The following is a 57,671-nucleotide window of genomic DNA, read 5'->3' as shown; positions in this document are numbered from 1 at the left end:
CCCCGAGTGTTCGTGGGGCCGACCGAGATGGCGAATGCCTTACCCCCGGTCATTGCTGGCTTGCTTGTAGTTTCAGTCAGTGGGCCCGGCAGTTCTGGCGCAGCCATTGCGATAGCGGCTGTCAGCTGGGCACCTCTGGCGACACACACCGCCGCGCTGGCAACAGAGATCCGTGCCAGATCTTACATTAGCATGCTGCCCGTTCTGGGTGCTGGCTGGCTGCGTCAGAATCTGTTCTATGTTTTTCCTGCACTTATTGGCCCTCTTTTCCGCCATGCTATGCTACGGTTACCTGGAATCGCATTGGCATTAGCATCACTGGGATTTCTTGGTCTGGGAGCATCACCGCCTGAGCCTGAATGGGGTAGAGTTCTCGCGGAAGGCATGCCTTATTTTGAACGCGCGTACTGGGTCGTTCTGGCTCCGGCGAGCGCCCTGGCCATTTTATCCATAATCGGGGTGAGTCTGGCGGGTCTAACAAGCAAAAAACCCACACGTATGCAATGAGTAGCAGTCTACGCACGGTCCACTTGCTTATAGATGTCCGACTCCCGGTTCAGCGGCGTGTGCTCCGCATACTTTGACGTCAGCACCCGGGCCAGTAGTCCCGGCCCGGCGATGCCGCGCGCGATGGCGCAGGGGCCTGCACGATGCGATCGCACGCTTTGCAGGCGTGCTTTTCCCGCACGGTACGGATAACGCGGAACGCACTGCGCAGCAACTCCAGCTGCTCTGCCGCGTCCTCACCCGGGTACGACAGCGCGCCGCCGCAGTCCGGGCAGCAGGATTCAGCCGGGGTGAGGCGTTTTTCATCGCGCGGGAGTGATTCAGGGAACGGCCTGCGCGTGCGGGTCTGCCGCAGCGGGCGCGGCGCCGGCAGGTCAATTTGCGCCATACCGACCCAGGATAATGACTCTCCCGCATCGTCGTTCTTAACGGACTGGATATCCGGTAGCATACCGGGGCATAAGTTTTGCTTCGCTGTCATTCTCATCTGTATCTGTCTGATTTGTTATCCTGCTTTCATTTCGTCCATACCCGCGCCCCGGATGGCAGCCATCATTTCTTCCGCTACTGAACCTCAACTTTGTCTTCCTTTGTCTTGGCTTCAATACTTAATTCAGCGGTAGGCCTGAGTAGCAGACCGATAGGTTCGCCAGTATCGCGGCAGAAGCCATATTCTCCTTTTCCCAGCCGCATAAGTGCAGCATCATATTTCGGCAGCAAGAGGCCTTCTCTGTCTATCTGTCATAACAGTATGGGTAGATGTTCTTCACGAATGGCGATATCTCCTTGATCACCCGTTTCCGGATCCTCCTGCAGTTGCTGTTTCATATACTCTATGTGATCAAGCACTTCCTTTCTTTCATGCCGGATAAACCGCCGGAAGAAATCCTGTTGCAAGGGGTTCATGTAATCTTCTGGCGGCATCGCCAGAATTTTTTCCCTTTCAGCACCGGTAGGTTTTGTCATGTAGCAATACCGTTAAAATTGCAATTTATTACGTTATAACATAACAACAATAATCACCGCAAAATTCAGCATTACCCCAGCCGGGCCACTTTCTTTGGCCAGGGATCGTTAAAAACCGCCCCCTGCTGCCACCCGTTAATTTCCTCTTCCGTGAGGAAAGACTGCTGCAAAGCGAGGACAAAATCGTCGATTTCTCTGCCCTCACCAATCACCGTCAGGCGACACTGACGATCACCAAACCGGCCGGGCATTTTTGCAAGTTGCTGGCGCAACGCTGTACGCTCTTCCATGGTCAGCGAATTATCAGTATGATTCAGAACACCCGCTTTCCAGTAGCTAATAAACTCAAGGTTGATGCTTCCAGCAGCCTGATTCCACAGCAATGCCAGATCATCTCTTCCCGGTAGCCAGAAAAAGCCCTTGCTGCGGTAGACCCCGGCGCCCATAAAGCGGTGGCACGTATTCCACAGTCGCTGCGGATGAAAGGGACGGTCATCTTCAATGACGCGCCAGGAAATATCATAATTTGTGTCCGGTCCATCCGGTAAAACTGAGTCGATGTCCTCCTGAAGTTCTTCGATAAGTAACGCCACCCGATGAAAATCATAATCCGGCATGGCAAGCAGCTCATCCAGCTGCAGATTCCCCCAGGGCACAGCCATAACCCCAACTTGCGGATTAAGGGGATGTATGGCTCTGCCCACCGCAGTAACAACATAGAATGGCAACCGGTCGTTTTTGGTTAGTAAAAGCTTATTACAGAACATAATTTGTTCTGCCAGCAGGCTTTCCACTCCACGGGTTCCTCTGCTGAGGTGCTCCTGAAAAGCCGGAATAAGTTTTTTCCCGCCATCGTAATCATCATTGAGCATGACAGTATCAACAAGAGACAAAAATGCCCTGAGACTCACCTGGGTATGTTCACGCAGGTAGCGGATCAGAGGAAGAGGATGACTGCTCCCTGACGTCTCTAGCAGAATTAACTCCGGCTGCCGTTTTTCGAGCAGGTCTTTCAGCGCATTATCCAGTTTCCGGATACCGCTGCTGCTGCTGATACTGTCTGCTGAAATACTCACAAAATTATTACTGACAGCATTAACAATTTCTGTTTTTGTCTCGTTATAAGGACAGCCTCATCTGTACAGTGTTGTCCAGTGGTTCAAAAAAGCCGGCGAAGAATTGTTATAAATTCACCCTTTCGCTTTCATACGAAGGCAGCTGACAAATGCGGGTGCCTTTTATTCACTAATCGAACCACGGTTCAACAGGATCGGGGTAATGTCGCCATTTTTGAGGCCCTTCAGCCATTTCGGTATCCGTTAACAGGGCAGATTCCAGCCTGTTGCGCAGTTCGGATTCATTCATTTCCATTCCAATAAAAACCAGCTCCTGCCGGGCATCACCAATACCATCCATCCAGTTAGACATGATGAATTTGAGTGATTCCGGATCCTCTGGCCAGCGTTCTTTCGGCACACTTGCCCACCACATGCCGCCCAGTCCCTGGCGCGCCACTCCACCGGCCTGCGACCAGGAGCCTGCAAACTCCGGACGACTGGCCAGCCAGAAGTACCCCTTCGATCTGACGACGCCATTCAGTTCATTGTCCATCACCTGCCAGAAACGGGCCGGATGAAAAGGCTGACGGGCACGAAATACAAAGCTGGTGATCCCGTACTCTTCTGTCTCCGGCGTATGTTCACCCCGCAATTCTTTAAGCCAGCCAGGTGCCTGAGCGGCTTGATCGAAATCGAACAGTCCGGTATTAAGTACGTTATCAAGTGGAACCTGCCCAAACTGTGAAACAACGATCCTGGCCCGTGGATTAAGCGAACGTAAAACCGCCATCAGTTTGACTTTCTGCGCTTCACTGATGAGATCAACTTTATTGAGGACCAGCACATCGCAGAATTCAATCTGATCGATCAGCAGGTCAACCACGCTCCTTTCATCGCCATCACCGAGCGATTCTCCGCGTGACTGAATGCTGTCTTCCGAGTCGTAGTCTTTCAAAAAATTGAACGCATCCACTACGGTCACCATGGTATCAAGGCGCGCGACTGTTGACAGGCTTTCGCCGTCATCTCCGGCAAAGGTAAAAGTCTCAGCCACAGGCAGAGGCTCAGAGATACCTGTGGATTCAATGACAAGCTGATCAAAACGTCCCTCTTTTGCCAGACGATTGACTTCAAGCAGGAGATCTTCCCGTAATGTGCAGCAGATACAACCGTTACTCATTTCTACCAGTTTCTCATCCGTTCGGGAGAGTTCTGCACCACCTTCCCTGACCAGAGATGCATCAATATTCACCTCTGACATATCATTTACGATAACGGCAACACGCCGACTCTCCCGGTTGTTCAGGATATGATTAAGCAGGGTTGTTTTTCCTGCACCCAAAAATCCGGACAGAACGGTCACGGGCAAACGTTTATCGCTATGAAAATTTGCACTGACTTCAGACATTAACTTACTCTCCTCCAACATTTCATTGCTATCAGTCCGGATAAAACGGGTCGTTCAGTACGACGACTTCTTCACCCTTAATGGCGTTGTAAAAGCAGCTTCGCCGCCCCGTATGGCAGGCGCCGCCATGTTGTTCAACAAGCAAAAGTACGGCATCTCCGTCGCAATCCAGACGGATATCATGTACCCGCTGAATACAGCCAGAGGTCTCGCCTTTGCGCCACCGGCTTGATCGGGAACGCGACCAGTAACAGGCTGTCGGTACGTAATGTTTCCTCAAGGGCCATCTGATTCATCCAGGCAACCATCAGCACTTCTTCTGTGTTGTATTGCTAAGCTATAGCAGCGATCAATCCATGCGAATCCCAGGATATTGACGGCTGGATTTCTTCAAGTTTGAAAACTGTACCTGCATGGGCTTTTTCCAGTAACAGAAAGATTGGCACCTCACTCTGTGATTGTTATGTTATAACGTAACAATTAAGTTTACCAGTTCTTCTTTTATTCGTCACGATTACAGCATGAGCAGGTTTGTCTGGTCCGGCTTACGAGGAGAAGATGCAGCTTTGACAACGACAGGAGGCTATGGGCGGTGAGTAATAAATCCTATTCGGTAATTTCAGGGGAAGTTGCGTTACCCCTTCCATCTGCGCAACTGCGGTGACGGTCATGTTGTAGGGCGGTAATAATTTAGCCAGTGCGGCTGCTTTACGTTCTGGTGAAATACGCTTCACGATCTGTTCCCATCTTGTCATTAGTATTTTCGATGGGGGTGACAACTATCCTGACAGAGGGGGTATTCAACCGCCTCCTTGAGGATCTCGGCTTCCATGGTTTTCTTACCCAAAAGACGCTGGAGTTCACGGATCTGTTTCATGGCGTTGTTTAATTCAGACGCTGGCACAACCTCTTCGCCGGCCGAGACCGCCGTCAGGCTGCCGTCCTGGTATTGCTTACGCCATTTAAAGACTTGATTGGCATTGACATTATGACGACAAGAGAAACGGAGCTTCCTGGCTGGAAGGTCTCCTGGACGATGGTGATCTTCTCCTGCGGAGTACGACGGCGGCGTCGCTCTGGCGACGTAAGAGCAGTACCCATGATTTCGCTTTGACCAGACTTAAACATAGCTTTAAGACTACCTCGTATTTTAAGCGGGTCAAAGTGTCTGGACCATTAGGGGGCTAATACACATTACTCGTCAAAACACTACGGTGAGCAGCTCAGTACAAATACTGCGATCTCGTAGATTTTAAAACATGATACAGATAGGAGTAACTATAACAGGAATAGCATAATCATATTTTTTAATAATATTAGACACATGCAGCTTCAATTAGTATTTTATAAACTATAGGCTTTGAAGACCTCGTCTGCTTTTATGTCTAATTAAATAATGTAAATAATTTGTTGTATTCTGTTGTTGCGGTTTTTAAAGTTAAATATGGCATATCATTTTGACGACTTAGAAGCCCTACCCAGCGGTCTTTGAACAAACAAAATAAGAGTTCCTGGAGTAAATTTTTTTAGTATTTTGTAAATGGCTACCGGCGGTAGCGGACAGTAGGAAGGGAGTACCTTTAGGCAATGCAAAATTGATTGAAACGCTTTTTTTGCATATTTCTGTGTTTCACTTGATGCTAATCTAATGCTTAGTTTGCAGTTTTATGCTTTCATATGACACTAAGATAGCCTTTGGATGACTTGGTAGCCGATGGATATGAATTCACGACAACAGAATATTTTACAACTCGTTAACGAACGCAGGACAATCAGCGTTAGCGAACTGGCTCGGATTTCGGGTGTTTCAGAAGTCACGATCCGCCAGGACCTTAACATCCTTGAAAAGCACAGTTATCTCAAACGCATTCATGGTTCAGCAGTTGCTTACGAAAGCGACGATGTTGATGCACGTATGTTGACTAACTTTCAGTTGAAAAAAGAACTTGCGGAGTATGCGGCATCTCAGGTTAATGATGGGGAGACCGTATTTATTGAAGGCGGTAGCACCAACGCCCTGCTGGCTCGGCATCTCGCTGCGATGAAAAAAGTTACCCTGATAACGGTTAGCCACTACATAGCCAATTTATTGAAAGATACAGAATGTGACGTAATCATCCTCGGTGGCCTTTATCAGAAAAATAGTGAATCCGTTGTTGGGCCTCTAACTCGTTCATGTATCCAGCAGGTCCATTTCAATAAAGCTTTCATTGGCATTGATGGTTACATTGCTGAAACAGGGTTTACCGGTAAAGATATGATGCGTTGCGATGTCATCAGCGCCGTGCTGGCAAAAGGCGTGGAAACAATCGCACTTACGGATTCATCAAAGTTCGGACAAATCCAGCCTTACCCTCTGGCTTCCACTGGCCAGATTAATCGTGTGATAACTGATAATTTTCTTTCCAGAGATTATCAACAACAGCTAAGGCAGAAAGGTATCCAATTAGATTTAGTCGGAGATGATAGGCAGCATGCCTACCCCGATTAATGATATAACATGCTGATAGATATTCAATTATAATCTACAGACTATGATGTTGGCGACTTCAAGTTATAGCTATTGCCTTGGCTAACTGGCAAAAAGGGGACATACTTCTCCCCTATTTGCTGAACAAAGATCAGACTATCGCACGGAGATAATCATCCATATCGGTTTTCAGGTTATCGGACTTGGTGCCAAAAATGGCCTGCACACCCGTACCCGCGATTAGAACACCTGCCGCGCCCAGTTTTTTCAGGGCAGCCTGATCAACTTTGGTAATATCAAGAACACTAACACGTAGCCGCGTGATACAAGCGTCCAGATTAGCGATGTTGCCTTTGCCGCCAAATGCAGCCACTAACGCCGGTGCCAGTTCACTGGTACTCACGGTGGACGCTTCAGTCGTGGCATCCTCACGTCCTGGTGTTTTAAGATCAAGCACTTTTATCAATACGCGGAAAACGGTGTAATATACTGCGGCATACGCCATCCCGATAATCGGGAACAGCCATAACCTACTGCCGTTGCCACTGAGTACTATGAAATCGATCAAACCATGTGAGAAGCTGGTGCCATCACGCATGCCGAGAAAAATACAAATAGGGAACGCCAGACCGGCTAAAATAGCATGTATAACATATAGAACGGGCGCAACAAATAAAAAAGCAAATTCAATAGGCTCCGTAATACCCGTCAGAAAAGAAGTTAAAGCGGCAGAGATCATGATCCCGCCAATTTTTGCTTTATTCTCTGGTTTGGCAGAATGCCAAATGGCAATAGCAGCAGCCGGCAATCCATACATTTTAAACAAAAAACCGCCAGATAATTTGCCTGCGGTAGGGTCTCCCGCCATATAACGTGGAATATCGCCATGGAATACTTGGCCAGCGGAATTGGTAAATTCACCGATTTGCATCCAGAAGGGAAAGTTCCAGATATGGTGTAAGCCGAAAGGAACCAGCGCACGTTCAACAACACCATAGATACTAAAAGCGACCAGAGGACTTTGGTAGGCCGCCCATTGTGAGAACGAGTGAATGACGTTTCCGATGTAAGGCCAGATGAACGCTAAGATAATACCCACAAAAATAGCTGCAAGCCCGGAAATGATCGGTACAAATCTTTTTCCAGCAAAAAAACCCAGATATTCCGGTAGCTTAATTTTATAAAAGTGGTTGAACATATAGGCCGCCAGCGCGCCAGATAATATTCCACCTAAGACGCCTGTATCAGCGAGATGATTCGCGGCAACTTCGGAGGGGGAAACATGTAAGACCATAGGCGCGATCACAGCCAAGGTTTTAACCATAATGCCATAAGCAACCACTGAAGCCAGCGCAGAGACCCCATCATTATGGGTGAACCCCAAAGCAACACCTATCGCAAATAAAAGCGGCATATTCGTAAATACCGATCCGCCCGCTTCGGCCATGACCTGTGATACCACAACTGGCAGCCAGGTAAAGTTAGCTGAGCCAACACCTAAGAGAATACCTGCAATCGGCAGTACTGAGACTGGAAGCATTAACGATTTGCCGATTTGTTGCAGGTTAGCAAATGCATTTTTAAACATAATGTAGGGTACTCCTGTTTATCATTTATGTTTGCGCAGTGCCCGATGCCATTAAACGTTTGCATTGAGGGCTACCTGAGCGCTTTCTGGATATCACGCAACTTTTCAATATTAAAATATTTAAAAATCAAATATTCCCATTTGCTTTAACCTGTATTTAACAAGTTTGATTGGATCCGCCTTTTATCAAGTGAACATCATTGCCCATCCCGGAGGTAACCCCCTCATTCCTAAATTTGTGTTAATGACACATTTGAGGCTAAGGCACGCAATTGACTTCTCAGGTTCGATTGCTCAAATCAGGCTAGCGCTCACCTGTGCGCAGCCAGCATGAGTCTGTCGAATCGACTGCCTAAAAGGACAAAAAAAGTCCTTAGCTGTGGTTCAGTCCAAACAGCTGTAGATCGCTTCGACCTACATTTATTTTTATACAGAGATTAAAATACTTTCGAATGAAGCATTATTTGATATCTATCAAAATAATAAGGTATTACGAGTACTATAATTTACAAAGTTTGCTACAATTCACACTTTCTGAGGAAATGACTATGGAACTCTATCTGGATACGGCTGATGTCGTGGCAGTAAAGCGACTGGCCCGTGTGTTACCTATTGCAGGGGTGACAACAAATCCCAGCATCATTGCAAGCGGACGGAAACCTATTTGGGAAGTGTTACCCGCGCTTCGCGAAGCCTTAGGGGGCAAAGGTCGCCTTTTTGCTCAAGTTTTGGCATCTACGGCTGATGAAATGGTTGTAGAGGCAAGAAAACTTACGCATACGATTGAAAATCTAATTGTTAAAATTCCTGTCACTTCCGAAGGGCTGGTTGCCATAAAAGCGCTGCGTGAGGAAGGGATTATTACACTAGGCACGGCCGTCTACGGCGCGGGTCAAGGCTTGATTGGTGCTCTAGCCGGTGCTGAGTACATCGCACCTTATGTAAACAGACTGGATGCTCAGGGGGGTAACGGCATTCAAACGGTTACGGAGTTGCAGCGTTTATTAACTCAACATGCACCACATGCTAAAATCCTTGCCGCCAGTTTCAAAACTCCGCGACAGGTTCTCGATTGCCTTCTTGCGGGTTGTCAATCTGTAACATTGCCGGTGGATGTGGCAGAACAATTTATTGCAACCCCGGCTGTAAAGGCTGCGGTGGAAAAATTTGAACAAGACTGGCGCAATGCATTCGACTCAACAACACTAGGGTAAATAGGCATACATAGCAGTACCCAAGGGGCGATTTTTTGCCCTTTGGGTAGCGTGTATTATTACAGTCTATCTCTATAAATCAGCTTTTTACTGCCTTACGGATCATTAAATTTTAGGTAAATCGTGGAATACAGTTTTTTCTCTTGAGACCCACTTATTATTTTATTCCCGCCTGATGAAAATCGTATAAATTAATCGCTCCCACTACTTTTCCATCATCATCAACAACCGGCGCGGCATTTATATGATGCTCATGCAAAGCGTCGAGTGCGTTTGCGGCCAGCATATTCGCCGATAATACAAAACCGGGTTGTGTCATTGCTTCAGAGATAGAAGCGTCAAGACTCCCCTTTTGAATAAGCCAGCGCCGAAGATCGCCATCGGTAAACACACCGACAACGCGTCCTGCCTTATCACAGATTGCAATCAAACCCAGACCTGTTCGGCTGAGTTCCAGCAGGGCGTCGGTAATTGTGCTTTCACGAGCAACAATTGGCATCCATTCGCCACGACGCATTATATGATGAACTTTTTTTAGTAACCGGCTCCCTAGACTTCCGCCAGGATGAGAATGGGCGAACTGTTCGGCACTAAACCCACGGAAGCGCATCACCGCCATAGCGAGAGCATCACCCATCATCAACGTATTTACCGAACTCGCTGTTGGAGCCAGGCCCATGGGGCAAGCTTCGCGCTCAACTCCGACATCAAGCACACATAAGGCCCCTTTGGCTAAAGGAGAGGTTAAATCTCCCGTCATCGCAATTACGGGAATGCCATTATCAGCTATGAGTGGCAAAATGGTATCTAACTCATGTGCTCTACCCGAATAGGAAATAAACACTACAACATCTTGAGCATCAATCATCCCCAGATCGCCGTGCAACGCCTCAGCAGGATGCACAAAAAACGCAGGAGTGCCTGTGCTGGCCAGAGACGCGGCAATCTTTTTACCTATATGCCCTGACTTACCCATTCCTGAAACAACGACTTTACCCTTACACTTTAATAACAACTGGCATGCCAATTCAATACTATTATCCAAACGGGCTAGCATTCGTTGAGCCTCTCGAATTTCTGTTTCCAGCGTTTCTTTGGCAAACCCAAAAAAATCCAAATGCATATAAGCTCCTGACAGTATTTAATATTATTAAAAATCTTAAAGCCGAAATGGTCAGCCGGACTCAATAATAACCTTTCATTGAGTTAACTTTAAATAAGAGCCGGAAAGTTTAAAGTCGTATTATTCCCTTAAAAACGAACTTAAAAAAATGCATTCAGAATAATAATTCAGCCGCACCTATTATTCCAAAATCATCACAAAGCTCTGCATTTTTGAAATAAACAGGCATGTCATTATGATTATACACATCAAAAACCTCTCTAATTTGAGGGAATAATTTGTCGCCAAAATTTAGCAAACCTCCGCCAAAAATGAAACAATTTATATTTAGCGTTGTGTATAAGTTATAAAGCCACACCCCCATATAAGTAGCCATCTGCTCCACTGCCCAATTAGCTAGCTGGTCATCGTAATCCAAGGCTTTGATGAGGTGATGAGTATTAATCATATCTGTGCTTCCAGCTAATTCAGTGAGGATACTTTTAGTCCCTTGATCAATTTTACTTTTAATATGCTTGACAATCATCGAGCCTGAGCAGTACGACATTAGACAACCTTTATTTCCGCATCCGCATTCAATACCCTTGCCAGGGGTGATAATCATATGCCCACTTTCTCCCGCCCAGCCATAGCGTCCACGAAAAAGTTCATTGTTTATAATTATACCAGTTGATATGCCTGTGCTTACCGGGCAATAAAGCATATGTTTAAATCCCCTTCCTGCACCGTTACGATGTTCGGCTAGAGCACCGGTATGAGCATCATTATCAAGCATTACCCGAATATTACCTCCCAAACTCTTTATCATATAATTTCTTGCTGCAAAATTATTTATTTTTGGTAGATTAGCTGTTTTTAAAATTTTACCTTCTTCATAAAACACAAAGGACGGCATACCGATACCCACGCCCCGAAGATTATTAACCTTTAGGCTCTGGTCTCGCATTATTGTATTAATATTAGACAATATTTCATCAAAAAAGCCTTGTGCATCCAAATCAGCATTTGATGCCGTTTTATACTTTAGTATGAGATTTTTATCACCATCAAATAACCCATATGCTGTTTTGGTACCGCCGACATCAATGCCAATTGTATATGCATTCACAGTTATCGTCCTGTTTAAAATAAAATTTATGATATTTATTCTGGTAACGACCATAACCATTCTTTCCGGCGATTATCATTAACCAAGGCTAAGGTTTTTTGGATTCATTTCGATTTTTTATAAACGGATATAATAAGTCATTAATTTTACCGTAATAAATAACTATATATATCAAAAAAAAATCAATAAAATCAAAAAAGACAACATTTCCCTTATATGAAAAAAGCAAGATAGTACTAACACTACTACCTTGCCTTGTATGGTTTTTATAACGTATGTTCCATACGTGCTATAATATCATCCTGAGATTCAGGAGATAGAGATGTGCAGAATGCAGAATATCCTGCAACCCGCACAACCAGGTCGCGGTGGAGATCTGGATACTTTTTAGCATCAATCAATGTTTCCCGTGAGACCACATTGTACTGGATATGCCTTCCTTTCCGATCTGCAAATAGTGTACGTAACAATAATATTAGCTTAGCCCTGTCACTACTGGTTTCTAAAGTCGTCGGATTAAGTTTTTGATTCAGTAGCACTCCGCCTAGAATTGAACCTGTAGGTAGTTTACCCGCGGAATTTATTACTGCTGTAGGACCCAACCTGTCAGTACACGCGCTTGGGCTAGCACCTTCAGCCAACGGGGTTTTAGCTTTCCGGCCATCAAGTGTGGCTTGAGTTTTCGCCTCAAAAGGCACATTGGCCGAAATAGATGATGTCCCGGCGAAATAAGTGCCACCAATAGGTCCACGCCTATGCCGGGGGTTGACGTAGTTTTTCAATTCATCAATATAATGCCGTGCGCGTTCCGTACAGACCGCGGGTTTGACTATATTTACCAGCACATTTTTGTGAGCTCTAATGCGATCACTCACTGAAGTCAGATCCAGCTCGTTTGATGGAGTTAAATTCATAATACTCATTAACTTATCCTCTTAACATAGCTGTCATTTCCTTACTTCGCAAAATTTATCAAATTTAAGCAAAGAAGGATCTTCAATGGTTTTTTCGAGCCATATGTGTAGCTCGAGCGCCGATATCAGCATCCGCAACATGCGTTAAATACGAAAGACAGTCGTTTCGGCAAACGAGATGCTTTTCTTTATGTAAATTAATATACCTTCATACGAAACATATATTGATTGTGATCAAAGATATCAAAGCTTCCTGGTTTCTTATCTTAAAAGTATGCGTTACCTCACACTTTGATCATCAACTAAAATCAACTCATTGGTATTAAAGCAAAATCTGGCGTACCCAAGCGCTTATACGTCGTTCGTTGAGCAGCAGTAAAAGCCCCACGCCAGGAGACTATTAGCTTTTAACATCATTTTTATCTGGCGCTTTGCCGCACTGTTAATCCCGATTATTTGCCAGCATATAGGCACACTGTTTTTTAACAAAAAAAACAGAACAAACACCTGCGCAACAACTTAAAAACATATATATGCAAATACACAACACGCAAATACCAAATGCTTCTTTTTTTTACCGAAAAATATGTTAAACCGTGAACCACGTCATGAAATCTTCATGTGAGCTATAATAATGTTACGAATGAAAGATATTTTCATTCCGTTAGACAACTCCATACTTCTGGAAATTGATTTTTTTGTATTAGAAATAGTATTCATTGAAAGCATTACGATTTAAGGGAAGTGTTTCCCCGTTTTTATTTTTATAACAGAAAATCTTTAGTTAATGAAAACAGGAGCATACATGAGTAAATTTATTTTCTCATCACCACGTAAATATGTGCAAGGCGAAGGCGTCATTTCACAATTAGGTGACTATATCGCCGAGCTAGGGAACAATGCCTTTTTGATCGCTGATGACGTGGTCTGGGGACTCATCGGTGAACAGGTAGCATCCTCACTTAAAGCAAAGAATGTTAAATTTCATCATGAACGCTTCAATGGGGAAGCTTCGCAAAATGAGATATTACGACTGGCTGACCAATCTCGAAAAGCAGAAGCTTCTGTCATCGTCGGCTTAGGTGGCGGCAAAACCCTTGATACGTCGAAGGCCGTAGCGGATGAACTAAAACAACCCATAGTGATTGTCCCGACCATCGCCTCTACCGATGCACCTTGTAGCGCGCTTTCTGTCATATATACGGACCAAGGAGTTTTTGAAAGCTACCGCTTCTACACAAAGAACCCCGACCTGGTACTGGTTGATACCAAAATCTGTGCTCAAGCCCCAGTGCGCCTGTTTGCCTCGGGTATCGCCGATGGTCTTGCTACCTATGTCGAAGCCCTGGCTGTTAAACGCTCGCATTCCAAATCTATGGTTGACGGTTTACCCACAATTGCCGGAATGGCCATTGCTGAAGCCTGCGAAAAAACGCTGCTGACCTATGGTTACAGCGCTTATGTGGCAGTGGCGGAACACGCCGTTACCCCTGCGGTAGAAGCTGTAGTCGAGGCTAATACACTTCTGTCTGGCCTTGGTTTTGAAAACGCAGGTCTCGCCGGAGCGCATGCCATCCACAACGGTTTTACCGCCATTCAGGGAGAAATACATCATTTAACGCATGGCGAAAAAGTGGCTTACGGCACCCTGACGCAAATGGTGTTAGAACAACGTCCTGATGAAGAAGTTGCCCGTTACATTCGCTTTTACCGCAGTATTAAAATGCCCACATCATTGAAAGAGCTGCATTTGGAAAATGAAAGTTGGGAAAATTTGGTGAAGATAGGCGCCTTAGCAAATAGTGATGGAGATACGCTAAAAAATCTCAATCCCAATCTCACTGCCGAGGACGTAGCCTATGCTATTCGTGCTGTGGATGCTTTTGGTAAAACAGTGATTTAATTTATTAATCAAAACACTTAAGTAAGTAGACTCTTTTTTTATTTAGAGGGTTGCAGGAGGCGTGAAGGATATACTTATTTATTATTAATTAGTTATCCTTCATTGTTCTATTCACTTATTTATCAATTCTGATTTACATTCCAAGATTTTATCACCTTTATTATTTCAAAAAGTCAACATGCCGAATTTATTATTTAACGACCTAACTTGCATTTTGATTATTCACCCTCATTTTGGCATCTTTCAATTATTAAAATCCATGTTAATACAGTCTACATTTTAATGAAAAAAAACGGCCGTAATCGGCCGTTGAAGATCATCTCATAGGGAATTAAAGCGTATGTTCCGTTCGGGCAATAATATCATCCTGAGCGTCTGGGGACAAGGCTGTGAAAAACGCAGAATAACCAGCAACCCTCACCACCAAATCACGATATTGGTCAGGATGTTGTTTTGCCTTGACAAGTGTCTCCCTAGAAACAATATTATACTGGATATGCCAACCTTTATGTTCCTCAAAGAATGTGCGGAGCAGGAACATGAGTTTCTGTCGATCGTTGACATTATCGAGTGTCGAAGGATTAAGTTTCTGGTTCAGTAGCACACCACCGAGAATGGATCCGGTCGGCAATCTGCCAACAGAGCTGATCACGGCTGTAGGGCCCAGATGATCGGTACCTGAAGCTGGGCTTGCACCCTCGGCCAGAGGGGCCTTCGCTTTTCTGCCATCCGGCGTAGCCATAGTTGCCGCGCCAAACGGTACGTTCGCCGAAATAGAGGATGTGCCGGCATAATAATTACCACCAATCGGACCACGGCCATAACGCGGGTTATGGTAATTTTTGATTTCATTTATGTAAGTCTGGTAAGCACGCGCCAAAAGCTCATCGACACTTTCGTCGTCATTACCATATTTAGGTGCGTTATTGACCAGGCGCTGACGTAATTGCTCACCGGTAAGTCCGTCGAAATTATCTTCCAGCGCTTGGGCAAGTTCTTGCTGGCCAATAACTCCCTCGTCAAATACCAATTTCTTGACTGCTTCAAGACTGTTGCCCAAGTTCGCGATACCAACTTGTAATCCTGAAACCCAGTCGTACTTTGCCCCCCCCTGCTTGATGCTTTTTGCGCGTTCGATACAGTCATCCACTAGCGCTGAACAGAGAATATCATGGGCATTTTCTTCCAGTACCGTATCTACCACATATTCAATTTCGATAGATTTACGGGTGTAATACTTAATCTGGTTATCCCATGCGTCCAAAACCTGGTTGAACGTATCGAAATTCCCTTTGGAAAGTGCATATTCCTGCGGCAAGAATACTTTTTTACTTGTGGCATCGCGGCCACCTTCCAGCGCGGCAAGCACCACACGGGCAAAATTTATAAAGCTCATGCCCGTGCAACGATAGCCCCATTTACCCCCTACCGCCGTTTCAATACACCCTATTGCGGCATATTCATAGGCATCTTCTTTCTCTACACCCAGTTTGATGAATTCAGGAATCACGATTTCATCATTGTTGAATGCCGGCATGCCGAACCCACAACGTATAACCTGCACACACGCATCCAGGAAATCTTCACTCATGCCCGCATGATAGCGGACACTAAGATTGGGCTGCGTGGAGCGCAACCGTCCGCAGGACTCCAGAATGGCATAGGATAAGGGATTAACGGCGTCAACAGCTTCGCCATTGATCAGCTTTTGTCCACCGATTGTCACATTCTGATAAAGGGGGCTTCCCGCTGATGCTTTTGAATGCGAGCCCGAACGAATTTTATTAACCTCTAGCAACTTAAGCCAGCAGCTTTGTAGCAGCTCGATAGCCTTTTCGCGGCCAAGGTTTTGTTCGAGTTCAACATCACGGCGATAATATGGGTAAAGATATTGATCCATGCGACCGAAAGAAACAGAGTGACCATTTGATTCGATTTGAAGGACAAGCTGGACAAAATAACATAATTGTAATGCCTGATAAAACGTCCTCGGCGGTTCATGAGCTAACAAATCACAATTTTCCGCGATCAACAAAAGTTCTTCCTTACGGGAAAAACGATGTTCTTTCGCTGCCGTTCTTCTTGCAAGATCCGCATAACGCTCGATGTGATGACTCAACGCTTCCAATGTTATATCAATGGCCTTTAAAAACTGTTCACCATGAAGATCTTCCAGCACGGTCAGATTTATACGCGAACGCCTCTCCGATACCTTCTCACGTAAACCATCAAGACCTTTTTCAAGAAGAAGTGGAAAATTAACCGCCAGATGGGCATCTCCCGAAGTCATATTGCCTTCGGCTTTGATTATGCCCGTGGCGAGCAGTTCTTTATGTTGGTTGGTAAACATGCCATAGCAGCGATCCTGAACGGTCTGTCCGCGCCACCAGGGACAAACAAGGTGAAGAATACGCTTATTTTCTTCGCTGATCGAAAACCCGGCGCCAGGACGCTCGGCCAGCTCGTCAATTTCATTTTCAATCCAATTTACCGTGTATTCAGGAAAAATGGGGGCGGCTCTCACTTCACTTGCCTGATTACCCACTATCAATTCTTCATGTTTTATCCAGATAGTGCGATTTGACAAATGATAGGCCAGCGCCAGCGCGCGGCGAACCGGAATGGGTTTATCCTGATGAGACTGATAAGCCGCCGTATAATGCTGGGCGCGCTCTGTGCATACCGGTGGTTTCACAATATGAATGAGTGAAATTTTATGTATCTTGATACGTTCACTCAAAGTTTCTAAATTTAAAGTTGTCATGCAGTTATCCTCTCAAGGTGATTTTTAGCCCTTTTTCGTGAGCATATTTTTCAGCAAATTCGAGCAACTCAGCGTCATCAAGTGGTTTTTTAGCCGCAAGATAAGGTTGATCTAACAATGTATATTTATTCATGCCTAATGTATGATAAGGAAGTATATGGATATCTAAAACATCCAGTTCATTGGCTGCAAAATCAATTATTGATATTATTGAATCCTTATCAGCGTTAAATTGGGGGATCAAGGGCACGCGAATGACTATTTTTTTACCAGCCGTTGAAAGCTTTTTAAGGTTCGCCATAACGCGATGTGCCGAACCATCGGTCCATTCCTTAAATATCTTTGCATTAACATGCTTCAGGTCAGCAAGGAATAAGTCAACATAAGGCAAAGAGGGTTCGATGTAAGACCAAGGCACATGCAAGCATGTTTCGACAGCTGTATGTATACCTTGCTCATGGCTGCGCTTAAAAAGTTCAAAGGCGGTTTCTGGTGACATAAATGGCTCACCGCCGGATATTGTCATGCCGCCGCCACTGCGTTGATAAAAAGGTTTATCCCGCAAAACGGTAGACATGATTTTGTCTACATCGGCTTCCTCCCCGCATACGGTTAAAGCCTGACCAGGGCATACATCTTGCAAAAGGGCAAAATGTCTTTCTTCTATTTTTTCACGGTCTATGACAATACCGTTTAGGGTTCTTTCAATGATTTCAGGGACAGCTTGTTGACACAGATCGCACCCCTCCATACACAGTCTGGCATCAAATAGGATATCTTTCTTACGTGAACGGCTTTCAGGATTCTGGCACCAACGACATCCAAGCGAACACCCCTTCAAAAACACCACTGTTCTGATGCCGGGACCATCATGTGTCGAGTAACGCTGAATATTAAAGATCATAAGTGAAACCCATTTACTTCCATATGAAGATTAAACATCTTTCATAAGAAAGTAACATTGATCCATATCAATTTGGCAGAAGTTTGATGATCCGGCCTTGGTAAACATGGAGCAGCATCACAAATCCAGTGTTTTTTCCTGTAAGAAAGGCTCTACTATTTTTTACTCTTGAAGTTCGTGCTGAAAGAAAACTCAGGCCCGGAACTTAAAATGAGGCTTTACTTGGCATGTTGAAATATGTTCAAAAATCAGTCATTTGATGGTAATCAACTCTTTAAGGCGTCTCACCACGGCGAACTGTTCCGCACTTTCATCAATAAAAGTCATACCATATACAATTGATCTGTAAGTTTTTTTGTCTTAAACCACACAGGAGTTTAAACCCATTCCACAGTGGCTTTTAATTCCCCCCGGAGGTTTAGCCTCAAAGTGCATTTTTGTGCACAAAGTCGACTTATCAATGTTGCATTTCCGTTGACGTAATATGATACTTATGTACGAAACTACTTTATTCTTCGTATGAAGATCATTGTAACACCGATTATGTGAGGTTGAATATGGAACAGTCATTCACAAGTGCTGTCTTGCCCGAAGATTATAAGGACAACATTGTCCGAATGAAGAAGGAATTACGTAGTAAAATCAATGATTTAGAAGGGTTATTCAAAGAGGTATCAGATAAAATTGAGAATGAAATCAATGAAATAAACGCGTTAAAGGAAAAAGGCCACACAGCCTGGCCAGTTATCTCTTACGCGGATATAGCCGCAGGTAATGTTTCCCAAGACACTCTTCAAAATCTCAAGAAAAGAGGTTGCCTGGTGGTCAAAGGACACTTTGCCCGCGAGCAGGCGTTGAATTGGGACAAGTCCATGGTCGACTATCTCGATTCCAATAACTTCGATGCTCAGTACCGCGGGCCGGGTGATAATTTTTTCGGTACACTGGAAGCATCAAAACCTGAAATATTTCCTATTTACTGGTCCCATGCTCAGATGGAAGCTCGTCAAGACGAGAGAATGGCAAATGTTCAATCATTTCTGAATAAATTATGGAAATTCGAATCAAACGGAAAAACCTGGTTTGACCCTGATACCAATATTACTTATCCAGACCGGATCAGACACCGTCGTCCAGGAACCACATCGAAGGGTTTGGGTGCCCACACTGATTCAGGCGCTTTAGAACGTTGGCTGTTGCCTGCCTACCAAAAAGTATTCCGCAATTTATTTACCAATCATTTTGATGAATACGATCCTTGGGATGCAGCTTATCGTACTGAGGTAGATGAATATGACGTTCCTAATACCACTAAATGTTCTGCTTTCCGCACTTTTCAGGGATGGACTGCACTTTCTGACATGGAGATAGGCCAGGGACTTCTTCATGTTGTGCCGATCCCCGTGGCCATGGCATACGTTTTATTACGCCCCTTGCTGAATGATGTGCCTGAAGATGAATTATGTGGTGTCGCCCCTGGAAGGGTCCTCCCTGTCTCAGAAAAATGGCACCCATTATTGATGAAGGGACTCAGCAGCATACCCTCCCTTGAAGCAGGGGATTCTGTTTGGTGGCATTGCGATGTCATTCATTCTGTCGCACCGGTAGAAAACCAGCGCGGCTGGGGTAATGTAATGTATATACCGGCCGCCCCCATGTGTGAAAAGAATCTCGCTTATGCAAGAAGCGTGGCGCAGGCCTTATCACGCGGGGAATCGCCTAATGATTTTCCTAAAGAAGATTACGAGGCAAATTGGAATAATAGATTTAAGGTTGAAAACTTAAATACTATTGGCAAGAAAAGCCTCGGAATGAAATCTTAAGCAAAAAGTCAAAACCATGCTGCATCTTAGATAAACAGCATGGTTTATTTCCGAATGCTTATTGTGATTGCAATGGCGGTCAATACAGTGTCAGATTGCGCAAAAAATAGTGATCGCCCGTCGGCAATAGCCACAGTCTTCTTTCAATGCCCGTTTGGAAACATCTTTGGGAGTAAGACGTTCGGGGATACCGCCTTCATGCCTGACAATTGCTTTATAAATATTTGCCAATCCTGGACCTGAGAGGAGGCGCTCAGCTGAAACATGTCCGAATTCCTTTCTCAATTCCGAAAGGATATAATCCTCTTCTTCGCTATCCGGGGCAAAATCTACATGTCCCCTTCCCCCGGTAGGCTGATCCACCTTTCGTCAACGTGAATAAGATGGGACGCACCCAACCCGGTTCCAGCACCATAAACGACAATCGGCATATTCTTAACGGGGTCTTTGCCACCGACTTTGATTATGTCCTTTTCACTGAGCATGGGAACAGCCAATGATACGGCCGTAAAATCATTTATAACCTGGAAATTCTCGAAACCCAGGCTTGCTTTTATCTCACGAATCGAAAAGTGCCAGTTATCGTTAGTCATAGTGACGTTGTCATCACTCACTGGACTCGCTATAGCGATACAGCCACTGTGAACCATACACTGTTGTGTATCCAAATAATGCCTGATAACCGATTCCAGGGAGGGAAATCCGCTCCAGGAAAAGACTGAATTTGTGTTAACTCACCCGTATGGATGTCGCATAAGCAAAGGCGCGCATTGGTACCACCTATATCGCCTACAAGGGTAAATTGAGTCATTTTCTGTGTAAGCGTGCAGCCAGCCCGTCTGGTTAATTTCGCCTCTCACTGTAATTTAAGCGTCCACTTATTCTAATTAGGTGGACACCTGATGACTAATTCAAAATCCTTAACACGCCAGCGCTACACGAACGAATTTAAGCTCCGGTTGGTGCGTATGGCGCTCAAAACCCTTGAAGATAGCTGCAGCGTCGCGGCCCTCGCGCGACAACATAACGTCAACGACAACCTTCTCTTTAAATGGATACGTCTCTGGAAAAATGAAGACCGCGTTGCCAGGCCCCGGGGGCGCAGCTGGATAAGCTGCGTCGCATGAACTTCGGCAGCCGTTCTGAAAAGTAGCGAAGCGCATCGTGCAGACAGAAGCCCGGCTCACCGCCATGCAGAAGGACAGCGACGAGCGCACCGGGCGTGTGGACGACCCGCCGGTGCCGCGCCCGCTGCGCCCGCTGCGCCCGCTGCGCCAGACCCGCCCGCGCAAACCATTCCCTGAATCCCTCCCGCGCGATGAAAACCGCCTTAAGCCGGCAGAGTCCTGCTGCCCGGACAGCGGCGGCACGCTGTCGTACCTGGGCGAGGACGCAGCGGAGCAGCTGGAGCTGATGCGCTGCGCGTTCCGGGCCATCCTGTCAATACGGCTCTCGCTGGACGCTTACTTTTCTGTTCCTGTTTTTTTATCACTTATCAGTGCCCACATTAAAAATATGGGCACTGGGTTGTTCGTTTATTTTTATTATAGAGGCGGGTCGACCTGTTCTGTTTAGAGCAAATGGTACCGAATCTAAGATTCACAAATTATGAGAAATTCAGGCGCAATTGGTCGGTCTGTAGCCTTTAAAACCATAATAAGCAATGTACACATAGCACAATAACGGGACCACAAATGAAGCCAATAGTGAAAGATGATCGGCAATAGTAGCCTGGAGTATGGGAATTAAGGCACCACCAACAATACCCATACACAGCACACCTGAAGCTCGGCCTGTCAGCTTGCCAAGTTTGTCTAAAGCCAATGAAAAAATAGTCGGGAACATTATCGAGTTGAACAGCCCGATAGCTAGTATCCCCCACATGCCCCATATGCCGCCGAACGTTATTGCTGATGCAATCAAGAGCACAACGACGATAGCATTAAAAGCCAATAACCGGTTAGGCTTGATACGGGTCATCAAGAAGCTACCGATAAAACGCCCAACCATTGCACCACCCCAGTAAAGGGATAATTTTTTACTTGCTTCAACTGCTGTGAGAGAAGCAATATCAGGACGTTCCATGAGGCTAATTAAATAACTGCCAATGGAAACTTCAGCACCGACATAAGCGAAAAGACCAATAACCCCCAGTACCAAATGGCGTCTTTTCCAGAGGCTATGGTCTTGCACCTCACCGGTTTCCTTCTCATCACTCAAGATAGGCAATCGACTAAACCAGATAATAATAGCAATCAGGATCAGGACGCCGGTCAGCACAAGATATGGTGATTGTACCGATGCCGATTCAGTCGCGAAATAATGCTGTGCCTCCACGGGTTGAAGTTGACTTATCTGATCTGCGGTCAATACGGCAGCGGAAAGAATAAATAATCCGCCAAGAACCGGGCCGATTGTGGTGCCGAGAGAATTAAAAGCCTGCGTCAGATTCAAACGACTTGCGGCTGTTTCAGGACTTCCCAACGAGTTGACATAAGGGTTAGCGGCGACCTGAAGCAAGGTTAGTCCTGAAGCCAAAATAAACAGCGATAATAAAAATAGCGGGTATGACCGTAACGCTGCAGAAGGATAGAAAAGTGCACAACCACCCGCCGCGATCAATAACCCAAGGATAATACCCGCTTTATAACCTGACTTGCTGACAATTTTTCCTGCCGGATAAGACATGACAAAGTACGCGAAAAAGAAGCTGAATTGCACAAGTGAGGCCTGAACGTAGCTAAGCTCGAAGAGTGATTTCAGGTGAGGTACCAGAATATCATTAAGTGAAGTGATTAATCCCCATATAAAAAACAAGGCTGTTAATATTATCAGTGAACCGCGATAGCTGTTTGTACGTTGTTTGTCCATTTTTTCTCCATTTAAACGAGTAGATTCTCAACCCGTTCCCCTGCCTGACCGGTATGTACAGTAAAGTTGAGAAACTCAAATACCCGCTACTTCGTAAATGTTATTAACTTTTGTGTAACACTAAGACCGTAATATGTATGGAACTTTCATATAAAGAAATAATTCTTCACTCGAAAGATTACACAATCTTCAAATGAAGGCAACTTGCAAATGCCGCATCATTTCAACCGATTTGGTAAGGGTCAGCTTTAAATGTAATAATTTGTTAACGGAGGAGGGGTAATGTAAAGAAAGGGGATATATCAACGAATTAGACCGCACTCTTTGCAAGAGCAAACCATAATCAATTGAAATTATTGATTTTTTTGAAAATGCTATAGCCATTTTATTACTTTAATTACTTTGTTCCTCTTTTATGGAGTAAAGACTTTTGTACCTGTCATGTAATCAACTGCGGCCCAAAGTCTTATACCAATTTAAGATTAGAGCCCATTTTAGCCATTCACCGCGATAACATTAAAATTTTACGTATGGAATATTCTGTTGCACAATTTTGTCACACCGAAAGTAGAGCTGGCAGACACCATTCACCATTATCCTTGCTCCAGTAAGGCATGTTTAGCCATATTAGGCGACGATATATCAGCCCTCAACACACATACAACATAGCGTCGCAGAGGAAGTCGCACAGGCCTTATCTGCAAAAAGCATATTCCTTTAAGCCTTTTTTGTACTTATTGGCTTGTCTTTAAAGGCAGTAGCCCAGGTTATGAATTTGTAGACGCCATGAATCTCAATAACGGCAGTGACCAACTTTTCGGGATATTTTCACCAAAAGCAACATGTATAAATTTCAACCACATCCTGCATTGTCAATGCACAAAAAGAGGAAGCAAAAGGGGAAATTATTATGTTAACAATATTTGAGACTAAAATAGAATTAACCATATGATTTATATATAAATTATTCTCGAAAAACAAACCCAGCTAAACTTTAAAAAAACAATTTAAACCAATCAGCTACAAAAATCCAACCTTAACACAACATTTTCCATTTTGAAAACATGCAGTTAACAAATCATCATGGGAATATTTGGTAAAAAATATTCCCAAACAACTATGGTTAAAGGCTTATAAAGAGGAAGAAATTTCAAAAACTCGGCACTATATCATTTTTTTGTTTATTGATATTATTATATTAGAGGAGACACTTATGAAAAATTCAATGCAATTCACCTTTTACCGTCGTTACTTTGAAAAAACTCAGGACGCATCCGCGAGCATATTTAAAAACATATCCGCGGAAACTCGTTATCATATGCTTAATGAATTGATGCAATGGCATATTTCAGATAGTCATGAAGACAAAACTTGCTAAGTATAAGTTGTTGCCTAGTGCCATCAACGTTACAGGCTGAGCCATTTGTGCTCAAGGATAACTTTATCTAGAGATCACTGGACTCGTTTACCGGCGATAAACAAAGCTATGTTTGTTAAGCAGGTCTTCTTTACTACCGTTAAGGACTTTTATTTTTCTTGAGAAACGACATTAATTTTTCACATTGCCTATAAATCAATATTATACTGTATAGAAAGACATATTTCTTTCATCAACATTTTATGCAATTATGTAGAAAACCTGATTTGAGGCAAAGTAATATGATAAAAATGATTGCTGTAGATATGGACGGCACTTTTTTAGATGACGAAAAAAAATACAATAAACCGCGTTTTTTAGCACTATACAAACAGTTGAAAAAAGAGAATATCCAATTCGTAGTAGCAAGCGGTAACCAATATTATCAATTAATCTCTTTTTTTCCTGAAATTTTTAACGAAATATCATTTGTTGCAGAAAATGGGGCTTATGTTGTACAAGGGGAAAATCCATTATTTTGTGGCAAGATGTCAAAACGAGACGTAGCAAAGATCCTATCTATTCTTTCTGATATTCCGTATCTAAGCTTTGTGGTTTGTGGAAAGGGCAATGCTTACATACACTCCGCATCTGCGCCAAATTTCATTCAACTTATGTCAAAACATTATTATCGCCTACAGATAATTGATGATTTTAGTAATATAGAAGATACAATATTTAAATTTTCACTAAACCTTCAAGATAAAAGAATTCCTGAATTAATGACTTTTTTAGGACATTCTTTAGATGGCATAATTAATCCAGTATCCAGCGGTTATGGCTTTGTCGATTTAATTATACCAGGCATACATAAAGCGCATGGGTTATCTTTGCTCCAAAAAAAATGGCAGATAAACCATAATGAGGTTGTTGCTATTGGCGATAGTGGTAACGATTACGAGATGGTGGCTCAAGCTGGTTTCGGATTTTCCATGTCAAATGCGCAAGATGAAATTCTTAAAGTTGCCAAATACAGAACAGAAGATAATAATAATGAAGGCGTTCTCAATGTTATTGAAAAAGTATTATGCCGATCATTTCCTTTTGATTAAAAAAAATTGATCTCTTTGCTTGCAACCCGCGTTATAACTAATAATATAGTTTTGTCATCTTTATGGTCGGTTATGAAGCACTGTTATCCTGATTATGTTTTCCTTTAGTAGAACAGGCCTCGCTGTGGGACAAAAGAACGTTCCATGCATTAGGTCTCAGCTTAATATTTATACACCGCCCCCCTTCAATGTGATCAACCATTTTTTCACTGCAACGGAACAAATCACTTTTCGTGGAAATATTACTGTTAGTGAAATTGATCTTTAATCAGATGCTTCGCTTTAGTGATTGCAATGGAATAGGCCGGTCCTGAACCACAGTCTTCATTACCAGGGTGGGGGGTTAAACGTTGAACACCAGGCATGGCAGATAATTTTTCATCATAGAGTTACTGAAACGCCTGCAAGTCACGGGTAATCATATTTAAAAGTCAGCCAACTCTATTAATGAAATACGTCCGTCAGATTGCAGTTCCGCAAGAATATTACGTTCTATTTTATTCATTTGGTGAAATCTCCCTTTAAATGCAATTAATTTGCGAAGAGTTGGAAGCACATTTTAACAACATTAGGATATTCTTGCTACCAAATGAAAAAAATGGACAGAACTGTCTTTTTCGACAACCTGACGTCACGTTCAATGGAGATGGTTAACAAAATGCCATTGAGTATTTTTATGACATTCTGGGCAGTATCAGCCCTATTTGTTATCACCCCAGGTGCAGACCGGGATTATGCAATCTCTGCGGGAATACGAGGTAGTACCGTGGTACCGGCGGTGGGTGGTTTGCCGTTCGGGCATCTCATTGCAACAATAATTGTCGCGGCTGGCGTTGGTACTTTTGTAGCGGGTTATCCCGCCGCCTTAACATTTCTTACCGTAACTGGGGCCGCGATGGCTATCATCGCGGTGCTCTTATTAGCTGAGCAGTTCTTCCGAGAATACACACAATGACGAATATAACGCTCACCCGGCTTCAGACCATGAAACAGCGCGGCGATAAAATAGCCATGCTGACCTATTCCAGACTGCATTCAGGGAGGGTGCCGTTGGACACTATCCCTGAATGTTAGACTATGCAAACACAATGTCATTTGTGGCTAATGGATATGACGCGCCAAGAATTGATAATTACGCTCGAGGTTATTGGTTGTATGGAAATATAAGTCTTCCGCATGATGAGCGCTCATTAATAAATTATATTCAACATTGTCGCTACCAATGGCCTTTGCAAGACGAACAGCGAACTCCTGGCTTTGCAAACGTGGAATGGTGTCATCCAAGTAGCCATGCTGGATCAGGAATGGGGGAGCATCTGCAGTAATATAGTTCTCTGGGTTAGTTGTATCCATTACGCTCTTATCAACTTTGGTTATCTGTTTCCTCATTAACAAGGACTCAAATGAGTCTTCCGTTGAATGCTTCTGTCCATCTATGCCGATTTCTTTCCATTGTTGATCCATCATCAAAAAATTGATCGGAGGATACCAGGCAATAACTGCCTGGACGCGCGTTGAAATATCTGCATTACCCAGTTTAGGATCTTCCAGGGATTTTACATCCGCAGAAACACCCGCCAGCGCCACCAGGTTGCCCCCGGCTGAACCGCCCATCAGAATGATATTATCCGGGTCGAAGTTATATTTATTCGCATTGGCGCGAACAAATTTTATTGCGGCTTTCACATCGTTGATCTGCGCTGGCCAGGGTGCTTCAGGGCTGAGACGATAGTTGATATTCGCTACGGCATAACCTTTCTGTAAACCAAAGAGCGCGGGAACCAACTGGTTGTCCATTTTATCACAACCAAAAAACGCGCCACCGTGGACGTTGATAATGACCGGGTATTTTAACTTCCACTGTTCCGGAAGAAAAATATCCATCTTTTCCGCAGGCGAAACATTTGCATAACTGACATCGAGATACTTGTTTTTAATCCGAGAAATATCCGGGGCCTGACCGCAAGCGTTTGGTCCTTGCGGTGGGCCAATGATTTTTTTGCCATGCCAATCTGATGGCATCGGCACATCTGCCGCATGACTCAATGGGATGCCAGCGAAAAATGCGGCAAGTAAGAGATATCCAATCCTGTTTTTCATTCTTATTACGCTCCTTAAGGCAGTCTTCATTGCCAAGCATAAGGGTTAGAGTTACTCTAAGGTCAAGAGTTCAGTGTGGAATTTTGCCAAAAGCATGTATCAACATGACAACATTGATTTATAGCATTCACGAATTTGCAGCCCTTAGCGGCATCACGGAATATAACTTACGTTATTTCGACAAGATTGGCTTATTACCCGCGCAGCGCGACACCAATGGCTATCGGGTTTATCACCAGCGTCAAATAGCCTCGGCACAAATGGTGGTCACACTACAAAATGCCAGGTTGTCTAATGCCCAGATCAAAACGCTGCTGAAGGATTACACTTCCCGGCATAGTCTGGCAATGCTAAAACAAACCCAGCAACAGCTTACTGCCTATATCAATACTCTTCACAACGCCCAGTCATTCATCGCCGGTCAAATCAGCCAGTTGGAAACGCTCCATATCATCAACAATCAGTTGGACACGCCCTTCACGGAAGAAAATAAATCGGAACTGGTGGGCGTTATCAGCCTTGGAACACAGCATATCGGTGATTTTTTTCAGCGGGTAAGTGAATTCAATGCTCCACCTAATTGGTATCTTCACCATCGTTATGGCTTTTTACTGGCTGAAAAAGATATCCAATCAAAGAGTTATCCATTGGATAAATTTTATTGCACCGAACCCTCTATTATCGATCACCGCAGCCAGTATTTATCAGCAGGACGGTATATCAGCCAGTATTGCTCTGGTAGTTTGGAAAACAATCAAAAAGTTTGGTCTTTTGTACAACATATTCGGCAGAATGGATATCGGATCCAAGGCGACATTTTGATTGAGAATGTCAGTGGACCGGCAGTACAGACAAAAAAAAGCGATTTTCTTATCAAAATCATGGTGCCGATAAACTAGATGGTGCGCCATCCGGTCCAGGGAGAGATACAATGACCCGACAAACAATCCTGGGTGTTGAAAAAAACAATCGGCATTCATATATAACGTTCTGATAAACATCATATAAGTTGGATGCTCAAGCGCCGAGCATGATCCCGCCGTCCACGGCAATATGCTGACCGGTGACGAAGCCATTTTTCATCAAAAACAGATATGTTGAGGCAAGTTCATCGATACTGGCCAACCGGCGCAAGGGGATGTTTTGTTCAAAATGTTGGCGCGTGGCATCAAGCTGCCGTTGCGGCACGTCGCGCCAGAAAGGGGTGAGTGTCCAGGTCGGCGATACCGCGTTGACGCGGACTTTAGGTGCCAGTTCGGCCGCAAGTCCCTCCACCAAGGCTTTTATACCCATATTGCCCACGTAGCTCGCACAGGCGTCCTGCGCCCTTCCGCCCGTTCCTGAGGTGAACACCATGCTGCCACCCTCACGAGTCTTGCCGGCAGCCAATTGACCGATGCGTACGTTGGTAAAGAACTTTGACTCGATGACATGACGGATGACCGTGATGTCGGAATGGGCAAAGCCACCTCCCATTACATCGCCAACCATCGAGACGAGATGGTCGAATGCGGGAAGCTTTTCAAACAGGTCTGCAAGCAGGTCGTGGTCATGCGCATCCGCCAGATATGTTTGCACGTTGCTCCCGCGACGCGTCAGATCGTCAAATGCGGCATCCAGCCGTTCCTGATGTCGCCCGACGATGATCAGCCGTGCGCCTTCATCTGCGGCCATCTGCGCCACGCGTAGCCCGATGCCGGAACTGCCGCCGATGACGACCAGCGTCTTATTTTGCATTGTATACATGTTAACTCCTGTTTGGTTATTATTTAAACACAGATACCGCAGCAGCGCTGTTTGTCAGTCTCTTGGTTAAACCACCAGTTCAAATATCAATGGATTCACTGAAAGATGTATGAGTGGGCGACCAATGCAGAAAGAGGCGCGCCTTGTCAGCATTGATGCGGCAGTCGGAACCCAGTGCGACAGTCGCCATCATTTCGCCCCAATATTCGTTTGCTTTCTCCTGACTTACGGACACCGGCTGCCCCGCAAACTGAAGCTTATTATGGATAGCTAAAGCCATTTCTTTAAACGATACGTCTCCATTTTCAGCAAAGAATAGTGAGCCGGGCTTAGCGCGCTCCATTGCGGCAAGGTAAAGCTCGGCCAGATCCTCAATATGGACCTGACTCCATCGATGATTTCCATCACCGATATAAACAGCATTGCCAAGCTGTTTAGCCGTTGACACCAATAAGGGGATTTGTTTGCTTTTTTTACTCAAAAACAAGCCTGTGCCGTAAACCATGCCAGGGACGATTACGATGCTGCGGACCCCGGAAAGCGATGCGCGCAAGACTTCTTCGTTGATGTCGACCCGATTGGGAAAAGGCTCCCGGCTTTCCACCGGGAAATCTTCGGTGAAAACGAAACTTGATGTTTCGGGATCCTGCCAGTTTGCCACGATGGCGGAACCAGACGTATAGATAAATGTTTTCCCGGTTCCTCGCAAATGGGCGAGGAAAACAGCCGCAATATCCGGGTTGTCGCACTCAGCAGTATGGATAACGGCATCGCACTGTTCCAGCGCCCTCACGATAACTTCGGTATTATTCAAGTCGCCACGTACAGGTATCATGCCGGCATCCTGGACGAACGCTGCATCGTTGCCCCGCCGCACTAATCCCAATACACTGTAACCGTTTTTTTTTAATACGACGGCCAGACTGCCGCCAATATATCCGGATATACCGGTAACGAAGATCGTTTTTATATTATTCATATTTTTATCCAGTAAACTCCATCCAGGCACCGGCCATGCCTGGGATAAAAAATGAAAGAAATTTGATGTCAATTCACCGCCGGCTAACATGTCGTTGAGTCAGCAGCGAATTAAATATGAGTTTATTTATGGTGCCAGTAAGCCACAGCGCGAACAAAGGCCTCATCACAGCCACGGCGCTGGGTAAAATAATCACTCAGCATCTTTACCGTCTCTCCTTCGCCGGTCAGCCAGATAAAATAGTCGTCAGTTGGCAAAGAAACCTTATCGAGGGCGCCTATAAGCATACCGAGATTATCGCTATGCATCATTCCGCTGCCCAGCCAACTGACGTCGATACCAGTGAGATCGCCCAGATAATCACGGCCAGTGGATTCATTCACATAGGCAAACAAATGGAGCTGGTCAGCTTTGATGGCAGGCTTGCGACGCTTGAACGCCGGCAGGCCGGTTTCATCACAGATATAGAGCTGGAAAAGATAATCATCCGGTACGATAACCGATCCCCGTGGACCGCCAATGACCAGCTCTTGTCCGGGCCGCGCATGCTCGGCCCAATCGCTGGCGACACCCCCCTGGTGGATATAAAAATCCAGCGTCAGGGTGTTTTCAGCGTCAAATGCCAGCGGCGTATAATCGCGCGCCAAAAGACGCACCTCGTCTTTCCAGACAACGCCTTCTGAGGTCACCTGGGGCAGATTCAGGGCACCGGTCTTCGGATCGGGGAAAAACAGTTTGACGTGATCGTCAAAACCAGGGGAGTTGAAACCCTTTAAATCCGAACCGACGAAATCAATGCGCCAGAAGTCCTTCGCCACGCGAGTTTTGTTGGCAATCTTAATGCGCCGGAAACACAGTTCGTTGCGTACGCGCTGCGGTTCACGGCTATGATTATCTTCAGTCTTTTTTTTACCCAAAAGAAAATTCCTTGTGTTACGGTAGAATAAAATGTTCTGGTTGGCCCCCACTGCCATTAGCGCTTCAGAGCGCGGCAACAATACATTTAGCCAAACTCAGGTCGCCTTCACCCGTGGATCCGCTGACGCCCACGGCGCCGATAATCTCACCGCCGGCACACAGGGGCAGACCGCCCTTTAATGGCACCAGATGCGGCACAGACAGCATCGCCACTTCCCCTCGATTGATCATGCTTTCAAACAGCTCGGTACTGTCCTGGATGGCGGCGGCGGTGCGGGCTTTACCTTCCGCTACGCTGGCGGAAATCGGCGGCGCGGCGTCCATTTTGCCGAAGGCCACCAGCTGTCCGGCGCGGTCAACCACCGCGATACTGACAACGATTTTTTGTTTTATGGCAATCTCGATGCCAAAGTTAAGTAATCCCTGCGCCGCCATGAAAGTAATATTATTAGAGGCATAATAATTTAAATGTGACATAACTATTCCTTGAGAAAGCGGGAGACATTACACTGCCGTGTTCAATGGGATAACCTAACAGTTGTCCGGGTCATGCGGTACCCTCATTCTTGGTAACAGAGCATTGACTAAAAGGGGAGTCATCATGCCGGTACTGGATGATATAAAGGGATTCGTCACTGTTGCTGAAACCGGTGGATTTACCCACGCGGCCAGAAAGCTGGCTATTTCCACCTCGGTGGTCAGCCGTCGCATTGATCGGCTGGAAACCGAGCTTGGGGTCTGTTTAATGCTGCGCAATACCCGCGGCGTCACGCTGACCCCTGCGGGCAATGAATTTTACCGCCGGGCGCAGTTGATCCTTCGCGAACTGGATAACGCTTATCAGGCCGTTGCAGAAAGAAAAGAAGAGATCGCCGGCTGTTTACATATCAGCACGCCCTATTCCTTCGGTATTCGCCATCTTGAACCGGTACTGAACCGGTTGAGCACCCGTTATCCCACATTGGAATTTGATATTTCCTACAACGATCGTTACGTGGATTTATTGAAAGAATCCTTTGATGCCGTCATCCGTATCGGCGCCATTAGCGAACTGAGCTTTGCCGCACGCCGTATCGGCCCCATACCCACCGTCCTGGTGGCCAGCCCGGCATATCTGGAAAAACACGGGATATTGCAAACGCCTAATCAGATTTCAGAACATCAATGCCTGATTTATTCCGGCCGGACCCATGCCGAGTGGGTCTTTCAGCGGGGCGAAAACAGGTGGGCCCTCTTGCCTGCAGGTCGTTTCTATTCCGATAGCGGGGAGGTGTTGCTTAAGTGGGCATTGAGCGGGCGCGGGATCGCCGTATTTCCCCATTTCATGGTCAAGGAGGCCCTGTCCGGGGGCGGGCTGGTGCGGCTGTTGCCGGACTATGCCATGCCGGAACACGATTTGTATATTTTGCGTCCCCCGGGCGTGCGGGTTGCGGGCAAGGTGCGAGTGTTGTTTGATGAAATGGTGGCCTATTGCCGGGATGCGCTTAAGGGGCCGTGACAGCCGGGGACAATTCCCCCCCCTCTTTCCCCTTCCCTGTCGAGGTTACGCAGAAACATGTCCCTGCGTTTTCGGCTTAGCTTCCGCAGCAACAAGGTTATTCACCCCGCTTATGACGCAGATCATAAATTGCGGATAGGCGCATTGGGAGTTTAATGCTAAATTGCAAAAAATATCCCACGAGTATCCGCTTATGAATCATTTAGAATTACAGGCATTGCGCCATATTTTCTTTCTCAGTATTGAAGAAGCGGCGCAGTATTTAGCAACCGATGATGATGTTTCACGCTGGTTACGTTACGAGCAGGGCGAAGAGGAAATCACACCTCTGATTATCGCGAAGCTCAGCGAGTTATTAGCCCAGCGAAAATCCAGAATGAACGCCATTATTAATAAAATAAATTCACGTATTGGCAATAATACTATGAAGTATTTCCCCAGCTTTGAAGAATTTACCCGGACTTATCCTGACGGGGACTTTTTAGCGTGGAAGACTTATCAGTCGGTGGCGGCTGAACTCTATTCCCGCGGGCTGGAGCGCCTTTGCTAAAAGGATGTGGTTATGACCAAAAGCATTATCCTGGTAGGCCCGCGCGCCTGCGGGAAGACGACTGTCGGTAAACTGCTGGCGGCAGATTTAAAGTTAACCTTTGTTGACAGTGATGAAGTGCTGCAGCGCACCACCCAACGCAGCGTGGCGCAGATTGTTGATGAGGAAGGCTGGGAAGCATTCAGGATTATCGAAAGCCGTATCCTGCAAAACATCGCTACTTCCGGCCATGTGATCGCTACCGGCGGCGGCATGGTACTGGCAGAAAACAATCGCAACCATATGAAAAATAACGGTGTTGTCTTTTATCTTGCCGCCTGTGCCGATGAACTGATTAAGCGGCTGGAAGCCAATCCGGCCGTCAGTCAGCGTCCCTCGCTCACCGGGCTGTCAATTCTGGATGAAATGGTCAGCGTACTGAAAAGCCGGGAACCATTATACCAGGCCGCATCACATTTTATTGTTGATGCGAATCAGGATAAGAAAAACGTTGTACAGCAGATTACTGATTATTATTACCAACACATTAACCTGTTTTCTTAATGTTGTTCTGTTTGCTTTGCGGTTGGGGCTTACTCAGCCGCCGGGTTTTATTACCAGAGAGGTTTCTCTTTTCTGCTACATTTTTCCGTCAGTATTATCACAATAGTTATAAATGTTAATTAATTTCACGTTCTATAGATAGTTTTGTTAATCCATAGAAGTCGTCTATCAGTTGCACCAAAAAAAGCATTATTCAGTCCCGACACTGCTCCGTATTATCAATAACAACAGAATTATTATTGATATTATGCCTGAGACTGACTTTATTTATTCAGTAAGGGCTGCAATGGAGTCAATATTATGAATACCTACCGCCATCTTTTTACCCCAATCGTCATCAACGGCATGCGTTTAAAAAACCGTATTATTATGCCGCCGATGGGTACCAATTTCGCCGGACTGAATGGTGAAGTCAGCGAACAACAGCTGGCTTATTATGCGCTGCGGGCAAAAGGTGGCACCGGGCTGATTACCATTGAAAATGCCTGCATTGATTTCCCGTTTGCCACCAATGGCACCACCCAGCTGCGCATTGACAACGACCAGTATATTCCTGGTTTGTATCGCCTGACTGAACGCCTGCATCAGCATGGCGCCTGTGTCTCGATTCAGCTCAACCATGCCGGGGCTTCCGCCTATGCCGCGCGGCTTAATAATCAGTTGCCGGTTTCATCATCCACTGTGCCATCAAAGAAAAATGGCCAGATCCCGCGCGCATTGAGCGTGGAAGAGATTTATCAGGTAGTAGAGAAATTTGGCGATGCCGCCGCACGCGCCCGCCAGGCCGGATTTGACTGTGTCGAGATCCACGCTGGCCACTCCTATCTGCTTTGTCAGTTCCTGTCGCCGGTATATAACCAGCGCACTGATGAATTCGGTGGTTCGCCAGAAAACCGCGCACGCATTGTGCGGCTGGTAGTGGACAAAGTCCGCGAAAGAGTAGGCCCACGTTTTCCTGTCAGCCTGCGCTTCAGTATGGATGACTTCGTCGAAGGGGGAAATCACCCTGACGATATGCTGGCGCTGCTGGAACACTGTCAGCAGAACGTTGATATCCTTAACGTCTCCGCGGCACTGAATGACACCCTGCAATTCCAGATCGACCAGATGGATCTGCCAGACGGCTGGAAACGCTATCTGTCACGCGCGGTACGCGATCGCTTTGGTAAACCGACCGTCATCGCCGGCAATATCCGCAACCCGGCGGTCGCCGATGAGATCCTCGGCAGCGGCGATGCCGACCTGCTGGCGATTGGCCGCGGCCTGATCGCCGAGCCCGCCTGGGTCAATAAAGTGCAGGCGGGTCAGGAGCAGGAAATGCGCCACTGCATCTCCTGCAATATTGGCTGTGCCGACCACCGTATCGCCCGTTCACAACCTATTCGCTGTTCCATCAACCCCGACATTCTGTACGGCGATGCCTATCAGCAGCGCCGTGTGACAAAACCGCTGAACGTCGTGGTGATTGGCGGCGGTACTGCCGGCATGGAAGCGGCCTGCACCGCGGCGGAAGTCGGCTGTCAGACCTGGCTGCTCGAAGCGAAACCGCAGCTGGGTGGTCTGGCGCGGGATATCGCCCGTCTGCCGGAAAAAGGCCGTATCGCCGGTTTCCCGCGTTTTATGGAGCAGCGTCTCAAAGCATTAAGCAATCTGCAGGTGATCACCGGCCAGCGCGCCAGTGTCGCCGATGTGGCCGCCCTGCATCCGGATCTGATTGTTAACGCCACCGGTTCCACCCCGCTGCTGCCGCCGATTAACGGCCTGATGGACTTTATCGATCGTCCAGGCAGCAGTGTGTTCTCTATTACCGGTCTGTTGAGCCAGATCGAACACTTCACTGACACCGTCGGCAAACGCGTGGTGGTAGTGGGAGGTGGCGCGGTCGGGCTGGACGTTACCGAATATTTCGCCAAACGCGGCTCGCAGGTCAGCCTGGTGGAGATGCTGGATGCGCCAGGCCGCGATCTCGACCTGATCACCAAAAGTTCCATGCTAAGCATGCTGAGTGAACACCAGGTACAGCTGTGGATGAAGAGCCAGCTGATGGCGGTTCACGGCGATCGCTTCACCGTGAAGCAAGGCGGCGAACAACATGATCTGCCATTCGACTACGGCTTTGTCTGCCTCGGCATGCGCGCCAACCAGCAAGGGCTGGAAGCGATGCAGCAGTGGGCTGGCAGCCATCAGGTACGAATGATGAATATCGGCGACAGCATGATGGCGCGTCGCATTATCGACGGCATTCGTGAAGGACGTGACGTCCTCACCACCCTGGAAGATATGGGCTGTCTGGCGTGAGACGGTGAGTTTTCCCGGCGCGAGGCGGTAATGAATTTTTTAACATTATAGAGGATAGCATCATGGCAGAACGTATCACCGGCCACACCGAACTGATTGGTCTGATCGCCACTCCAATCCGTCACAGCTTATCACCCACCATGCATAACGAGGCGTTTGCTTATCTCGGACTGGATTATGTGTATCTGGCGTTTGATGTCGGTAATAAAGAGCTGAAAGACGTGATTGAAGGCTTTCGCGCCCTCAGTCTGCGTGGCTTCAACGTCTCAATGCCGAATAAATCCACCGTCTGTCAGTACCTCGATCAGCTCTCTCCGGCAGCAAAACTGGTTGGCGCCGTCAACACCGTGGTAAATGATAATGGCGTGCTCACCGGCCATATCACCGACGGTACCGGCTATATGCGTGCGCTGGCGGAAGAGAAGATCAATATCATCGGCGAGAAAATGACCCTGTGCGGCGCCGGTGGGGCTGCCACCGCCATCTGCGTGCAGGCGGCACTAGACGGCGTGCGCGAGATTTCCATTTTCAACCAGCGTGACGCCTTCTGGGACAACGCCAACGCCACCCTCGGGAAAATCCGCGATAACACCAACTGCGTCGTCAATCTGTATGATATTGCCGACACGCAAAAACTGCGTGCCGAAATGAATGACAGTATGATTTTCACCAATGCTACCGGTATGGGCATGAAACCATTTGAAGGTCAGACATTGCTGCCGGATGATAGCTTCCTGCGCCCTGACCTGATCGTGTCGGATGTGGTGTATAAACCACAGAAAACCCGTCTGCTGGAAATTGCTGAGAAAAAAGGTTGTCGCACTATCAATGGCCTGGGCATGATGCTGTGGCAGGGAGCCAAAGCCTTCGAAATCTGGACAGGTAAAGAAATGCCGGTCGATTACATCAAAAACATCCTGTTTTGAGTGAAGGCTACCTATGAAAAACACTTACTTTCCTACTGCCGTAGGGTTGTACCTGAATTACCTGGTGCATGGCATGGGGGTGCTGTTAATGACTCTCAATATGTCTCACCTGGAACAGCAGTGGCAGACCAATGCTGCTGGCGTCTCCGTGGTGATCTCTTCACTGGGTTTTGGCCGACTGATTGTGCTGTTTATCTCGGGAATGCTGTCGGATAAATTTGGCCGCAAGCCATTTATCTATCTTGGTATGCTGTGCTACCTCGGCTTCTTTTTCGGCATTATCAGCTCACAGAGTATTACCACTGCCTTTGCTTTCGGCTTCCTCGCCGGGATGGCGAACAGCTTCCTTGACTCCGGTACCTATCCGGCGTTGATGGAGTCGTTTCCAAACTCAGCCAGTACCGCCAATATTCTGATTAAGGCGTTTGTTTCCGCCGGTCAGTTTCTGCTGCCATTTATTATCAGCGCAGTGGTACTGGCAGATATCTGGTTTGGCTGGTCGTTTATTATCGCCGCCGCGATTATGGTGCTGAATGCGCTGTACCTGATTAAACGTCCGTTCCCGGATCATCGGGCGCTGGCGAAAACAGTTAACACCCCAGTGCAACAGGTCAGCAAGCCGCATGAAGAGCATAAAAGTTCCCTGCTGGATATCGCCTGCTTTACTCTGTATGGCTATATTTCAATGGCGACCTTTTACCTGGTCAGTCAGTGGCTGGCGCAGTACGGTCAGTTTGTCGCCGGAATGCCCTACGCATCGGCGATTAAACTGCTGAGCATCTATACCGTCGGCTCCCTCACCTGCGTGTTTGTCACTGCGGCCCTGGTGAAAAAAGCCGTCAGCTCGGTCACGCTGCTGATGCTGTATACCTTTATCTCACTGGCAGCCCTGCTAAGCGTCTGTCTGCATCCGACGCCGATGGCGGTAATGGTGTTTGCCTTTGTGATTGGCTTCTCGGCTGCGGGTGGTGTAATGCAACTGGGGCTGACCATTATGGCAATGAGCTTCCCGAATGCTAAAGGTAAGGCTACCGGTATCTTCTATAGCGCTGGCAGCCTGGCTACCTTTACCATTCCGCTGATCACCGCCAAACTGTCACAAACCAGCATTGCCAGCATTATGTGGTTTGACGTCGGGATTGCCGCAGCAGGTTTCGCACTGGCTCTGTTTATTGGCTATCGCCAGTTGAGCGCCAGCCACTATGCAGCAAAAGTTAACCGTGTTCAGGCCTGATGCCTGCCAGAAGAGAGAATATTATGTCCCATACTCTGAGCGTTAAAAATCTTACCTTCGGCGCCGGCAAACCGCTGATCTGCGTACCGCTGGTTGGGCGCACGCTGGCGGCTATCAGCGAAGATGCCCGCCAGCTGGCGGAACTACAGGCTGATCTGATTGAGTGGCGGGTCGACCATTATGAAGCGGTAGAAGATGTGGCGCAGGTGAAAGCCGCGCTGCAACAGATCCGCGCCATTCTGCCGCAAGTGCCGCTGCTGTTTACCTTCCGCAGTAAAAAAGAGGGTGGCGAATACGCCCTGAGCGACGATGCCTATTTTAATCTTAATAGCACTATCGCGCGCAGTGGCCTGGTAGATCTGATTGATGTTGAGCTATTCAACGATGAATCACGTATCCGCACCCTGATTGCGCAGGCCCATGAAGCCGGAGTGAAGGTCATTATGAGTAATCATGATTTCCATAAAACCCCGGAAAAAGCGGAAATTATCGCGCGGCTGTGCAGGATGCAGGAGCTGGGGGCCGATCTGCCGAAGATCGCGGTCATGCCACAGTCGCCACAGGATGTGCTGGTGCTGCTGGATGCCACTATCACCATGAAACAACAGCATGCTACCCGCCCGCTGATCACCATGTCGATGGGTAAAACCGGGGTAATCAGTCGTCTGGCCGGCGAAGTGTTTGGCTCTGCGATGACTTTTGGCGCCGCGCGTCAGGCTTCAGCGCCAGGTCAGATCGCGGTGGCTTCTCTGCGTGAGATGTTGAACGTACTGGCGAAGTAATAAAACCACAGCCGGTAAACAGGATAATCTGTTTACCGGCTTTTTTTATTTCAGCGCCAGCGTATTGCAGTGTTGAATAACAAATTGTTTAAATGCCTGTGCGGTAGCTGACAATACCCGTCCTTTACGCATCGCCAGATACACATAGCGTGTTTCGCCAGGGTTGGTAATATTCATTACCTGAACATTAGAATAATCGAGAGTAGTAATCCGTGGCATAATCGCAATACCATAATTAATACTGACCAGTCCGACCATCGCCGTATCTTCTTCGACATAACAGACCACTTTCGGCGTCAGATTTTTCTGGCTAAATATTTTATCAATAAACGGACGCAGGCCACTTTTCTCGGAAAAAAAGATAAACGGATAATCCATCGCATCCGCCAGCTCAATACTCTGCTCACCACGCAGTGCCAGGGGATGATTACGTGACGTAACTAATACCAGTTCCTGACTGATTATCGGCGTAAACTCTATTTCAGTTTCATCCACTAAGTTTGAACAAATAGCCAGATCAAACTTATCGGCTTTCAGTTCCTGTACAATCGACTGCGTGGCCCCCTGAGAGAAGCTAAACACCGCATTCTGCCGGCCTGGTTGCTGAGTAAAGCCTTCAATCAGCTGCGGCACGACCCGTTCCCCCATGGTGTAGATAAATGCCAGGTTGATATTATCCAGTGTGTCGCCGCTCATTCTTTTCAATTCTTCGCGGCCATTTTCCAGCTCACTGATCGCCTTTTCCACATAAGGCAAAAACTGTTTCCCGTACTCGGTAATGCGTACGTTTCTTCCCTGTTTGGCAAATAACATTACCCCTAACTCTTTTTCCAGTTCGGCGATGGCATGGCTGAGTGAGGGTTGAGTGATAAACAGGCTGGTTGCAGCGGCGGTATAATGCTCTTTTTCTGCCAGCCGTTTAAAGTAATAAAGTTGTTTCAGATTCATAACGGTGACTCACGGTGAGGTTCCAGGTTAAAAACAAGCCATCCCTGACAATATAATTAATTTATGAACGTGAATAGTGCAGCCGGGGATTAATTTAAGTCAGGGTTATTTTAAAGGGGGAAGAGATAAATGAACTTGATGCGCATCATGGAAGATGATGGCAAGAGGGAGTAACCGTTCGACAACTTACTGCATCATATTGACAGAGAAGCCACACCCCGCGCGCGGCTGCCTCGCGCTGCCATGCCAGAATAGCATCATAATCCTGGCGGGCGATGGCGCTAAACCCACAGATATACACGCGGCGCTACCTGCCGTGAACGTCGGCTCACTGACCAGTTCACCTAATACCTGCCTTAGTAGCGTCAGTATTGCCGGTGAGGTTTCCCGGAGGGAATCAACGGTAATCCAGGGGCCAGAGGGCTTTGCGCCACAGCCAGCTCGCGGATAAGCGGCGGATAACTTCCCGCTGCTGAGGGTTTAAATACGCTGCTCTATTTTTGCACATTCATTGCTGACCCATTTTCACTAACCGCCGGGGCTTCTGCAAAGAAAATGAGCGAAATAGTCATTAATGACAAAGGATTTACAGCTATTAGCTATCCATAAATCGGTATAACTGGCGATCGCAGGCAGGCATGCGCAAATAAATCATGCCTTTCTGGTGCGATAGTGCAAACGGGTTTATTCGCGGGTAGCGGCCCCGAGAACATACGAGAGCTCTTGCGCTGCTTGTAGCAGTAATTGCTGACTGGCGACATCTTCCGGGTCAAAACGACTGGTTGGCCCGGAAATACTCAGGGCGCCTGCCAGTTGATTATCATGTTTGAATACCGGTACTGAAATAGAAGCCGTCAGCAGGCTGTTCGTCTCCAGCCGGTTTAGCCCTGCCCCGGTTGAGGTAAACAGCCCTTGCTGGTAGCGCCAGCGCTGCGGCATTCCCTGTTCGAAATGGCGCAACACGCTGGCGGCGGAGGTATCATCCATTGCCAGCAGGGTGCCGACAGGCACACTGGATTTAATATGTTGCGGCGAGTCTTTTCGCAGCAGGCACATGCGAAAATCCCCGTCGCGCACATAAAAGGTACTGCTTTCCTGTGTCGCCGCCGTCAGTTTTTCCAGAACCGGCTTCACATGCTGGTGTAGATCAAAAGTGCGTTCGTAGACGCAGCCCAGCTGGTAAGCACGCGAACCCAGTTCATAGCTGCCATCTGCGCGTTTAAACACATAGCGTTCAGCTTCCAGCGTCAGCATATAGCGCAGGATTACACTTTTAAACAACCCGGTGGCTGCTTCCAGTTCACCGAGCGAAATACCGCCCGGATGAGGAATAAAAGCATCGAGGATCGCCAGCGTTCGCTTCACTGCTTTGACGGAACGATCGACATCAGTACTCTTTTGTCTCGACATAACTTCCCATTCAATAAGCCAAAATTCCCGTTACGGATAGGCAGTAATGTACAAAAATTACCATGCCCTGCCAATCAACGGACTACCGGCAAAGTAGCGAATAACATTATCCAGCATCCGTTGTTGCTGCGCCTGCTGCGCCAAATAGGTATTCGCGGCAACATGGGGGGTGAGAATCGCATTTTTTACCGCCAGCAGGCGGGCAGAAACTTCCGGCTCAAATTCGTAAACATCCAGTGCCGCGCCGGCCAGCTGGCCGGACTCCAGCGCATTACAGAGCGCATTTTCATCGACCAGCATCCCGCGGGCGATATTTATCAGATGACCGTCGGCGCCCAGTAAACGCAACACGCCGGCATCGATCACATGGTAGTTTTGCGGCGTACCGCGCGCGGCCACTACCAGCACATCGGCCCATTCCGCTAACTGTTCGAGACTCTCCAGATAGAGGTAGTCACCCGGCTTACGCGTACGGCTGTGGTAGCCCACCGACATATGAAATGCCTGCGCCAGCCGGGCAATTTGCGCGCCAATTTCGCCCAGGCCGTAGATGCCAAGCCTTCTGCCCTGCAAACCAGCCACCAGCGGATAACGCTCGACGCTATTGCCTTGCCACGCACCGGTGCGCAGAAAACGATCGCTGGTGAGGATATGGCGACAGCTGGCAAGGATCTGCCCCATCGCAAACTCGGCCACGCTTGCCGCGTTGGAGCCTGCCGCATTGGTCAGGGTAATACCCTTCTGCTTTAAATAGTCGCCGTCAATAAACTCCACGCCGGAACCATAACAGATCACCAGTTTTAAATTGGGCAGCGCATCAATTAACCCCCGCCCGGTCACAATGCTGCTCATGGTTAACAGGACTTCCGCCGTTTCTGCACCGGCGGGGAGTTCACTACCGTCCAGCACGCGAAGTGGCCCCAACAGATTGCAATGCATGGCTAATTTTTCCACCAGTCCGGCGGGTAACATGCGTGCCATTAATACGTTTTTGTTCATGATAGTCTCATTCATTCTGTTGTCGCCGGATTGTGGTGTTTCCATTTCAGCAAAGCCCAGAGCCCGGCGAGCAAAACAGCCAGCATCGCGGCCATCAGCTGAAAGGTCAGCATAATAGTGCCGACCGAAGCCAGCATTCCGACCAGCAAGTTACCAATCGGCATGGTGCCCTGAAATGACATGCCATACAGCCCCACTACGCCACCGCGTAACTCAGGCGGGCTGTGATGTTGCAGGGTGGAGTTGATCATGGTAGAGAAAAAAGTCAGTGACAGGCCGAGCCAGAGAAAACAGCAGCATGTGAGTAACGGCTGGGTTGATACCGAGATGCCGCCGAGGGCCAATACCGCTGACCATGGCGCAAACTGTAACCACTGCACCAACCGCTGATGGGAGATGCGTGCCGAGATCAACAGTGCCGCAAACAGCGAGCCGACACCGGCGCTGCTAAAAAACCAGCCGGTAAAACGCGCCGTATCATGGAAACTTTGCGCTGCCAGTACCGGGATCAGCGACTGATAAGAGCCGGCAAAAATCCCCATAAACGCCAGCATCGGCAAAAAGCGCATGGCAAAGTCATCGTTTTTTGCATAACGCAGCGCATTACGCATGCCGCCAGCACGGCGCGCATGAGTTTCGCTTTCCACCACCCGCATACTGCGCACGGCAAAGAACATGGTGGTTAGACCGCAGATTGAGATAACAAATCCCGCCGCCGCGCCGTAATGATTAAAACCCCACGCCGCCATCGCCGGACCAAACATACGTCCAATATTAAACACCATGGTATTCATGGCGACTGCGTTATACATCAGCGATTTATCCTGCAGGCTGCTGGTCAGCAGCAGGTGGCGCGTCGGCAGTTCCATGGAAGAGATGCAGCCGGCTACGGCCGCAATCAGCAGGATAAAGAGTGGTGAAATAAAACCTACTATCACGCTGGCAAGCAGTAAGCTGCTGATGGTCATCGACAGGCAGAGAATTTTCATCATGATGCTTTTTACCGTGGCAGGCGTCAGCCGACTGCCAAACAGCAACGGAACGATTAATGCCGGGCAATAGAGCAGAAAATTCAGTACGCCAAGTAACCACGGCGAATGACTCATTTGCCACAGCAATAAATTCAGGGTGACGTTTTGGGTCCATAAACCCAGAATCGATGCCGCCTGTCCCATCAAATACCTGCGTGTCATCCGCTCTTTAAAGACAGGAAAAGTACCAGCCAGAATCATGCTACATCCTTGAGGGCGTCGGGTTAAAACCGCTACCGGTAAAAAGAGGGCGCAAAAATAAGGCTCCACCAGCGAACGCTGCCGAGCCAGGCAAAAAATTACTTCAGGCTGCGACAGAAGCGCTGAATACGCGCACAGGCCTCTTCCAGTTGCGCCATGGAAGCGGCATACGAGAGGCGGAAGTTAGGCGCCAGTCCGAACGCATCGCCATGCACCAGCGCCACCCCCTCACTGGCCAGCAACGCTTCGGTAAAGTCTTTATCGCTGCTGATCACGCGCCCTTCCGGGGTCGTTTTATTCAGGGTGCCGGCGCATGACGGATAGACATAAAACGCCCCCTGCGGCACCTGACAATCGAGTCCTGGCGCCGCATTAAGCGCGGCAACAACGTAATTACGCCGGGCGACAAAGCTGGCGCGCCACTCCTCCAGAAACGCCTGCGGTCCGGTCAGCGCAGCAACCGCCGCCCATTGTGAAATCGAGGAAACACCAGAGGTGGTCTGCCCTTGAATGGTCTCCATCGCTTTAATCAACGGCGCGGGTCCGGCACCATAGCCGACACGCCAGCCGGTCATGGCATAGGCTTTCGACACGCCATTAATGATCAGCGAACGTTCAAGCAACGCCGGCTCAATCTGCGGGAAGGTATAAAACTGGCTATCGTCATAGACCAGTTTTTCGTAAATATCATCCGCCATCACCCAGACATGTGGGTGACGTAGTAATACATCAGCCAGCGCACGCAGCTCATGTTGGCTGTAGACGGCACCGGAAGGATTAGATGGCGAATTAAACAGCAGCCATTTCGTTTTTGGCGTAATTGCCTGTTCGAGAATATCGGCAGTCAGCTTGAAGCCGTGCTGCGCACTGGCCGAAACAATGACCGGAGTCCCGCCGCACAGCGCCACCATTTCCGGGTAGGAGACCCAATAAGGCGCCGGGATGATCACCTCGTCGCCCGGATTCATGGTCGCCATCAGGGCATTAGAGATAATCTGCTTAGCGCCGTTTGAGACGATAATCTGTTTACTGCTGTACTCCAGCTGATTATCCACGCGGAATTTATTCACCACCGCTTCACGCAATGCCGGGATACCGGCAATCGGCGGATATTTCGTCTCGCCATTGTTCATCGCCTGCAGTGCCGCCTGCTTAATATGCTGTGGGGTATCAAAATCAGGTTCGCCCGAGCTCAGTGCAATCACATCCCTGCCCTGCGCTTTCATCTCACGCGCAAGCTGGCTGGCTGCATTACTGGCAGAAGGTTTAATACGATCGAGGGTTTGAGAAAGAATGTTCATGTCCGGAGTCCTGTCAGTGACGAATATCGGCAACAAATTTTTGCGCACGGGGATGTTGTGGTTGGTGGAAAAAAAGTTCTGGTTTGGCACGTTCAATAATTTCGCCCCGATCCATAAAGATGACGCGGTCGGCAACCTCGCGGGCAAATCCCATCTCATGGGTCACACACACCATGGTCATACCCTCTTTGCCGAGCTGCTTCATCACCTGTAATACTTCGCCTACCATTTCCGGATCGAGAGCGCTGGTTGGTTCATCAAACAGCATGACCGGCGGCTTCATTGCCAGCGCACGGGCAATCGCCACTCGCTGCTGCTGTCCCCCAGATAGCTGATGTGGATAAGCCTGCAATTTCGCGGCAAGACCAACCTTCTCCAGCAACGCAGTGGAGACTTCATCGGCTTCGGCCTTACTGCTCTTTCTTACCCGCCGCTGGGCAAGGGTAACGTTTTGTAATACCGTCAGATTGGGAAACAGATTGAACTGCTGGAAAACAAAACCGATATTGCTGCGAAACTGATTCAAATCGACGCTATCGTCACGGCTGTCCACACCGTTGACCAGGATTCTGCCGTTCTGGATCTCTTCCAGACGATTGATAGTACGGATTAAGGTTGATTTGCCCGATCCCGAGGGGCCGCAGACCACTACCACTTCACCTTTTGCCACCTGTTCACTGACGCCATTCAGGACTTTATGCGGGCCATACCATTTTTCGACATTTTCAAGTTTTAACATCTCAGCTCCCTACAGCTTAATCTGACGCTTGCGTTGAATAACCTGTTCCAGTTTCCCGACCAGTTGCGTCAATGAAAAACAGACGATGAAATAGATAATTGCCAACACCCCAAACACCTGCAGCGGTTTGGTCAGTTCCAGGGTATTAATCTGATAAGCCGAGTAAGTTAATTCGGCAACACCGATCACATAACCCAGCGAGGTGTTTTTAATCAGATTAATAAACTGATTAAGGATGCTGGGGATCATGGTAAATAACGCCTGCGGCAGAATAATTTCCAGCATAGTGCGAGAATAACTAATCCCCAGCGTGCGGGCCGCTTCAATCTGTCCGCGCGGAACCGAAATAATCCCGGCCCGGACAATTTCGCCGAGAAATGCCATCTCATAAATAATCAAAGCCACAATCAACGTTTTGACGCCGGAAATTGAGTGCCCGGAGATTAATGGCACGGCAAAATAGGACCAGAATACTAACATCAGCACGGGCAGACCACGAATCACACTGGTAAAAAAAGTGACCGGCAGGTAAATAATTTTAAATTTACTGGTGCGCGCAATACCAATAAATATCGCCAGCGGGAAGGCGCAAAGCAGGCCGGCAGCGGCGATAAACAGAGTTAAAACCAGCCCCCCTAACGGACCATCCGGATAATTGCCTATCAGAATCAGATCACGATAGCTGATAATAATGTCTAACATATCGCTCATCTTATCGGCTCCCGGCGCGGAAAATAAAACGGTCATAAGCAGACCCGATGCTGACAATCAGCAGCGAACCCGTCAGATAGATCGCCGAGACAATAGCGAAAGCCTCGAAAGTCCTGAATGTCTCATTCTCAATTTGTTTCGCAGCGTAAGTGAGTTCGGCCACACTAATGGCCATCGCCAGACTGGTGGACTTATACAAGGCCAGCGACTGCCCCAGCAATGGCGGAATCGACACGCGAATCGACTGCGGCAGGATCACATCACGCATCGCCTGAGAGAAGGTCAGGCCAAGTGCGCGACAAGCCTCCATCTGTCCACTGGCAATTGAACGTAGCCCACTGCGCAGATCTTCGGACATAAACGCGGCGGTGTTCAGCGTCAGGGCGATATAAGCAAAAAAGAATTCGCTGCCATGCTGATTTACCCATTCTGACAGAGCATATGGCAGCACCGCTGACAGACCGAAATACCAGAGCAGCAGCTGAACCAGTGCCGGAACATTGCGATGATATTCCACGTAAACCACAACAAACCAGCGCAACGGGGCAATGCCACAAATACGCATTGATGCCAGCAGTAGAGCCAAAATAAAACCAGAAATCAGGCAAATAAAGAACAGGGTCAATGTGGTTTCCAGCCCCGTAATAATCCACTGCAAATACTGCCCTTGCAGTAAGGTAATAGGGTCAAAATTTATCATCAGACTCGACTCCCTGAAGCAGGTATAGCGAAAACACCGTCATGCCATCGCGTTTTTATTGCACAGCGCAGATAAATAAAAACTCACTGACAGATTAATAGATCAATCTGCGATTACAGATAAAATAACGCCGCAACCGCTGCCAGTGCGGCGTATATGCTGACATGGATTACTGGACGCTGTTTCTGACTTGTTCTATCGGTTCCAGTTTATGCTCACGTTTAATTTTATATACCGTATCCGCACCCAACCATTTATTCCAGATGGCATCCAGCTGACCATCCTGCTCCATTTTTTCCAGTGCACTATTTACCGCAGCGAGAAACTCAGGCTCATTCTTTCTGATCCCCAATGCATTTGGCTCCCAGCTAATCGCCTGATCGATAAAGGCATACTTTCCTTTACCGGCCTGCAGATAACGCATACCTGAAGTCTGAGCAAAAGCCTGTCCGCTGATTTTACGTTGCTCAAGCGCGAGGAAACCTGATGGGGAATCATGGTAGGTCACTACGCCAATGGCCGGGAAAGATTTACGTAGCCAGTATTCAGAAGTGGATCCGGAAGTCATCCCCACACGTTTACCATCGAGATCGGCGAGAGTTTTATAACCTGCCGCCACCGGCACCAGCACTTTTAACGGTACCTGGAAATGCGAAGAGGAAAAATCGATCTGCTTTTCGCGTTCTTTGGTATAGCCCATCGCCGCTGAAAGAATATCGACCCGACCAATCTGTAGTTCAGGAATACGGGCTTCTACCGACAGGTTCTTCTGTACCATTTTGACGCCCAGCTGATCTGCCAGCCCCTGACAGACATCCACGTCAAATCCGACAATCTTACGGGTTTTCGCATCGGTAAAACCCAGAGGTTCGGTGGTGGAAAGCGTGCCGCACACCATCTCACCCCGCGCTTTAATATCCGCCAGTTGATTGGCTGATGCAGCTCCATTTACAGCAAGCAGTCCCAGCAATGAACCAGCCAGCATAAGGGCGCTGACGAGTTTTCGTTGCCGGGCAGGGATTGTTACATTTCTGGCCACTGGTAATCCTCCTGGTTTCAAAACAAGTGAGAAAGTCGTTCCTGTCAGTGCGGACAACTTCGTTAACACCCAGTCAAACGCATGTGCATTTTCATAATGGCATTATGATTTTATTAATGCACAAACAATGCCATCTTCCGGGACTCAGCAGAATGGATAGGGAAAACCCTTTATATTCAGTTAAATATAAATCTCAAACAAAATGTTATAAGCCAGTCTGCCTGACCTGAATAGCGCAGATGGCGGGGAGAAAAAGCGCTGGCGGAAAATTTTACTGCACCGTTTCAGGGAACAATGTTCCATCATGGGGAAAGTCGGCACCGGCAGAAAATGGCTATCGGTTCTGCACCACGGCAACGGGTTGTGTACAACGGGCAGGAAAGTTACTCTTATCTCCCTGCTTTATTGATATCCGGACGCCATTAGCTTATGTCTGTTGTTGCCAAAAGAAAGAACGATCCTGAAGGACTGAAAAAACGCATTATCGCCGGAGCACTGAAGGCCTTCGCGGAGTTTGGCATGCAGGGTGCGCGCCTCGAACAGATTGCGGAACATGCCGACACCACCAAACGCATGGTGGTCTACCACTTTGGCAATAAAGAAAACCTCTATATCACGGTGCTGGAACTGGTGTATCAGCAGATTCGCCAGCATGAAACCGGGCTGAATCTCTCGGCGCTGCCCCCACAGGAAGCGATGATTAAACTGGTTGAAGAGAGCTTTAATTATCACGCCACCCATGCCGACTTTATCCGCCTGGTATGCAGTGAGAATCTGCTGCGCGGCCGCTATATCAGCCAGTCGGCGCGGATTCAGGCACTGAATAAAAGTGCGCTGGATGTGCTTGATGATATTCTGACGCGCGGACGCGCTGCCGGCCTGTTCAGCGATGAGGTGGAAACCATTGATGTACACCGTCTGATCAGCAGCATTTGCGTCCATCATGTCTCGAATCGCTACACCTTCAGTACCCTGTTTAATCGCGATAGCAATGAAGACCAGAGCGCCGCACGTAACCGTCGGTTAGCCGTCACCGCGACGCTACGTTATATCCGTCGCCAGTAACTCACTGGCGCGACCGGCATTTATGCTGCCCCGCTCACAGTTATCATCTGACAGCCACTAATCCCTTTGACTTTTATAGCCAGCAAAATATACAAGTAGTCACAGGCGTGTAACTGGTAATCCAGGCAAGACCTGAAGCGATCCTTTAAACAAAGGAGGGCTTCAGGTCTTTTTTTTTGGGGACAGGAGAGTCGTAATATGAATTACATTAAAACGGCCCAGGATATTGTTGACCTGGTGGGCGGCGTTAACAATATCGACCATATTGAACACTGTTCTACCCGACTGCGTTTGAGTCTCCATGATAATCAGCGGGTTGATCAATCGGCACTGGAAAAAGTGCCGGGGGTGTTGGGCGTCAGAATTAACGCCCAGTGCCAGGTGATTATTGGCAGCGAAGTGGTTGAGGTATACGAGGCGGTCAGAGCGCTGGCGCAGGAACGCCAGTCAGGGAACCGGCCCGCCGCCGCCCCGGCCTCGCGCGTCGCCCTGGTGATTGATTTTATTATTAGCGTGTTTCAGCCACTGGTGCCGGCGATTGCCGGTGGCGGCGTACTGAAATCCCTGCTGCTCTTGCTCGATTTAGTCGGCTGGTTAAGTCGCAGTAGTTCCACCTATAAAGTGCTGGATAATATCGGTTCGGCACCGCTCTATTTTTTGCCGATTCTGGTGGCGATTACCACCGCGACAAAATTAAAAGTTAATATTCTGGTCGCGGTCTCTGCGGTATCGGTGATGGTCTTACCGGCGATGGCGAAACAACTGGCTGAAGGCGCGCAGTTTCTCTCACTCGATCTGCAGAATGTCGCCTACGCCTCGCAGGTATTCCCGGCGATTATGTGCGTGATTTTCTACGCGCAAACTGAAAAGCTGTTTAACCGCTTCACTCCCGGCGCACTGCGTATTTTCCTTTCGCCAATGCTCTCTTTGCTGGTAACCGTGCCGATCACCCTGCTGTTCCTCGGCCCCTTAGGTTATGAAGTGGGATCGGGTCTGGCGACGGTGATCCTCTGGCTGTACAGCAAATTAGGTTTTGTCGCAACCGCCCTGCTGGCTGGCGTATTGCCGTTTATGGTGGCTTCCGGCATGCATAAACCGATGATCCCATATGTGGTGTCATCGATGGGGCAATTTGGTCGCGAACTGTTATATCTGCCCGCCTCACTGGCGCACAATATTGCCGAAGCGGGAACCTGTCTGGCTATTGCTCTGAAGAGCAAAGACAAGGTAGTAAAATCGACGGCCATCTCTGCCGGTATCTCTGCGCTGTGCGGTATTACCGAACCCGCGCTGTACGGCATTACCTTACTCAATAAAAAGGCACTGTATAGCGTGATTGCCGGCAGTATGGTCGGCGGCGCATTTATCGGCTGGATGGCGGTGGAAGCCTATGTGCTGGTAGGGCCAGGCCTGGCCAGTATTTCAATGTTTGTTTCGCCGGAGAATAAATGGAACATCATTTACGCTTTCGCCGGCGCCGGGCTGGCGTTTGTCGTCTCCTTTCTCGCCACCCTGCTGTTCTGGCATGAAGCACAGCCCCTCGCCAGCGGCGAACTGCCGGCGGTCGGTAATCAGTTCCGCTTTAACAGTCCGGTGGAAGGTCAGGTCATTCCGCTGGAACAGGTGAATGATGAAGTCTTTTCACGCCGCATTATGGGTGACGGTATCGCCATCCGCCCGTTGAAAGGCGCGCTCTATGCGCCGGCAGACGGCACCATCAGCAACGTGTTTGAAACCGGCCACGCGGTCAGCATGCTGACCGACAGCGGCGTTGAGCTTATTTTCCACATCGGGATCGATACCATCAAACTGAACGGCCAGGGCTTTCACCCCCTGGTCAGCGCCGATCAACCGGTAAAAACGGGCGATCTGCTGGTTGAGTTTGACCTTGATGCGATTATTGCCGCGGGCTATGACCCGGTTGTGATGATGATCATCACCAACGGTGAGCGCTTTAGTCTGCAGTCCGAAACACCTGACATTAATATCAACAATCATAGCTACATTATGACCTTAAAGGAGTCTGTATGATGGATAACAACACCGCGTTTCCGCATGGCTTTCTGTGGGGTGGCGCTATCGCCGCCAATCAGGCTGAAGGCGCATGGAATCTGGACGGGAAAGGACCATCGGTCGCGGATGCGATTACCTGGAAACCCAATTTGGATCTGACTAACTATGACGGTCATATGGCGCTGACGGATGAAAATATTGCCGATGCGCTGAAGGGTAAAAATGATGCGCGCTATCCGAAGCGCCGTGGCATCGATTTCTATCATCGCTATAAAGAAGATCTGGCGCTGTTTGGCGAAATGGGCTGTAAAGTGCTGCGCGTCTCAATTGCCTGGTCACGCATCTTCCCCACTGGTGAAGATGCCCAACCGAATGAAGCCGGACTGCAGTTTTATGAGGATCTGTTCCGTGAGATGCGGAAACAGAAGATTGAGCCACTGGTGACGCTATCGCATTATGAAATGCCGCTGGTGCTGAGTGAAAAATATAACGGCTGGGTGCATCGCAATGTGGTTGATGCCTTTGTCCGTTATAGCAAAGTCTGCTTTGAACGCTACAAGGATCTGGTGCGTTACTGGCTTACCTTTAATGAAATCGACAGCATCCATCGCCACCCTTTTACCACCGCCGGTATTCGTCATGAAAAAAGTGCGCCGGGGAAAGAGGTAGAGGACGTTTATCAGGGTCTGCATCATCAGTTTGTCGCTTCGGCGCTGGCTACCCGCGACTGTCATCATATTATTCCTGATAGCCAGGTTGGCTGTATGCTGACTAAGCTGACAACTTACCCGCGTACCTGTCATCCGTCAGATGTCGAGGCGACGCTGAAGAAAAATCTGGAAAACTATTTCTACGCCGATGTGCAGGTGTTCGGTAGCTATCCGCCGCTGATCAAACGCGATCTTCAGTTACGCGGCATTCAGATTGAGATGCAGCCAGACGACCTGGAGATCCTGCGCCAGCATACCGTAGACTTCGTCTCATTCAGTTACTATATGTCGCTGACCGAATCCACCCAAAGCGATATGGAACGTACTGCGGGAAACACCATTCTCGGGGTGAAAAACCCGTACCTGCCAGCTTCCGAATGGGGATGGCAAATTGACCCGGTGGGGCTGAAAATCTCTCTGCTGGAGCTGTACGATCGTTATCAGAAGCCGCTGTTTATTGTCGAGAACGGTCTTGGCGCAAAAGATACCGTGGTGGCGGGTAAAATCCACGACGGCTACCGGATTGACTACTTCCGCTCACATTTCGAGCAGATGCGGGCGGCGATTTATGAAGGGGTCGAGCTGATGGGCTTTACCAGTTGGGGGGCGATTGATCTGATCAGCGCCGGTACCTCACAAATGTCGAAACGCTATGGTTTTATCTATGTCGATCAGGATGATGAAGGCAATGGTACGCTTAACCGCCTGAGAAAAGATTCGTTTTACTGGTATCAAAAGGTCATCGCCAGCAATGGCAGCGACCTTGCCTGATCGTTAACAGCAGCCGCAGGGAACAAACGTGATTAAAGTGAATAAATCGCTGAATAACAGCATGCTACTGGTGGACCATGATCAGCAGCAGATGATTCTGTTCGGCAAAGGGATTGGCTTTGGCACCAAACCGGGTACCCTGGTAGACGTTGCCGATGTGGAACAGGTGTTTATTCCGCTGGACAAGTTAAAGTCGCGACACTTTCTTTCACTGACAGATACCATCCCTGCGGCTTTTTTTGACCTAACCCATGACATTATTACCCTGGCGCAACGCCAGTACGTTGAGCAACTGAACTCGGTGCTGTTTTTTACCCTGGCAGAGCACCTGTTCTACGCCGTTGAACGCAGTAAAAACGGCCAGAACTTTGCCAATAAATTAAGCTGGGAGATCAGGCGCTACTACCAGCGGGAATACCAGCTGGGGGTACAGGCAAAAGAGATGACCTGCGCACGCTTTGCCGTGACGTTACCGGAGGATGAGGCGGTAAATATCGCCTTTCATTTGATTAATGCCTGCGGAGATATGGAGAGCAGCGACGCCCATCAGCAGGTGCAACTGGTCAACCGTATCGCCGAAATTGTACGCTACAAGCTCAATAAGAATATCGATATTAACTCGATTAACTACAGCCGCTTTATTACCCATTTGCGCTATTTTGCCGAAAGGGTAACCAGCCAGAAAATTGTGGCCCGCGACAGCGACGATTTTTACCAGGAACTGCTGAAATTCTATCCGCTGGCGATGTCGGTTTCCTGGGCGATCAGGGACTATATTCAGGAAAAATATCAGCTTACCCTGCCAAAAGATGAACTCACCTGGCTAACCATTCATATCAGTCGCCTTGCCGACAGCCATGATACTGAGAACAGTCACGACTAAAATCCTCCCCCACCGGCGGCATTTCTCCGGCGGTGGCAGGGTGTGGCTATCATGCCGCGAATAGCACGCCCCGGCGACGATGTGCCCGGCACCTCTCCAGCCAGATTTGGCTATCAATTATCGCGTCACTGCCCCCTGGTTTGACACCTTTGGCATCTCCCCGCAGGTTCATCATTCGCGGGGAAGCATGTGCCATAGTCTACGCTTTACAAAGCGGTGGATTTTACCATCACCGTCTCAGGAATGCTCGTTGCGGGCAGTTCACAGACCAGTTAAAAGGCAAGCCGTAGTGAAACAAGACAACGAATACTTCCCGTTAAGAAACCCTCAATCGGTCGACAGTGACAGCAGTATCTGGAACTGGGCGCAGAACGCGCGGTTGGGTGAGCGTAGCAGGTTGCGCCGCCCGGCCAGTGAAGCCGAGCTGCAATCGCTGATTGCCAGTCATCCGGGCAAAATCCGCGTACTTGGCAGTCGCCTTGCCGCTGGCCGGATGCTAAAAGCTGACGATAATGACGACCTGCTGCTGGATCTCAGCCGGCTCTCCGGCCTGCTGTCAACCACGGAGAGCAGCGTCACCTTTGCCGCGGCAACGCCGCTAAATGAAGTGTATCAGACGCTGACCCGGATGGGGCGGATGCTGGCCTCTTCACCGGGCGTGATCGCCATTCAGACCCTTGCCGGAGCAATGGCGACCGGTACTCATGGTCAGGGTTTGCAACAGAGCTCACTGGCGGATGAGGCAATAGCGATTCGTATGGTGCTGGCCGACGGGACGATAACAGAATTTGATCGTCAGCATCCGTGGTTTGGCGCCGTACAGGTGGCGTTAGGTTGCCTCGGGGTAGTCACGGCGGTAACGTTACATACCGTGCCTGCGCGCATCTATACCTGCTTTAAAAATGCTGTCAGCGCCAGCACACTGGAAAGCGATATTTATCACTGGAATAACGACTTTGCGCTCAGTAAAGCCTGGTGGTTTGTCGATGACGAGCAAATGCATGTCTGGTGCGCGCGGGAAGCCAGCGCTGAAGAGCAGCAGAAATATCAACTGAATCTCGGCGAACTGGTGAAACAGCCGGACAGCAATAGCTCACTTAACGATACCATTGAGCAAACGCTGGAGCATATGCATCACGACACGCAGATTCGTGGCGAAGGCGGCAGGCAGTTTAAAACCGTCACCCGCTTTAAAGATTTCTCCGATGTCACCGGCGATATCTATCAGGTGTTTTGTCGCGGCATCGCGGTCCCGCAAATCAATGTCGAAATCGGCATTCCACTGGCGCGCGCCGCCGACGTGATCGCTAAAATCAAACGCTGGTATGCACAGAATCATCCGCATATGCATTATCCCATTATTTTGCGCTGCACTGGCCCCTCTTCCGCCTGGCTTAGCCCGGCCGCGCAGCAGGCTACCTGCTTCTTTGGCTTTGTGGTGTATTACGCGGATGACGGCACCCTGTCGACAGAAGGCACACATTTTCTCAGTGAAGTGGAAAAATTGCTGGCGGCCGAAGGCGGACGCCCACACTGGGGAAAATATTATCATCAGCATCTGTATCACTGGCGTGAGTGCTATCCGCAGTGGGATGCGTTTCGTGCCGTGCGGCAGCAACTCGATCCGACGGGAAAATTCAGCAACGACTATCTTTCACAACTTTTTGACTGATTAATCTGACCAGGGGGATGCATTATGCAGGCATGGATTACACTACTGACTCAACCCGACTATCTGGCCGGTGTACAGGCACTCCATAAGTCATTACGCCAAAGTAAAACCCGCTATCCACTACTGGTGATGGTGACCGAAAATATTGCCCCGGCAACCTGCGCGCAGTTAAAAGCCGGGGGCTGCGAGGTCATTGCCGTATCGCCACTCAGTCCCCACCCTGAACTGGCCCGGCATTATGCCTCGGCCCAGTTCGCCGAAGTCTGGACCAAACTCCGCGCCTGGCAATTAACTGACTATCAGCGGCTGGTATTTCTCGATGCCGATATGCTGGTGGTGCAAAATATGGATGAGCTGATGAGCGTCGAACTGCCGGAAAATGGTATTGCCGCCTGCCATGCCTGCCGTTGTAATCCAAACCGCATTGCCACCTACCCAAAAAGCTGGGTGCCGGAAAACTGCTTCTACAGCTGGCAGGATCGTCAGCGGGCGGCGCCAGAGCAGCTGGATGCTTATTTTAATGCCGGTTTTCTGGTACTGACGCCGGACGCGGAGATATTCCGCCAGCTGGAACAGCGTATCGCCGCGATTGACGATCTCTCGCGTTACCCGTTCTCTGAGCAGGATTTGCTTAATGAGCATTTTAATCGGCGCTGGAAAGTCCTTCCCTGGATCTATAATGCGTTAAAGACGCTGTCAGTCCAGCATCCCGCAACATGGCATAGCGCGCAGGCAAAGAATATCCATTATATCCTCGCCAAGCCGTGGAACCGCGACTGGCAGAAGTCTGAGGCGGAATCTGACCCTTACTACTCACTTGACGCCCTGTGGTTACAGCTAGCCAGTCAGCCAGAGAAAGCCGGTTAAGTGTGGTAAACCAAAAAGGAAACAGTGATGCGTATTGGATTTATCGGACTTGGTTCGATGGGCCAGCCGATGGCAGAGAACCTGCAGCGGGCCCATGGCCAGCTTAGCGTCTGGAATCGTTCTGCCGCGCCGGCCGAGGCGCTGGAGAAACTCGGCGCCACCCGATGTGAATCACCGGCCGAAGCGGCGCAGTGTGACGTGTTGATCAGTATGCTGGCGGATGATGCCGTCACCCGGCAGATTATTGTCGAACACGGGGCGCTGGAGTCACTGGGCGATGGCGGCATCTGGATTAATATGGCCACGGTCTCCGTCGATTTCACCTGTCAAATGCAGGCACACGCCGCGGTAAACGGTGTCAGTTATCTTGCCGCGCCGGTATTAGGGCGTAATGATGTTGCAGCGGCCGGCAAGCTGAATATCCTCACTGCCGGAGAGAGAAGCCTGATTGCCCGCGTACAGCCGATTTTCGATATCCTCGGCCAGCAGACCTGGTATTTTGGCCATGAGGCGACACAGGCGATAACGGCAAAACTGGCGGCAAATTTTATGCTGGGCAGCGCTATTGAAGCGATGGCGGAAGCCTCCGCGCTGGTGCGCGCCCATGGCATTCCCGCCGCTGACTTTCTTACCATGCTGACCAGCACGCTATTTAATGCCCCGGCGTATAAAGGTTATGGCGAGTTGATCGCCAAAGAGCGCTACTCTCCGGCAGGGTTTAAACTGCGTTTAGGCCTGAAAGATATTCGTCTGGCACAACAGGCCGCCGAGGCGAAAAACGTACCGATGCCATTTGCCAGCGTGATCCGCGACAACAGCGTCGATGCGCTGGCGCATCATGAGGGGGATCTGGACTGGGCGGCACTGGCGAAAGTCGCCGCGCGCCGTAGCGGCCTGAAATAATCACGGATACAAGGGCGGTGATACCCTTCGGTTAACATCAATGTCACAGGCGTTTCGTTCGTCAGGCCACGAAGGTAAAAACCATCAGCAACGAGACCATTAAAGGCCCCCAATCTGTACGGGCGGGATTTATTCCGCCCGTGGGCATCCGAACCATTAAAGGCCTCCCAATCGTAGGGGCGGGATTTAGGTACAAACCGGTCACATGGGTAACACTTTAGACCGGGCACATGGGTAACAGTTATAACTGGCATAGCGGAGGAGACTCACTATGCCCTGGACTGAGACTGTTATCATGCAACGCCTCGAATTCATCCGTGCCTGCCATGCAGGCACTCATTCTTTTGCTTCCCTTTGCCGCCAGTTCGGCATCAGCCGTAAAACCGGATACAAGTGGCTTAACCGTTTTCAGCACGATGACCCCCTGTCTCTGGCTGACCGTTCCCGTGCACGTCTTACGCAGCCGCACCGCATCCCACCCGATGTCGCCCGGCAGCTCATCGACCTCAGGCTCACTCATCAGGACTGGGGGGCCAGTAAAATCCGTCAGTGGCTCCTGAACCACAACGTAAACTTTGATGTCCCGGCCGGCAGCACTGTCGGTGACCTCCTCAAACGCGAAGGCTTAATACCTGACCGTAAAAAGCGCAGACGCACACCGGGCAACGTGCAGAAGCTGACCGATATCCGTCACGTTAATCAGGTCTGGAGCGCTGACTTCAAGGGCCGCTTCCGGCTACTGGACCGCAGCTACTGCCGTCCCTTTACCCTGACCGACAACCACAGCCGCTACCTGCTGGCATGCGAGGCTGGCCAGGCGGAAAGTACGGTGTTCGTTCGCGCCTGTCTGGAAAAGGTCTTCAGGGAGTGCGGGCTGCCGGAAGTACTGCGTACGGATAACGGGGCGCCTTTCGCCGGTTCAGGCATCGCCGGACTGAGCCAGCTCAGCGTGTGGCTGATAAAGCTGGGTATCCTGCCGGAGCGCATCAGGAAAGGTCACCCGGAGCAGAACGGACGGCATGAGCGGATGCACCGTTCGCTGAA

Annotated in this window: 47 protein-coding genes and 9 pseudogenes (1 of these 56 running past the window's edge); 26 read left to right on the top strand and 30 right to left on the bottom strand. The window is 48.4% G+C overall.

The features are described from left to right. Positions 1 to 507, top strand: partial view of an ABC transporter permease subunit gene (locus JWF83_RS12095; protein WP_413650456.1) — the 3' end only. It extends 1,281 nt beyond the left edge of the window; the window shows 507 of its 1,788 coding nt (coding positions 1,282-1,788); its start codon lies off the left edge, out of view; its stop codon occupies positions 505 to 507. Positions 508 to 536: 29 nt separating this feature from the next. Here JWF83_RS12095 and JWF83_RS12090 read toward each other — a convergent pair. The 6 genes and pseudogenes from JWF83_RS12090 to JWF83_RS12065 all read right to left on the bottom strand — a co-directional run. Next, positions 537 to 883: pseudogene (locus JWF83_RS12090) on the bottom strand (IS66 family transposase zinc-finger binding domain-containing protein); the annotation flags it as partial. A 188-nt stretch (positions 884 to 1,071) separates the two neighbouring features. Continuing rightward, positions 1,072 to 1,473: pseudogene (locus JWF83_RS12085) on the bottom strand (RNA polymerase-binding protein DksA). A 71-nt stretch (positions 1,474 to 1,544) separates the two neighbouring features. After that, positions 1,545 to 2,582, bottom strand: a pseudogene (locus tag JWF83_RS12080) (CobW family GTP-binding protein); the annotation flags it as partial. A gap of 136 nt (positions 2,583 to 2,718) precedes the next feature. Then, entirely contained in the window at positions 2,719 to 3,939 is a 1,221-nt protein-coding gene (gene zigA, locus JWF83_RS12075; protein WP_413650455.1) for a zinc metallochaperone GTPase ZigA, read from the bottom strand. A gap of 31 nt (positions 3,940 to 3,970) precedes the next feature. After that, the gene (locus JWF83_RS12070) at positions 3,971 to 4,219 is read right to left on the bottom strand and encodes a phosphoribosyl-AMP cyclohydrolase (RefSeq protein WP_413650454.1); all 249 of its coding nucleotides are present in this window, start codon (positions 4,217 to 4,219) and stop codon (positions 3,971 to 3,973) included. A 516-nt stretch (positions 4,220 to 4,735) separates the two neighbouring features. Then, positions 4,736 to 5,040 (bottom strand): annotated as a pseudogene (locus tag JWF83_RS12065) (transposase); the annotation flags it as partial. A 619-nt stretch (positions 5,041 to 5,659) separates the two neighbouring features. On the opposite strand from JWF83_RS12065, the gene JWF83_RS12060 reads away from it, so the two are divergent. Next, on the top strand, positions 5,660 to 6,430 hold the full coding sequence (locus JWF83_RS12060) for a DNA-binding transcriptional regulator YciT (RefSeq protein ID WP_413650453.1): 771 nt from the start codon (positions 5,660 to 5,662) through the stop codon (positions 6,428 to 6,430). A gap of 130 nt (positions 6,431 to 6,560) precedes the next feature. Here the strand turns inward: JWF83_RS12060 and ptsG are convergent, their stop codons facing one another. Then, positions 6,561 to 7,997 carry a PTS glucose transporter subunit IIBC gene (ptsG, locus tag JWF83_RS12055; protein ID WP_413650452.1) on the bottom strand — a complete coding sequence of 479 codons (1,437 nt, stop codon included), beginning with the start codon at positions 7,995 to 7,997 and terminating at the stop codon, positions 6,561 to 6,563. A 548-nt stretch (positions 7,998 to 8,545) separates the two neighbouring features. On the opposite strand from ptsG, the gene fsa reads away from it, so the two are divergent. Then, a complete protein-coding gene (gene fsa, locus JWF83_RS12050) occupies positions 8,546 to 9,211 on the top strand; it encodes a fructose-6-phosphate aldolase (RefSeq protein ID WP_413650451.1) in 666 nt (221 codons plus the stop codon). 157 nt (positions 9,212 to 9,368) lie between these two features. Here the strand turns inward: fsa and gutQ are convergent, their stop codons facing one another. The 3 genes and pseudogenes from gutQ to JWF83_RS12035 all read right to left on the bottom strand — a co-directional run. Then, a complete protein-coding gene (gene gutQ / locus JWF83_RS12045; RefSeq protein WP_413650450.1) occupies positions 9,369 to 10,334 on the bottom strand; it encodes an arabinose-5-phosphate isomerase GutQ in 966 nt (321 codons plus the stop codon). A 154-nt stretch (positions 10,335 to 10,488) separates the two neighbouring features. Next, positions 10,489 to 11,442 carry an ROK family protein gene (locus tag JWF83_RS12040; RefSeq protein ID WP_413650449.1) on the bottom strand — a complete coding sequence of 318 codons (954 nt, stop codon included), beginning with the start codon at positions 11,440 to 11,442 and terminating at the stop codon, positions 10,489 to 10,491. A gap of 266 nt (positions 11,443 to 11,708) precedes the next feature. Then, positions 11,709 to 12,236, bottom strand: a pseudogene (locus tag JWF83_RS12035) (glycine radical domain-containing protein); the annotation flags it as partial. A 925-nt stretch (positions 12,237 to 13,161) separates the two neighbouring features. Between JWF83_RS12035 and JWF83_RS12030 the strand changes: the two are divergent. After that, entirely contained in the window at positions 13,162 to 14,259 is a 1,098-nt protein-coding gene (locus tag JWF83_RS12030; protein WP_413650448.1) for a glycerol dehydrogenase, read from the top strand. A 331-nt stretch (positions 14,260 to 14,590) separates the two neighbouring features. Here JWF83_RS12030 and JWF83_RS12025 read toward each other — a convergent pair whose 3' ends face one another. Then, positions 14,591 to 17,023: a formate C-acetyltransferase/glycerol dehydratase family glycyl radical enzyme gene (locus JWF83_RS12025; protein ID WP_413650447.1), complete on the bottom strand. Its 2,433-nt coding sequence runs from the start codon at positions 17,021 to 17,023 to the stop codon at positions 14,591 to 14,593. Positions 17,024 to 17,027: 4 nt separating this feature from the next. Then, positions 17,028 to 17,927, bottom strand: coding sequence for a glycyl-radical enzyme activating protein (locus JWF83_RS12020; RefSeq protein ID WP_413650446.1), 900 nt, complete (start codon positions 17,925 to 17,927; stop codon positions 17,028 to 17,030). A 557-nt stretch (positions 17,928 to 18,484) separates the two neighbouring features. Here JWF83_RS12020 and JWF83_RS12015 point away from each other — a divergent pair. Next, entirely contained in the window at positions 18,485 to 19,750 is a 1,266-nt protein-coding gene (locus JWF83_RS12015) for a DUF1479 domain-containing protein (RefSeq protein ID WP_413650445.1), read from the top strand. A 93-nt stretch (positions 19,751 to 19,843) separates the two neighbouring features. On the opposite strand, the pseudogene glk reads toward JWF83_RS12015, so the two are convergent. Next, positions 19,844 to 20,561 (bottom strand): annotated as a pseudogene (gene glk / locus JWF83_RS12010) (glucokinase); the annotation flags it as partial. 91 nt (positions 20,562 to 20,652) lie between these two features. On the opposite strand from glk, the gene JWF83_RS12005 reads away from it, so the two are divergent. Both JWF83_RS12005 and JWF83_RS12000 read left to right on the top strand, forming a co-directional pair. Beyond that, a complete protein-coding gene (locus tag JWF83_RS12005) occupies positions 20,653 to 20,877 on the top strand; it encodes a transposase (protein ID WP_413650444.1) in 225 nt (74 codons plus the stop codon). After that, positions 20,850 to 21,199 (top strand): annotated as a pseudogene (locus JWF83_RS12000) (IS66 family transposase); the annotation flags it as partial. The gene JWF83_RS12005 and the pseudogene JWF83_RS12000, both read left to right, overlap by 28 nt. Before the next feature lie 168 nt (positions 21,200 to 21,367). On the opposite strand, the gene fucP reads toward JWF83_RS12000, so the two are convergent. After that, positions 21,368 to 22,621, bottom strand: a complete 1,254-nt coding sequence (gene fucP / locus JWF83_RS11995; RefSeq protein ID WP_413650443.1) for an L-fucose:H+ symporter permease — start codon at positions 22,619 to 22,621, stop codon at positions 21,368 to 21,370. 1,213 nt (positions 22,622 to 23,834) lie between these two features. Between fucP and sgrT the strand changes: the two genes are divergently transcribed. Both sgrT and JWF83_RS11985 read left to right on the top strand, forming a co-directional pair. Then, the gene (gene sgrT, locus JWF83_RS11990) at positions 23,835 to 23,999 is read left to right on the top strand and encodes a glucose uptake inhibitor SgrT (protein ID WP_413650442.1); all 165 of its coding nucleotides are present in this window, start codon (positions 23,835 to 23,837) and stop codon (positions 23,997 to 23,999) included. 281 nt (positions 24,000 to 24,280) lie between these two features. After that, the gene (locus tag JWF83_RS11985; protein ID WP_413650441.1) at positions 24,281 to 25,090 is read left to right on the top strand and encodes a Cof-type HAD-IIB family hydrolase; all 810 of its coding nucleotides are present in this window, start codon (positions 24,281 to 24,283) and stop codon (positions 25,088 to 25,090) included. Between the two features lie 268 nt (positions 25,091 to 25,358). Here the strand turns inward: JWF83_RS11985 and JWF83_RS11980 are convergent. Together JWF83_RS11980 and JWF83_RS11975 are read right to left on the bottom strand one after the other, a co-directional pair. Next, positions 25,359 to 25,521: pseudogene (locus JWF83_RS11980) on the bottom strand (Lrp/AsnC ligand binding domain-containing protein); the annotation flags it as partial. Continuing rightward, positions 25,515 to 25,595: a winged helix-turn-helix transcriptional regulator gene (locus JWF83_RS11975; protein WP_413650473.1), complete on the bottom strand. Its 81-nt coding sequence runs from the start codon at positions 25,593 to 25,595 to the stop codon at positions 25,515 to 25,517. The pseudogene JWF83_RS11980 and the gene JWF83_RS11975, both read right to left, overlap by 7 nt. A 153-nt stretch (positions 25,596 to 25,748) precedes the next feature. On the opposite strand from JWF83_RS11975, the pseudogene JWF83_RS11970 reads away from it, so the two are divergent. Then, a pseudogene (locus tag JWF83_RS11970) lies at positions 25,749 to 25,985 on the top strand (LysE family translocator); the annotation flags it as partial. Positions 25,986 to 26,191: 206 nt separating this feature from the next. Here JWF83_RS11970 and JWF83_RS11965 read toward each other — a convergent pair. After that, entirely contained in the window at positions 26,192 to 27,112 is a 921-nt protein-coding gene (locus JWF83_RS11965; RefSeq protein ID WP_413650472.1) for an alpha/beta hydrolase fold domain-containing protein, read from the bottom strand. Positions 27,113 to 27,294: 182 nt separating this feature from the next. Between JWF83_RS11965 and JWF83_RS11960 the strand changes: the two genes are divergently transcribed. Beyond that, the gene (locus JWF83_RS11960; RefSeq protein WP_413650440.1) at positions 27,295 to 28,089 is read left to right on the top strand and encodes a MerR family transcriptional regulator; all 795 of its coding nucleotides are present in this window, start codon (positions 27,295 to 27,297) and stop codon (positions 28,087 to 28,089) included. Positions 28,090 to 28,207: 118 nt separating this feature from the next. On the opposite strand, the gene JWF83_RS11955 is transcribed toward JWF83_RS11960, so the two are convergent. From JWF83_RS11955 to JWF83_RS11940, 4 genes are all read right to left on the bottom strand, one after another. Then, positions 28,208 to 28,936, bottom strand: coding sequence for an SDR family oxidoreductase (locus tag JWF83_RS11955; RefSeq protein ID WP_413650439.1), 729 nt, complete (start codon positions 28,934 to 28,936; stop codon positions 28,208 to 28,210). A 79-nt stretch (positions 28,937 to 29,015) separates the two neighbouring features. After that, positions 29,016 to 29,915 (bottom strand): NAD-dependent epimerase/dehydratase family protein, encoded by a 900-nt coding sequence (locus JWF83_RS11950; RefSeq protein WP_413650438.1) that lies wholly within the window; start codon positions 29,913 to 29,915, stop codon positions 29,016 to 29,018. 122 nt (positions 29,916 to 30,037) lie between these two features. Next, entirely contained in the window at positions 30,038 to 30,889 is an 852-nt protein-coding gene (locus tag JWF83_RS11945; protein ID WP_413650437.1) for a siderophore-interacting protein, read from the bottom strand. A gap of 7 nt (positions 30,890 to 30,896) precedes the next feature. Beyond that, on the bottom strand, positions 30,897 to 31,310 hold the full coding sequence (locus tag JWF83_RS11940; protein WP_413650436.1) for a GlcG/HbpS family heme-binding protein: 414 nt from the start codon (positions 31,308 to 31,310) through the stop codon (positions 30,897 to 30,899). 124 nt (positions 31,311 to 31,434) lie between these two features. Here JWF83_RS11940 and JWF83_RS11935 point away from each other — a divergent pair, with 124 nt between their 5' ends. The 7 genes from JWF83_RS11935 to aroD all read left to right on the top strand — a co-directional run bounded on the left by JWF83_RS11935 (position 31,435) and on the right by aroD (position 38,664). Beyond that, complete coding sequence (locus tag JWF83_RS11935) at positions 31,435 to 32,331, top strand: LysR family transcriptional regulator (RefSeq protein WP_413650435.1); 897 nt, start codon at positions 31,435 to 31,437, stop codon at positions 32,329 to 32,331. A gap of 193 nt (positions 32,332 to 32,524) precedes the next feature. Beyond that, entirely contained in the window at positions 32,525 to 32,881 is a 357-nt protein-coding gene (locus JWF83_RS11930) for a DUF1870 family protein (RefSeq protein ID WP_413650434.1), read from the top strand. Positions 32,882 to 32,893: 12 nt separating this feature from the next. Next, on the top strand, positions 32,894 to 33,424 hold the full coding sequence (gene aroL / locus JWF83_RS11925; protein ID WP_413650433.1) for a shikimate kinase AroL: 531 nt from the start codon (positions 32,894 to 32,896) through the stop codon (positions 33,422 to 33,424). A 300-nt stretch (positions 33,425 to 33,724) separates the two neighbouring features. Further along, positions 33,725 to 35,722: an FAD-dependent oxidoreductase gene (locus tag JWF83_RS11920; RefSeq protein ID WP_413650432.1), complete on the top strand. Its 1,998-nt coding sequence runs from the start codon at positions 33,725 to 33,727 to the stop codon at positions 35,720 to 35,722. Positions 35,723 to 35,784: 62 nt separating this feature from the next. Then, positions 35,785 to 36,648, top strand: a complete 864-nt coding sequence (locus JWF83_RS11915; protein WP_413650431.1) for a shikimate dehydrogenase — start codon at positions 35,785 to 35,787, stop codon at positions 36,646 to 36,648. Positions 36,649 to 36,661: 13 nt separating this feature from the next. Continuing rightward, a complete protein-coding gene (locus tag JWF83_RS11910) occupies positions 36,662 to 37,882 on the top strand; it encodes an MFS transporter (RefSeq protein ID WP_413650430.1) in 1,221 nt (406 codons plus the stop codon). 23 nt (positions 37,883 to 37,905) lie between these two features. After that, the gene (aroD, locus tag JWF83_RS11905) at positions 37,906 to 38,664 is read left to right on the top strand and encodes a type I 3-dehydroquinate dehydratase (protein ID WP_413650429.1); all 759 of its coding nucleotides are present in this window, start codon (positions 37,906 to 37,908) and stop codon (positions 38,662 to 38,664) included. Between the two features lie 45 nt (positions 38,665 to 38,709). On the opposite strand, the gene JWF83_RS11900 is transcribed toward aroD, so the two are convergent. The 9 genes from JWF83_RS11900 to JWF83_RS11860 all read right to left on the bottom strand — a co-directional run bounded on the left by JWF83_RS11900 (position 38,710) and on the right by JWF83_RS11860 (position 47,743). Further along, positions 38,710 to 39,612, bottom strand: a complete 903-nt coding sequence (locus JWF83_RS11900) for a LysR family transcriptional regulator (protein WP_413650428.1) — start codon at positions 39,610 to 39,612, stop codon at positions 38,710 to 38,712. 684 nt (positions 39,613 to 40,296) lie between these two features. After that, the gene (locus tag JWF83_RS11895; protein WP_413650427.1) at positions 40,297 to 41,022 is read right to left on the bottom strand and encodes an IclR family transcriptional regulator; all 726 of its coding nucleotides are present in this window, start codon (positions 41,020 to 41,022) and stop codon (positions 40,297 to 40,299) included. A 57-nt stretch (positions 41,023 to 41,079) separates the two neighbouring features. Continuing rightward, a complete protein-coding gene (locus JWF83_RS11890; protein ID WP_413650426.1) occupies positions 41,080 to 42,021 on the bottom strand; it encodes an NAD(P)-dependent oxidoreductase in 942 nt (313 codons plus the stop codon). Between the two features lie 11 nt (positions 42,022 to 42,032). Beyond that, positions 42,033 to 43,253, bottom strand: coding sequence for an MFS transporter (locus tag JWF83_RS11885; RefSeq protein ID WP_413650425.1), 1,221 nt, complete (start codon positions 43,251 to 43,253; stop codon positions 42,033 to 42,035). 98 nt (positions 43,254 to 43,351) lie between these two features. Beyond that, positions 43,352 to 44,554 carry a pyridoxal phosphate-dependent aminotransferase gene (locus tag JWF83_RS11880; protein ID WP_413650424.1) on the bottom strand — a complete coding sequence of 401 codons (1,203 nt, stop codon included), beginning with the start codon at positions 44,552 to 44,554 and terminating at the stop codon, positions 43,352 to 43,354. Between the two features lie 13 nt (positions 44,555 to 44,567). After that, positions 44,568 to 45,293, bottom strand: coding sequence for an amino acid ABC transporter ATP-binding protein (locus JWF83_RS11875; protein ID WP_413650423.1), 726 nt, complete (start codon positions 45,291 to 45,293; stop codon positions 44,568 to 44,570). Positions 45,294 to 45,302: 9 nt separating this feature from the next. Next, on the bottom strand, positions 45,303 to 46,004 hold the full coding sequence (locus tag JWF83_RS11870; protein WP_413650422.1) for an amino acid ABC transporter permease: 702 nt from the start codon (positions 46,002 to 46,004) through the stop codon (positions 45,303 to 45,305). A gap of 1 nt (position 46,005) precedes the next feature. Beyond that, positions 46,006 to 46,704 (bottom strand): amino acid ABC transporter permease, encoded by a 699-nt coding sequence (locus JWF83_RS11865; RefSeq protein WP_413650421.1) that lies wholly within the window; start codon positions 46,702 to 46,704, stop codon positions 46,006 to 46,008. 169 nt (positions 46,705 to 46,873) lie between these two features. Then, positions 46,874 to 47,743, bottom strand: a complete 870-nt coding sequence (locus JWF83_RS11860; RefSeq protein WP_413650420.1) for a transporter substrate-binding domain-containing protein — start codon at positions 47,741 to 47,743, stop codon at positions 46,874 to 46,876. Positions 47,744 to 48,172: 429 nt separating this feature from the next. Here JWF83_RS11860 and JWF83_RS11855 point away from each other — a divergent pair, with 429 nt between their 5' ends. From JWF83_RS11855 to JWF83_RS11820, 8 genes are all read left to right on the top strand, one after another. Beyond that, positions 48,173 to 48,808, top strand: coding sequence for a TetR family transcriptional regulator (locus JWF83_RS11855; RefSeq protein WP_413650419.1), 636 nt, complete (start codon positions 48,173 to 48,175; stop codon positions 48,806 to 48,808). A 198-nt stretch (positions 48,809 to 49,006) separates the two neighbouring features. Beyond that, the gene (locus JWF83_RS11850; RefSeq protein WP_413650418.1) at positions 49,007 to 50,839 is read left to right on the top strand and encodes a beta-glucoside-specific PTS transporter subunit IIABC; all 1,833 of its coding nucleotides are present in this window, start codon (positions 49,007 to 49,009) and stop codon (positions 50,837 to 50,839) included. Continuing rightward, positions 50,839 to 52,302 carry a glycoside hydrolase family 1 protein gene (locus JWF83_RS11845; protein WP_413650471.1) on the top strand — a complete coding sequence of 488 codons (1,464 nt, stop codon included), beginning with the start codon at positions 50,839 to 50,841 and terminating at the stop codon, positions 52,300 to 52,302. Before JWF83_RS11850 ends, JWF83_RS11845 begins: the two co-directional genes overlap by 1 nt. Positions 52,303 to 52,330: 28 nt before the next feature. Further along, entirely contained in the window at positions 52,331 to 53,185 is an 855-nt protein-coding gene (locus JWF83_RS11840; protein WP_413650417.1) for a PRD domain-containing protein, read from the top strand. Positions 53,186 to 53,474: 289 nt separating this feature from the next. Next, positions 53,475 to 54,857 carry a D-arabinono-1,4-lactone oxidase gene (locus tag JWF83_RS11835; protein WP_413650416.1) on the top strand — a complete coding sequence of 461 codons (1,383 nt, stop codon included), beginning with the start codon at positions 53,475 to 53,477 and terminating at the stop codon, positions 54,855 to 54,857. 24 nt (positions 54,858 to 54,881) lie between these two features. Continuing rightward, positions 54,882 to 55,724: a glycosyltransferase family 8 protein gene (locus JWF83_RS11830; RefSeq protein ID WP_413650415.1), complete on the top strand. Its 843-nt coding sequence runs from the start codon at positions 54,882 to 54,884 to the stop codon at positions 55,722 to 55,724. A gap of 27 nt (positions 55,725 to 55,751) precedes the next feature. After that, the gene (locus tag JWF83_RS11825) at positions 55,752 to 56,627 is read left to right on the top strand and encodes an NAD(P)-dependent oxidoreductase (RefSeq protein ID WP_413650414.1); all 876 of its coding nucleotides are present in this window, start codon (positions 55,752 to 55,754) and stop codon (positions 56,625 to 56,627) included. A 271-nt stretch (positions 56,628 to 56,898) separates the two neighbouring features. Then, the coding region (locus tag JWF83_RS11820; protein WP_413647923.1) for a DDE-type integrase/transposase/recombinase at positions 56,899 to 57,671 on the top strand (773 nt) is incomplete at its 3' end.

This window comes from Pantoea sp. B65 (assembly GCF_047308185.1).
In the GTDB taxonomy this organism is placed as follows: domain Bacteria; phylum Pseudomonadota; class Gammaproteobacteria; order Enterobacterales; family Enterobacteriaceae; genus Erwinia.
The sequence above is the reverse complement of the archived record's forward strand: the minus strand, read 5'-3'. Positions and strand labels throughout refer to the sequence as shown.

What these genes read in the sequence shown, in the direction of transcription:
- zigA (WP_413650455.1), bottom strand. Translation starts at nt 3,939, where the DNA reads ATGTCTGAAGTCAGTGCAAATTTTCATAGCGATAAACGTTTGCCCGTG.
- JWF83_RS12060 (WP_413650453.1), top strand. Translation starts at nt 5,660, where the DNA reads ATGAATTCACGACAACAGAATATTTTACAACTCGTTAACGAACGCAGG.
- ptsG (WP_413650452.1), bottom strand. Translation starts at nt 7,997, where the DNA reads ATGTTTAAAAATGCATTTGCTAACCTGCAACAAATCGGCAAATCGTTA.
- fsa (WP_413650451.1), top strand. Translation starts at nt 8,546, where the DNA reads ATGGAACTCTATCTGGATACGGCTGATGTCGTGGCAGTAAAGCGACTG.
- gutQ (WP_413650450.1), bottom strand. Translation starts at nt 10,334, where the DNA reads ATGCATTTGGATTTTTTTGGGTTTGCCAAAGAAACGCTGGAAACAGAA.
- JWF83_RS12030 (WP_413650448.1), top strand. Translation starts at nt 13,162, where the DNA reads ATGAGTAAATTTATTTTCTCATCACCACGTAAATATGTGCAAGGCGAA.
- JWF83_RS12025 (WP_413650447.1), bottom strand. Translation starts at nt 17,023, where the DNA reads ATGACAACTTTAAATTTAGAAACTTTGAGTGAACGTATCAAGATACAT.
- JWF83_RS12020 (WP_413650446.1), bottom strand. Translation starts at nt 17,927, where the DNA reads ATGATCTTTAATATTCAGCGTTACTCGACACATGATGGTCCCGGCATC.
- JWF83_RS12015 (WP_413650445.1), top strand. Translation starts at nt 18,485, where the DNA reads ATGGAACAGTCATTCACAAGTGCTGTCTTGCCCGAAGATTATAAGGAC.
- JWF83_RS12005 (WP_413650444.1), top strand. Translation starts at nt 20,653, where the DNA reads ATGACTAATTCAAAATCCTTAACACGCCAGCGCTACACGAACGAATTT.
- fucP (WP_413650443.1), bottom strand. Translation starts at nt 22,621, where the DNA reads ATGGACAAACAACGTACAAACAGCTATCGCGGTTCACTGATAATATTA.
- sgrT (WP_413650442.1), top strand. Translation starts at nt 23,835, where the DNA reads ATGAAAAATTCAATGCAATTCACCTTTTACCGTCGTTACTTTGAAAAA.
- JWF83_RS11985 (WP_413650441.1), top strand. Translation starts at nt 24,281, where the DNA reads ATGATAAAAATGATTGCTGTAGATATGGACGGCACTTTTTTAGATGAC.
- JWF83_RS11975 (WP_413650473.1), bottom strand. Translation starts at nt 25,595, where the DNA reads ATGAATAAAATAGAACGTAATATTCTTGCGGAACTGCAATCTGACGGA.
- JWF83_RS11965 (WP_413650472.1), bottom strand. Translation starts at nt 27,112, where the DNA reads ATGCCATCAGATTGGCATGGCAAAAAAATCATTGGCCCACCGCAAGGA.
- JWF83_RS11960 (WP_413650440.1), top strand. Translation starts at nt 27,295, where the DNA reads ATGACAACATTGATTTATAGCATTCACGAATTTGCAGCCCTTAGCGGC.
- JWF83_RS11955 (WP_413650439.1), bottom strand. Translation starts at nt 28,936, where the DNA reads ATGTATACAATGCAAAATAAGACGCTGGTCGTCATCGGCGGCAGTTCC.
- JWF83_RS11950 (WP_413650438.1), bottom strand. Translation starts at nt 29,915, where the DNA reads ATGAATAATATAAAAACGATCTTCGTTACCGGTATATCCGGATATATT.
- JWF83_RS11945 (WP_413650437.1), bottom strand. Translation starts at nt 30,889, where the DNA reads ATGGCAGTGGGGGCCAACCAGAACATTTTATTCTACCGTAACACAAGG.
- JWF83_RS11940 (WP_413650436.1), bottom strand. Translation starts at nt 31,310, where the DNA reads ATGTCACATTTAAATTATTATGCCTCTAATAATATTACTTTCATGGCG.
- JWF83_RS11935 (WP_413650435.1), top strand. Translation starts at nt 31,435, where the DNA reads ATGCCGGTACTGGATGATATAAAGGGATTCGTCACTGTTGCTGAAACC.
- JWF83_RS11930 (WP_413650434.1), top strand. Translation starts at nt 32,525, where the DNA reads ATGAATCATTTAGAATTACAGGCATTGCGCCATATTTTCTTTCTCAGT.
- aroL (WP_413650433.1), top strand. Translation starts at nt 32,894, where the DNA reads ATGACCAAAAGCATTATCCTGGTAGGCCCGCGCGCCTGCGGGAAGACG.
- JWF83_RS11920 (WP_413650432.1), top strand. Translation starts at nt 33,725, where the DNA reads ATGAATACCTACCGCCATCTTTTTACCCCAATCGTCATCAACGGCATG.
- JWF83_RS11915 (WP_413650431.1), top strand. Translation starts at nt 35,785, where the DNA reads ATGGCAGAACGTATCACCGGCCACACCGAACTGATTGGTCTGATCGCC.
- JWF83_RS11910 (WP_413650430.1), top strand. Translation starts at nt 36,662, where the DNA reads ATGAAAAACACTTACTTTCCTACTGCCGTAGGGTTGTACCTGAATTAC.
- aroD (WP_413650429.1), top strand. Translation starts at nt 37,906, where the DNA reads ATGTCCCATACTCTGAGCGTTAAAAATCTTACCTTCGGCGCCGGCAAA.
- JWF83_RS11900 (WP_413650428.1), bottom strand. Translation starts at nt 39,612, where the DNA reads ATGAATCTGAAACAACTTTATTACTTTAAACGGCTGGCAGAAAAAGAG.
- JWF83_RS11895 (WP_413650427.1), bottom strand. Translation starts at nt 41,022, where the DNA reads ATGTCGAGACAAAAGAGTACTGATGTCGATCGTTCCGTCAAAGCAGTG.
- JWF83_RS11890 (WP_413650426.1), bottom strand. Translation starts at nt 42,021, where the DNA reads ATGAACAAAAACGTATTAATGGCACGCATGTTACCCGCCGGACTGGTG.
- JWF83_RS11885 (WP_413650425.1), bottom strand. Translation starts at nt 43,253, where the DNA reads ATGATTCTGGCTGGTACTTTTCCTGTCTTTAAAGAGCGGATGACACGC.
- JWF83_RS11880 (WP_413650424.1), bottom strand. Translation starts at nt 44,554, where the DNA reads ATGAACATTCTTTCTCAAACCCTCGATCGTATTAAACCTTCTGCCAGT.
- JWF83_RS11875 (WP_413650423.1), bottom strand. Translation starts at nt 45,293, where the DNA reads ATGTTAAAACTTGAAAATGTCGAAAAATGGTATGGCCCGCATAAAGTC.
- JWF83_RS11870 (WP_413650422.1), bottom strand. Translation starts at nt 46,004, where the DNA reads ATGAGCGATATGTTAGACATTATTATCAGCTATCGTGATCTGATTCTG.
- JWF83_RS11865 (WP_413650421.1), bottom strand. Translation starts at nt 46,704, where the DNA reads ATGATAAATTTTGACCCTATTACCTTACTGCAAGGGCAGTATTTGCAG.
- JWF83_RS11855 (WP_413650419.1), top strand. Translation starts at nt 48,173, where the DNA reads ATGTCTGTTGTTGCCAAAAGAAAGAACGATCCTGAAGGACTGAAAAAA.
- JWF83_RS11850 (WP_413650418.1), top strand. Translation starts at nt 49,007, where the DNA reads ATGAATTACATTAAAACGGCCCAGGATATTGTTGACCTGGTGGGCGGC.
- JWF83_RS11845 (WP_413650471.1), top strand. Translation starts at nt 50,839, where the DNA reads ATGGATAACAACACCGCGTTTCCGCATGGCTTTCTGTGGGGTGGCGCT.
- JWF83_RS11830 (WP_413650415.1), top strand. Translation starts at nt 54,882, where the DNA reads ATGCAGGCATGGATTACACTACTGACTCAACCCGACTATCTGGCCGGT.
- JWF83_RS11825 (WP_413650414.1), top strand. Translation starts at nt 55,752, where the DNA reads ATGCGTATTGGATTTATCGGACTTGGTTCGATGGGCCAGCCGATGGCA.